Consider the following 54,762-nt stretch of genomic DNA (forward strand, 5'->3'; position numbering starts at 1 on the left):
AGCAAGGCTAGCAGCGCCTTTCCCCCCTTTACCACCGCCCGCGAGGGCCTAGACGGGGGTCACGTAGGCGCCCGAGATCCCGCCGTCCACCAGGAACTCCGCGGCGGTGATGAACGAGGCGTCGTCCGAGGCCAGGAAGGCGACGGCGGCGGCGATCTCGGTGGCGTCGGCGAACCGGCCCAGGGGGACGTGGACGAGGCGGCGGGCGGCGCGTTCGGGGTCCTTGGCGAAGAGCTCCCGCAGGAGCGGGGTGTCGACGGGGCCGGGGCACAGGGCGTTGACCCGGATGCCCTCGCGGGCGAACTGCACGCCCAGCTCGCGCGACAGGGCCAGGACGCCGCCCTTGGAGGCGGTGTAGGAGATCTGGGACGTGGCGGCGCCCATGACCGCGACGAACGAGGCGGTGTTGATGATCGAGCCCCTGCCCTGCTCGCGCATGTAGGGGATCACGTGCTTGCAGCACAGGTAGACGCTGGTCAGGTTGACGTCCTGGACGCGCCGCCAGGCGTCCAGCCCGGTGTCCAGGATCGAGGCGTCGTCCGGCGGGGAGATCCCGGCGTTGTTGAACGCGATGTCGACGCGGCCGTACGCCTCGTGGGCGGCCCGGTAGAGCGCCTTCACCTCGTCCTCGGACGTGACGTCCGCCTTGACGAAGAGGCCGCCCACCGCCTCGGCGGCGGCCTTGCCCGCGGGCTCGTCGAGGTCGGCGACGACGACCCGGGCGCCCTCGGCGGCGAACCGCCGGGCGGTGGCCAGGCCGATGCCGCTGGCCCCGCCGGTGACGACGGCGACCCGGTCCTGCAAGCGCTGCACGTTCTCTCCTCAGTCGGTGGCGATGAAGACGTTCTTGGTCTCGGTGAAGGCGTCCAGCGCGTCCGGCCCCAGCTCGCGGCCCAGCCCGGACCGCTTGAACCCGCCGAACGGGGTCCAGAAGCGCACGGCGGAGTGGGAGTTGACCGAGAGGTTGCCGGCCTCGACGGCGCGGGCCATGCGGATGCCGCGGCCGAGGTCGCGGGTCCAGATCGAGCCCGCGAGCCCGTAGGGGGTGTCGTTGGCCAGCCGGACGGCGTCCGCCTCGTCGTCGAACGGGGCGACGGTGACGACCGGGCCGAAGACCTCGTCGTGCCAGGCGGGGAGATCGGTGACGCCCGGCCCGGCGAGGACGGTCGGCGGGAAGTAGAAGCCGGGGCCGTCCGGGGCCGAGCCGCGGAACGCCACCTCGTCCGGGACGTAGGAGGCGACCCTGGCCCGGTGGGCGGCGCTGATCAGCGGGCCCATCTCGGTCGCCGGGTCGGCGGGGTCGCCGACGACCACGCCCGCGACGGCGGGTTCGAGGAGCTCCAGGAAACGGTCGTGGACCTCGCGCTGGACCAGGAGGCGGGACCGGGCGCAGCAGTCCTGGCCGGCGTTGTCGAAGACGGCGTACGGGGCGGTCGCGGCCGCCCTCTCCAGGTCGGCGTCGGCGAAGACGATGTTGGCGTTCTTGCCGCCGAGCTCCAGCGTCACCCGCTTCACCCGCGACCCGGCCGCGGACATGATCTCCTTGCCGACCCGGGTGGAGCCGGTGAAGACGATCTTCGCGACGTCCGGGTGCTCGACCAGCCGGGCGCCGGCGACCGGGCCGGCGCCGGGCAGGATCTGGAGGACGCCCTCGGGGATCCCGGCGTCGAGGGCCAGCTCGCCGATGCGGCGGGCGGTGAGCGGGGTGAGCTCGGCCGGCTTGACGATCACGGCGTTGCCGGCGGCGAGGGCGGGGGCCGCGCCCCAGGCGAGGATCGGCATCGGGAAGTTCCACGGCACGATCACCGCGACCACGCCGAGCGGCTCGGCGAACGTGACGTCCAGCCCGCCGGGCACCGGGATCTGCCGCCCGAACTGCCGTTCCGGCGCCGCCGCGTAGTAGGAGAGGACGTCGCGGACGTTGCCCGCCTCCCAGCGGGCCTGGCCGACGGGGTGGCCCGCGTTGGCGACCTCCAGGGCGGCGAGCTCCCCGACATGGGCGTCGACGGCCGCGGCGAACGCGCGCAGCAGGCGGGCCCGGTCGCCGGGGGCCACGTTCCGCCAGGTCCCGTACGCCCGCCGGGCACGTTCCACCGCGGCGTCGGTCTCCTCGGCGGACGCCAGCGTGACGGTCTCGACGACCTTCCCGGTCGCCGGATTGATCACATCGAAGTCCATGGTCCCCCCGGGCCGGCGTTCGTTCACAGGCGCTCGAAGCCGCGGCGCAGCTCCCAGTCGGTGATCGCCCGGTCGTAGGCCTCCAGCTCGACCCGGGCGTAGTTGGCGTAGTGCGCCACGACCTCCGCGCCGAAGGCCCGCTCGGCGAGCTCGCTGCGGCCCCAGTCGGCCGCCGCCTCGCGCAGCGTCCCGACGACCGTGGGGGCGTCGGTGGCGTAGGCGTTGCCGGTGCAGGGCTCCTCCAGCGGCAGCTCGTCGTCGATGCCGCGCAGCCCGGCGGCGACGAGGCCCGCGACCGCGAGGTAGGGGTTGACGTCGCCGCCGGGCACCCGGTTCTCGACGCGCAGGGACGGCCCGTGCCCGACGAGGCGCAGCGCGCAGGTGCGGTTGTCGACGCCCCACTTGATCGCCGTTGGGGCGAACGAGCCGGGCTGGAAGCGCTTGTAGGAGTTGATGGTGGGCGCGTACAGCAGGGTGAGGTCGCGCAGCGCCGCCTGCTGCCCGGCGATGAAGTGCTCGCCGACCTTGGACAGGCCGTACGGGCCGTCGCCCGCCATGACCGGCGTGCCGTCGGCGGCGCGCAGCGAGATGTGGATGTGGCAGGAGTTGCCCTCCCGCTCGTTCGGCTTGGCCATGAACGTGATCGACATGCCCTCCTGGGCGGCGATCTCCTTGGCGCCGGTCTTGTAGAGGACGTGGTTGTCGCAGGTGGCGAGGGCGTCGGCGAAGCGGAACGCGATCTCGTGCTGGCCGAGGTTGCACTCGCCCTTCGCCGACTCCACGTACATCCCGGCGCCGTCCATGCCGTTGCGGACGCGCCGCAGCAGCGGCTCGACCCGGGAGCCGCCGAGCAGCGAGTAGTCGACGTTGTACCGGTTGGCCGGGGTCAGGTCCCGGTAGGCCTTGTCCCAGGCCTGCTCGTAGGTGTCCTGGTAGACGACGAACTCCAGCTCGGTGCCGACGTACGCGCCCCACCCGCGTTCGGCGAGCCGGCCGAGCTGGCGCCGCAGGATCTGGCGCGGGGAGGCGACCACCGGGGAGCCGTCCTCCCAGCCGAGGTCGGCGAAGACCAGGGCCGCGCCCTCCTGCCACGGAACGCGCCGCAGCGTGCCCATGTCGGGCCGCATCACGAAGTCGCCGTAGCCCCGGTCCCACGACGACATCGCGTAGCCGTCCACGGTGTTCATGTCGACGTCCACCGCGAGCAGGTAGTTGCAGCCCTCGGACCCGTGCCCGGCCACCTCCTCCAGGAAGTAGCGCGCCGACAGCCGCTTGCCCTGCAGGCGCCCCTGCATGTCGGTGATCGCGATGATCACCGTGTCGATCTGGCCGGCCTCGGCCTCGACCCACAGCTGTTCCATGGTGAGAGGTGGGGGAGATGGGGGCACGGGCGTCCGCCTTCCTCGGGGTGGTGGGTCGGCCGGGGGTCAGCCGACGGACTTCAGGTCCTCTTCGATCGCGGCGAGCTCCTCGGCGCTGCCCTGCACCTTGGGCCCGGTGAACCACGTGCGCGCCGACACCAGCCACCACAGGCCCGCGCCGCCGAGCACGACCAGCACGGCCACGGGGGAGTAGTTGAAGGAGTCCCGCGTGATCGGGTTGACCGGGGGCAGCATGAACACCACCGAGATGAACAGCACCCAGGCGACCGCGACGATCCCGACGGGCCTGCTCCACCGGCCGAGGTGCCACGGCCCGCGCTGGAACCGGTCGCCCTGCCGCAGCCGCAGGAACGTCGGGATCACGTACGCGATGTAGAGGCCGATCACCGCGACCGAGGTGACGGCCAGGTAGGCGGTCTTGTTCCAGATCGCGGGCAGGGCCAGCACCCACGCGCCGCCGGCCGCGAGCCAGATCGCGTTGGTGGGGGTGCGGGTGCGCTTGTTGATCGCGTGCCAGAGGCGGGAGAACGGCAGGGCGCCGTCCCGCGAGAACGCGTAGATCATGCGGGAGTTGGCGGTGACCGAGGCCATGCCGCAGAAGAACTGCGCGACGAACGAGATGAGGATCAGCAGCTTGCCGGTGGTCTCGCCGGCCGCCGCGACGAAGATGCCCGCCGGGCCCTCGGTGAGCGCCGCGTCGTAGTCCTGGATGGCGAACGTGACGCCGACCAGCAGGATCCAGCCGGCGATCACCGACACCAGCACCGAGTTGACGATGCCCTTGGGCCCGCTGCGCGCGGCGTCCCTGGTCTCCTCGGTCATGTGCGCGGAGGCGTCGTAGCCGGTCATCGTGTACTGGGACAGCAGCAGGCCGATCAGCGCCGCGTACCAGCCGAACTGCCAGCCGCTCCCGTTGACGAACTCGGTGAAGACGAAGCCCGCCGACTGGTGCTCGGAGGGCTTGAACACCAGCACCCCGACGACGACCGCGACGCCGATGACGTGCCACCAGACGCTGACGTTGCCCAGCAGCGCGACCAGCTTCACGCCGAACTGGTTGAGCAGCGCGTGGACCGCCAGGATGACGGTGAAGAGCACGAAGGTGTGGCCGAGCGACACCGAGTAGCCGAACTGCAGGTCCAGCAGGGGGTTCAGGAACGCCGCCGAGCCGTAGACGATCGCCGCCGTGACCGCGACCTGGCCGATGAAGTTGAACCAGCCGGTGAACCACGACCACGCGGCGCTGTTGGTCGACGCGAGCTTGGCCGCCCAGTAGTAGAGGCCGCCGGCGGTGGGGTAGCTGGAGCAGACCTCGGCCATGGCCAGCGCCACCAGCAGGGTCATGGCGCCGACGAACAGCCAGCCCCAGGTGATGATCACCGGGCCGCCGCCGGCCAGGCCGATCGTGTAGGAGGTGAGGCAGCCGCTCAGCACCGAGATGATGGTGAACGAGACCGCGAAGTTGGAGAAGCCGGACATCGAGCGGCTGAGCTCCTGCGCGTAGCCGAGCTCGTGCAGGCGCTTCTCGTCGGCGGACAGTGAATCGGGCGGTTGGGCGGATGCCTTGTGCTCGTCGACGCTCACGAGCGCCTCCTAGTGATCCGTGCGGAGGGGTCGGGGTCCATCTGCGCTGCCGGCCGGCTGCCTAGCACGTCGTTAAACGGGCTAATGTCAGACCATTAATGGTTATGGTCGCGGTGGCGTCAAGAGCCTGGCCGACGCGAAACAGACATGTAACGTGGCTCCCGGAATCGGGGGCGGTGGAGGGCGGCGATGCAGGGCGACACCGGGCTGGGCGACCCTGGGCTGGGCGACGCCGGCGAGCCCGCCGCCGAGCCCGCCGCCGAGCCCGCTGCCGAGCCCGCTGCCGAGCCCGCCGCTGAGCCCGCCGCCGAACCGGGCATCGGGGCGGTGTTCCGGCCCGTCCGCGCCGGCAACGCGTTCGAGGAGACCGTCGAGCGGCTGCTCCAGGTGATCAAGCTGGGCGTGGTCGGCCACGGCGGGAAACTCCCGCCCGAACGTGAGCTGGCGCCCCGGCTGGGCGTGAGCCGGGTGACGCTGCGGGAGGCCATCAGGGCGCTCCAGCAGGAGGGATACGTGGAGTCCCGGCGGGGCCGCGCCGGCGGCACCTTCGTCACCTACCGGCCGCCCCGGCCGCGCCGCGGCGATCTGGCCCGGGTCGCGGCGGGCCGCGGCGAGCAGCTCGCCGACGCGCTCACGTACCGGATGGCGGTCGAGACCGGTGCCGCGGCCCACCTGGCCTCCACCGGCCTCTCGCCCGCGGACGCCGCCCGGCTGCGCGCCGCCCTGGACGCGGTCAACACCGCGGGCGAGGCCGACTACCGGCGCCTCGACACCCTCTTCCACCTCACGATCGCCGAGCTCACCGGCTCGGAGCTGCTGGCCGGCGCCTGCGCCGACGCGCGCATGCGGGTCACCGACCTGCTGAACGCGATCCCGGTGCTCCAGCGCAACATCGAGCACGCCGCCGTCCAGCACGCCGCGGTCGTGACGGCGATCCTGGCCGGCGACCCGGAGGCCGCCAGACGCGCCGTGGCCGAGCATCTGGAGGGCACGGCGGCCTTGCTCCGCGGCTTCCTCGGCTGACCCCGGGGAGCATCGCCCATGACGTACCCTGAACGGGTCGCTGGAGATCACGAACCGGCATGGGACACGCGGAACCGGCACGAGACCCGGCACGAGACCGGGACCGGCGCGGGACCGGCGCAGGACACAGAGGGGACGCGCGCACATGGACTGGCTGCTCTGGGTGGCGGGTGTGCTGGGCTTCTTCCTGTGCCTCATGGGCTCCATCGCCCTGCACGAGCTCGGGCACTTCACGTTCGCCAAGAAGTTCGGCGTGCGGACGCCGCAGTTCATGGTCGGGTTCGGTCCGACGCTCTGGTCCAGGACCAGGGGCGAGACCGAGTACGGGATCAAGTGGATCCCGCTCGGCGGCTACATCCGCATGATCGGCATGCTGCCGCCGCGCAAGGGCGACGCGCCGGGCCAGGTCCGCCAGATCAGCACCGGCCCGTGGCAGGGGCTGATCGAGTCGGCCCGCGGCGCGGCGCTGGAGGAGGTCCGCCCCGGCGACGAGGACCGGGTCTTCTACGCCAAGAAGTGGTGGCAGAAGCTCACCATCATGTTCGCCGGCCCGGCGATGAACCTCCTGCTCGCGGTGCTCTTCTTCGCCATCCTGATCATGGGGATCGGCCAGGAGAACCGCATCGCCCGCCCAGTGGTCAGCGCAGTCAGCGAGTGCGTGGTCCCGGCCGCGCAGGCGACCGCGACGTGCCCGGCGAACGCCGCGCCCACCCCGGCCGCCCAGGTCGGGATCAAGCCCGGTGACCGCTTCGTCTCGTTCGCCGGTCAGCCGATCAAGGACTACCCGCAACTCCAGGGCCTGATCCGCGAGTCGGCCGGCAAGACCGTCCCGGTGGTCGTCGAGCGCGGCGGGCAGTGGGTCCCCCTCCAGGTGCCGATCATCAAGAACCAGATGCCCGACCTGAAGGACGAGACCAAGACCGTCACGGTCGGGTTCCTCGGCATCACCCCGCTCTCGGAGTTCGTCTACGAGCGGCAGGGCCCGGTCGCGGTCGCCGAGCAGTTCGGCACGATGACCGCGCACACCGCGGGCGCGCTGGTGCGCATGCCGCAGAAGATGGTCGGCGTCTGGCACGCGGCGTTCGGCGGCCAGGACCGCGACCCCAACGGCCCGGTCGGCGTCGTCGGCGTCAGCCGCCTGGGCGGCGAGGTCGTCGCCTCCGACTGGCCCGCCCAGCGCAAGATCGCGATCTTCGTCGGGCTGCTCGCCTCGATCAACCTGGCGATCGGCCTGTTCAACCTGGTGCCGCTGCTGCCGCTGGACGGCGGGCACATGGCCGGGGCGCTGCTGGAGGCGATCAAGAAGTTCTTCGCCCGGCTCTTCGGCCGTCCCGACCCCGGCTACGTCGACGTGGCCAAGGCGCTGCCGCTGACGTACGTGATGGCGATCATCTTCATCGTCATGGGCGGACTGCTGATCTACGCCGACCTCGTCAACCCCATCCGCCTGTCCGGCTAGCGCCCTCGCGCCGGTGCCGGGCCTCGGCGTCAGGCCTCGGCGTCGCGCGCCGATGTCAGGCCTCGACGGGCATCTCACCGGTCTTGAGGAACGCGCGCAGGGCCTCCACGTAGGGACCGACGGCCAGCCCGCGTTCGGCCAGCCACGCGTCCGAGCCGTACGTGCGGGCGTACCGTTCGCCGCCGTCGCAGATCAGCGTCACCACGCTGCCGCGCTCGCCGCGCGCCCGCATCCCGGCGACCAGCTCCGCCACCGCCCACATGTTGGTGCCGGTCGAGCCGCCGACGCTGCGGCCGGTGACCTCGGTGGTCCAGCGCATCGCCGCGATCGACGCCGCGTCCGGCACCCGCACCATCCGGTCGATCACGGTCGGCAGGAACGACGGCTCGACCCGGGGGCGCCCGATGCCCTCGATCCGCGAGCCCTCCGCCGTACGGTCCGGGTCGTGGTCGCTGAACGCGCCGTAGAACGCCGAACCCTCGGGGTCGACCACGGCCACCCGGGTCTCGAACCGCCGGTAGCGCACGTACCGCCCGATCGTCGCCGACGTGCCGCCGGTGCCCGCCCCGACCACGATCCAGGACGGCTCGGGGAAACGTTCCAGTGACAGCTGCTCGAAGATCGACTCGGCGATGTTGTTGTTGCCGCGCCAGTCGGTGGCGCGCTCGGCGTAGGTGAACTGGTCCATGAAGTGCCCGCCGCACTCCTCGGCCAGCCGCCGCGACTCCTCGTAAATCATTCCCGGCTCGTTCACCAGATGGCAGCGGCCGCCGTAGAACTCGATGAGTTGGATCTTCTCGGGACTGGTCGACGCCGGCATCACCGCGACGAACGGCAGGCCGAGGAGCCGGGCGAAGTACGCCTCGCTCACCGCGGTCGAGCCGCTGGACGCCTCGATGATCGTGGTGTCCTCGCAGATCCAGCCGTTGGCCAGCCCGTACAGGAACAACGACCGCGCCAGCCGGTGCTTCAGCGACCCGGTCGGGTGCACCGACTCGTCCTTGAGGTACAAGTCGATGCCCCACTCGGGCGGAAGGGGGAAGACGTGCAGATGCGTGTCGGCGCTGCGGTTGGAGTCGGCCTCGACCTTCCGGATCGCCTCCGAGATCCACTCCCGGCGGCCCGGGTCGCAGCGGTCCACGATGCGGCTCATCTCTGCCCCCTCGTCCGTGATCGTTCGTGATCGTTCCGCACTCCACGATATCCGCGCATGTCACAGGGCATCATGGGGGATACGGGGGGCTCATGATCGAGTTGTTCACGCACCGGATCGTGGAGACGGGCCGGCTGCCGCTGTTCTCGTTCCTGGTGGCGTTCATCGTGATGTTCGTGCTGACACGGATGAACGTCCGGCTGATCCGCGCCGACGTGCGGTGGTGGTTCAAGAACGTCAAGGTCGGCGAGATGCACATCCACCACGTGGTGTTCGGCGTGGTGCTGATGCTCGTCGGCGGGGTGGCGGGCTTCGCCGTGCCCGACCTCTACGGCGGCTTCAACGTCGTCGCCGCGGTCGTCTTCGGCATGGGCTCGGCCCTGGTCCTGGACGAGTTCGCGCTGATCCTGCACCTGGACGACGTCTACTGGACCGAGAAGGGCCGGGCCTCGGTCGACGCGGTCTTCGTCGCGATCGCGGTGACCGGGCTGCTCCTGATCGGCGTGCGCCCGCTCGGCTTCGAGGGCATCCAGCCCGACCCCGACGGCGACACCAGCCGCGCCGTCCTCGTCGGCGTCTACGCGTTCTCGCTGGGCGGCAACCTGGTCCTGGCCGTGATCACCCTGCTCAAGGGCAAGATCTGGACGGGTCTGCTCGGGCTCTTCGTGCCGATCATCCTGATCATCGGCGCGATCCGCATCGCCCGGCCCGGATCGCCCTGGGCGCGATGGCGGTACGAGCCCGGCTCGCGCAAGGCGCGCAGCGCGCAGTGGCACGAGGAACGCTTCCGGCGTCCTCTCATCAGGGTGAAGATCTGGGTCCAGGAGTTCATCGCGGGACGCCACGACCTCGACCTCAGGCATCGCCGCAAGGGCGTGACGGACCCGCGCGGCGGCCGCTCCAAGGTCGAGTAGCGCGAGCCGCCAGAGGGGCGCGCGAGCCCGCCAGAGGAGATCGTCCGGAGCCCCGCCGTCACAACCGGGCGGCCGGGTCCGTCATCACGGTGACAGACCTGATCGAAGGGGCACGATCGTGAACGGGAGGATCGTCGAGATGGACATCCTCGGTGACCGTGACCGTGACCGTGACCGTGACCGTGACCGTGACCGTGACCGTGACCGTGACCGTGACCGTGACCGTGACCGCCTGGCCGCCCTCGACCTCGACCTCGGCTCGCTCAGCGGCTGACGGAGAAGGGGTCGGCGTCGAGCCCGAACTGGAGGCCGAACGGGGCCTCGGCCTTGAGCTCGGTGTTGGGCTTGGGCTCCGGGTTGTCCTGCTCCTCCAGGGCGCCCGCCGTGCCGGGCACGGGGTCGTCCGCCCCGGGAGCGACGGCGGCGGCGCCGGGCGCGGTGTCGCCCGCACGGGGCACGGCCGCGGCAGGCCCCGCGGCGGGAGGAGGCGGGGCCGCGGCGGCGCCGGCGGGCTGAGCCACCGCGAGCAGGCCGAGCGCGGCCCCGGCCAGGGCGGCCGGGAACCGGGCCGCCACGGTACGGACGGCAGTGTCACGCATGATCGCCCCCGATGTCACTGGTCACCCCCGATGTCACCGAGTCACCATCATCGGCGCCCCGGCCGCCGGTGCGCCGCAGCGACACGGCAAAGGCTGTGCCGCGGCGACACGGCACAGCCGCAGCCAGGGCCCGCGGGTCAGTCCATGACCGGGGCGATGGCGCGCACGGTGTCGATGGTGTCGGCCTCGGCGGCGGACTTGTCGGGGCGGTAGCGCAGGACGCGGGCGAAGCGCAGCGCGATGCCGCCGGGGTAGCGCGGGCTGTGCTGGACGCCGTCGAAGGCGATCTCGACGACGAGCTCGGGACGGACGTGCACGGTCCAGTCGTCCTCGCGGACGGCGAGGGCGCGCAGCGCGTCGGTCTGCCAGGCGAGCAGCTTGTCGGTCAGGCCCTTGAACGTCTTGCCGAGCATGACGAAGCCGCCGGTTGCGGGGTCGCGGGCGCCGAGGTGGAGGTTGGAGAGGTAACCCTTGCGGCGGCCGTGGCCCCACTCGACCGCGAGGACGACCAGGTCGAGGGTGTGCCGCGGCTTGACCTTGATCCAGCCGGCGCCGCGGCGGCCCGCGGTGTAGGGGGTGTCGAGCGACTTCACGACCACGCCCTCGTGGCCGAGCCTGACGGACTCGGTGAAGAAGGCGGTGGCGGTGGCGGCCGAGTCGGTGACGATGCGCGGCATGCGCAGGTCGTCCGGGACGACCCGGGCGAGCGCGGCCTGGCGGTCGGCGGCGGGCGCGTCGAGCAGGTCGTCGCCGTCGAGGTGCAGCACGTCGAACAGGAGGACCGAGAGGGGCACCGAGTCGTCGCTGTGGGTGCGGGTCATCGTGCGCGCGGAGGTGACCTGGAACGGGTGGGGGCGGCCGTCCGGGCGGAGCGCGATGAGCTCGCCGTCGAAGACGCCGGTGTCGAGCGCGAGCCCGCGCATCGCCTCGACCACCTCGGGCAGGCGGTCGGTGATGTCGTCGAGGGTGCGGGTGAACACGCGGACGCCGGCCGGCGAGACGTGGATCTGGGCGCGGATGCCGTCCATCTTCCACTCGACGGCCACCTCGCCGGTCAGCTTGGCGAACGCCTCGTCCATGTCGGGCGCGGCGGCGGCGAGCATCGGCTTGATCGGGCGGCCCACCTCGAGGCGGAACGCGCGCAGGGCGGTCACGCCGCCGGCGAGGGCGGCGGTGGCGACCGGGCCCAGGGCGCCGCGCAACATCACCGCTCGCCGCACCTCGGTCGCCGGAACCTCGGCGGCGGCCGCGATCGCCTCGGCCATCACGCCGTCGAGCGCGCCCTGGCGCAGCTCGCCGGCGAGGAAACGGATGAGGAAGTCCTGCTCGGCGTGGGTGGCGCGGCCCAGGAGGCCGCCGAGCAGGGTGCGCCGCCGGGCGACCGAGCCCTTGCCCGAGACCTCGCCGATCTCGGTGAACGCCGCGTCGACCTCGAGGACGGTGAGCGACGGCCCGGTGGCCGGCCCGGGAATGTCACGCAACGCGGCGTAACCCACCCCGATCTGGCGTTGGGGCAGGTCACCGGACAGGTAGGCGACCACGACGGCGGCCTCGCCCGGCTCGGCCGTGCGCAAGCACTCGGCGAGCAGACTTACCTTGGTCTTGCGGCCGGACGTGGCGGTCACCGCGTCCGACGTTCGAGCGATATCGGCGAGCAGCACACCCCCATTGTGTCCACAGGGTCTGACATTTGCCGCCACCAGGGTGTCTGGTCAGGACCACGGTCAGCCGATTACCTTGCGAGGAGAACAGGGCTGTCGGGGGAGTGAGGAGCAAGAGTGGGGCGTCCTCGTCCACCGGAGCCATTCCCGCGCGTCTACTCGCCGCCGGAGCCCCCGGCGCGCGCCCGCCGTCCGCGGCCGGCCGCCGTCGTGACGGCGCTGGTGTCGTTCGCCGTGGCGGCCGTCGTGGTGTTCCTGCTCGTGCCGGGCCTCGGCGGCAAGAGCGGCGAGCGGACCGCCGGGTCCGCGGCGCCCACGCCCACCGGGGCGCAGACCGGCGCGCCGTCGGCGTCCGAGCCGGCCTCGCCCCCGGCCGAGCCGACCACGAGCCCGAGCACCGCGCCGTCCGGCCCGCCCGTGGCCGGAGCGCCCCCGATCACCGCGTTGCCCGCGTCCTGCGGCACGATCTCGCAGGGCACCGTCAACCGGCTCGTCCCCGGCGCCAGGCGCCAGGAGGAGAGCCGCAACAGCACGCTCACCACCTGCACCTACGCCTCCGCCGGTCCCGAGTCGCGCTGGCTGCGGGTCGAGGCGCACCTCTACCCGCCCGACAAGTCCGACACGCCGGTCGATGACGCCAAGGGCTACTACGATGCTCAGTGGACGCAGGCGAGGCAGCCCACGCTGGAACGCACGGTGAGCCTCAACCGCCAGTCCGGTCTGGGCGACGAGGCGTTCCGCTGGTTCAAAGTCGACAAAGGCCAACCGACCGTCGTCGGTCAGGTCACCGTGCGCCTTCGCAATGCGGTGATAGCCGTGAGTTACAGCGAATATGCCGAGAGTAAAAATGAAGCGGATTCGCGTGAGCGGACATGCCTCGCCAAAGCCACCGAGGCGGCCCGAGAAGTGCTTGGCGGGTTCCGTTGAGTTGAACCATTTTTGTCCTGGTTCGGCCGATCGTGGCATGGCTGCCGTCATTCGCTTCTAGGCTGTTTCGGTATAGGGGAGGGCGGTACCGGCCCGGCTCAGTGGGAGGGCGGCGTCCGGTGCGGTCGGCCCGTGGGGAGGAGGAGGTCGACGCGTGTACGCGCAATTGGTAGGAGTGTCCTGGGTGTAGTAGCCCCAGGTCACGAGGAGTAAGTCGGCACAAGGGCCGCAGGGTGGACCATCGCCCTGCGGCCCTCACTGGTGTAAGGAGTGGACCACTCGACGTGTTCGCAAAAAGGTTCCGCACCGGCCCGACCGGACCATCGCTTAATGTGACAACAGACGGACGATGAATGGAGCGAAGGTGGAACCGGTTGCAGTTTGGTGGGCGACGCTCGCGGACGTACGGCCGGCGCACGAGGCCCTGCTCGACTCGGTCGAACGCGGGCGCCGGGAACGGTATCTCCGTGACGCCGACCGCGACCGGTTCACACTCGGTGCGGCCATCACCCGAATCGCCGTCGGAACGGCGCTCGGCATCTCTCCGGAACACGTTCGCATCGACCGCGCGTGCGACGACTGCGGCAAGCCGCACGGCCGCCCGGTGATCGACGGCGGCCCGCACGTGTCGGTCTCGCACTCCGGCGACCGGGTCGGTGTGGCGATCTCCGCGCACGGTCCGGTGGGCCTGGACGTCGAGGAGGCCGGCCGCGCCAACGAGAGCATCGCCGGCCATCTGCTGGCGCCCGCCGAGAAGGCCGACGCCGCGGCGGCCGGGATGAGCCCCGACGCGCTCCTGGCGTACTGGACCCGCAAGGAGGCCGCCCTCAAGGCGACCGGAGACGGCCTGCGCGTGGGCCTCACCCGCCTGAGCATGTCCGCGCCCGCCGACCCGCCGCGGCTGGTCGGCTGGGAGGGCCGTCCCGACCTGCCGGGCCGCATGGCCATGCGCCGGCTCGAGCCGGGGCCGGGCTACGGCGCCTGCCTCGCGATGATCGACCACCCGGCGGCCGTCGACGTCACCGAGGCGCCGGCGTACTTCCTCCGGGGGCCAGCAGGCCGGCCTTGATCCAGACGTTCCGCGCGGGGCCGTCCAGGAAGCCGACCTCGTCGAAGAAGGCGGTGCACTTGGCCAGCGACCACGCCATCGTGGCGCGGCGGTGCGGGCTGCGCGCCGCGACCCGGCGGGCGATGCCGGGGTCGAGTCCGACGCCGGCGTAGCAGGACGGATGGATGATCTCGGCGGCCATGAGCCGGGTGGCCTGCGCCAGCCCGTAGGCCGCGGCGCGGCGCTGCACCGCGGGCTTGCGGACGACCAGCCGCTTGAGCTCCTCCCGCGCGTACTTGATGTGCCGGGCCTCCTCGATCACGTGGATCCGGGTGACCTGCCGGACCATCGGCTGCATCTCCTCGTCCGGGAACGTCAGCCGCTGGAACGCGTCGGTGAGCTCCTCGACGAGGAGCACGCCGGCGAACATCGGCATCGGGTCGTAGACCGCCGCCACGACCTTGCCCAACTGGAAGACCGGCCCGCGCGGCCGGTGGGTGCGCAGCCCGCACGTCTTCACCATGCGCGCGAACATGACCGAGTGGCGGCACTCGTCGGCGATCTCCGTCAGCGCGTACGCGACGTGGTCGCTGTCGTACCGGAGCCGGTAGGAGTGCTGCACCAGCGACTGCATGAGCAACATCTCCGACCAGATGCCGAACGAGGCGATGCTGCACAGCTCGTGCTTGCTCAGCTCGACCCGCTGCCGGTGCGTCATCCGGTCCCACAGCGGCGTCTCGTACAGCGACACCAGCGGTGGCGGCAGGTAGAAGCGGTCCGGGTCCTGTGGCGCGTCCCAGTCGACGTCCACGTGCGGGTCGAACGAGTGTCTCCGGGACGTCTTGAGGAGCCGCGCGGCGACCACCTCGCGGTCGGTCAGGTCGAGCGTGTGGTCCCCATCCCTGCAGCGGACCTTCGCGGTCCAGGTCCGGGGGCGGTCGGTGACGGCGGCCGGGGTGGTCATGGGGGCCTCCTAGCGGAGCTTTCCTAACGAAGTGGCGCCGGTATCCGGGCGATCAGGCGCAGCGAGGCGGGCGAGACGCGCGAGAGCGCGTGCAGGAGGTGCCCTTCGAAGTTGACCGGCACGAGCGGCTTGTTCTTGGCGATCGCGTCGACGATCCGCTCGGCCACCTTCTCCGCGGGGTAGCGGCGCATCCGCAGCGCGCGTGCGCCGCGTTCGCGCACCTGCCGCTGCTCGTCCTCGCCGACCCCCACGTAGGTGGCGTTGCGCGCGATGTTGGTGTCGGCGAAGCCGGGGCAGACGGCGGTGACGCCGATGCGCGAGCTCGCGAGCTCGGCCCGCAGACACTCGCTGAGCATCACCACGGCCGCCTTGGTCGTGCAGTAGGCGGGCAGCTCCCGGGACGGGGTGTAGCCGGCGGCGGAGGCGATGTTGACGATGTGCCCGCCCTTGTTGGGCTTGTCCGGCTTGGTGGGCAGGTTGGCGACGCGCTCGGCCATCTGCCCGCCGAACAGCCGCGAGCCGTGGATCACGCCCCACAGGTTGACGCCGACGATGCGCTCCCAGTCCTTCAGCCCGGTGTCGAGGAACGGGCCGGCGACCGCGATCCCGGCGTTGTTGACGAGGATGTCGGGCACCCGGAAGTCGGCCCGGACGGCCTCCGCGAACGACTCCATCGCCGCGGCGTCCGCCACGTCCACCTGGTAGGCCGTCCCCTTCGCGCCGAGCGCCGCGGCCAGGACGATCGTGCGCTCCGCCGACTCCAGGTCGATGTCGGCCGCGACGACCGTGGCGCCGCGTTCGGCCAGGGCCAGCGTGGTGGCGCGGCCGAAGCCGCTGCCGGCCCCTGTCACGACGGCGAGTGCTCCGTCGAACTGCGCGATGGGCATGAGTACCTCCGGGGGAAGGGGATCTCAGGAAAAGGTACTCACGAGGCGGCCTCCGCCGCGATCACCGCGTCCACTTCGGCCTTGCGGTCGGCCTCCTCGACCGCGAACCGCTCGGCGTCCAGCTTCTCGGCGATCTCCTCGTCCTGCCCCATCAGCGCCTCGAGGTCGGCCTTGGACATGTCGAGCACGCCCATGTCGTCATAGGCCTTCTGGATGCGCTCGCTCCACAGCCCGATGTCCTTGACGCACGGGACGATGCGGCTGAACAGCAGGCTCTGGAACATCCGCATGTACGGGGAGTTCTCGACCATGTGGTCGACCTCCCTCGGGTCGATGCCGAAGTTGGTCCAGATCTCCCGGCCGCGGATGCGGTCGCGCATGAGGTGGCAGCCCTCGATGACGAAGTCCTCGCGCTCCCGCAGCTCCGCCGGTGACAGCTGCTTGTAGTAGTCGCGCAGGGCCAGCCGCCCGAACGCGACGTGCCGCGCCTCGTCCTGCATGACGTACGCCAGGATCTGCTTGGGCAGCGGCTTGGTGGTGATGTCGCGGATGACGCCGAACGCGGCGAGCGCGAGCCCCTCGATGAGCACCTGCATGCCGAGGTAGGGCATGTCCCAGCGGGAGTCGCCCAGCGTCTCGTTCAGCAGGTCCTGGAGCTTGGTGTTGATCGGGTAGACCATGCCGATCTTCTCCTGGAGGAACCGGGAGAAGATCTCGACGTGCCGGGCCTCGTCCATGGTCTGCGTGGCCGAGTAGAACTTGGCGTCCAGGTCGGGCACCGACTCCACGATCCGGGCGGCCGTGATCATCGCGCCCTGCTCGCCGTGCACGAACTGGGAGAACTGCCACGACACCGAGTGCCGCCTCAGCTCGCCGATCTCCCTGGCGCTGAGCATGTCCCAGTATTTCGTGCCCCAGATGGCCAGCGACTGGTCGGGCACGCCGAGCGCGTTGGTGGGATCGACCTCCAGATCCCAGTCGATGCGCTTCTCGCTGTCCCACTGCTTGTCCTTGCCCTTCTGGTACAGGGCGAGGAGCCGGTCACGGCCGTCGTCGTACTCCCAGGTGAACCGGGCGTCGCCGGTCGCGGGCACGTTCCAGGTGGACTTGTCGACGGGCGAGGTGTAGAGGTCATGGGTCGACACGGGCATCCTCCACGGTGGGCGGGCGCTGCGGAGTCGTGACCGTACTTGGCGACGTACGTTGTACGTCTTACGTACGATGTACGTACCGTGTCACGCGGCACTTACACGCGTCAACGGTCGGAAAGGGACGGACCGATGGCTAAGCGAGTGACCTCTGTCACCCCGGTGACCCGCCCGGTGCTCACCCGTGAGCGCATCGTGCAGGCCGCGGTGGACCTGATCGAGCGCGGCGGCGTGGACGGCCTGTCCATGCGCGGGGTGGCGGCCGAGCTCGGCGTGGCGGTGATGTCGCTCTACAACCACGTGCCCAACAAGTCCGCCCTCCTGGAGGGCGTGGCGGAGTACGTGGTGGCGGGGATGGACCTGCCCGACGATCCGGACGAGCCGTTCACCGACCGGGCCCGCGCCCTCGTGCGCGCGTTTCGCAAGGTCGCGCACGACTACCCGCGGTCGATGACCATCGTGTTCACGCACAAGATCGACACCCCGATCGGGCTGCGCCCCGCCGAGCGGGCGCTCGCGCTGGCGTCCGCGGCCGGCTTCGACGGCGAGACGTCGGTGCGCATCATGCGGGCGCTGATGGCGTACGCGCTCGGCGCGCAGATGCGCGAGGTCGGCCACGCCAAGGTGCTCGACCACGAGACGCCCATCACCGAGGGGACGGGCGGCCTGGACCCGGCCGAATACCCGCACGTCATCGCGTTCGCGCCGCAACTGGCGCGCTACGACCCGGAGACCGACTTCGAGTTCGGGCTCGACCTGTTCATCGAGGCGCTCGACGCGCTGCACCGGCGCCTGGACGCGGCCGGCGGCGGCGGGGACGCGGCGACCTAGGGCAGGTAGGGGCTGAGGCCCTGCCAGCAGAACTCGGTCATGTGCCCCGCGGCCTCCTCGACGCTCATCGCGTCGGGATGGCGCGTGCGCCACAACGCGAGCCGCTCGCAACCGCCGATGATGATCTCGGTGAACGCCTGGAGCGTCGCGTCCGGGGCGTCCGGCGCGAACGACTTGAGCACGCCGGTGATGAGCGCGCTCTGCTGCTGCCGGGTCTCCTCGACCAGGTCGCCGCTGTCGGCCGGCACGTTGAGGGGCTCGGACAGCAACGTCACGAACCCGTCGCTGTGCGAGTCGACGAACTCGAAGTAGGCGAGCATGCCGCGCCAGAGGATGTCGCGGGGGTCGGTCGCGCCCGCCATGGCCTTCTGGGTCACGTCGTAGAGCTCGGCCTTCGAACGGGCCATGGACGCGTGGAAGAGCCCGTCCTTGGAGCCGAAGTACTCGTACAACATCGGCTTGGAGACGCCGCAGCGGTCGGCGATCTCGTCCATCGAGGTGCTGCGGTAGCCCTGCTCGGCGAAGACCGCCTCCGCCACGTCCAGCATCTGCCGCTCGCGCTCGGCGCGTGACATCCGGCGGCGGCGCGGTGTGGCGGTGCTCACAACGAAATCCTATCTGTTGGACCTACCGTCAGTAACCTACTCGCGGTAACTTACCGAAAGTAGGTTAACGCGGAACAAGGGAATCGACATGAGCGACAGCGCCTCCTCCCCGGCGATCGTCATCATCGGCTCCGGGTTCGCCGGGCTCGGCATGGCGATCCAGCTGAAGAAGCACGGCTTCCACGACTTCGTCGTGCTGGAGAAGAGCGAAGCCCTCGGCGGCACCTGGCACGACAACACCTACCCGGGCTGCGCCTGTGACGTCCCGTCGCACATGTACTCGTTCTCCTTCGAGCTCAACCCCGGCTGGACCCGGATGTTCGCGCCGCAGCCGGAGATCCGCTCCTACATGGAGCAGACCGCCGACAAGTACCGGGTGCGCGACCACGTCCGCTTCGGCTCCCAGGTGGACGCGATCGAGTACGACGACGGCACGCGCCGCTGGAACGTGACGCTCGCCGGCGGCACCGTCCTCACGCCGAAGGCCGTCGTCTCCGGGATCGGGGCCCTGCACATCCCGTCCTACCCCGATCTGCCCGGCATCGAGAACTTCCAGGGCACCGCGTTCCACTCCGCCGAGTGGGACCACTCCTACGACCTGCGCGGCAGGCGCGTCGCGGTCATCGGCACCGGCGCGTCCGCGATCCAGTTCGTGCCGCAGATCGCCGAGCAGGTCGACGACCTGGTGCTCTTCCAGCGCACGCCGCCGTGGATCCAGCCCAAGCCCGACCGCGCGTTCCCCGCGCCGGTGCGCAAGGCGTTCGAGAAGGTGCCGGGCGCGGCCCGCGCGCTGCGCCACGGCATCTACTGGACGCTGGAGGCCCGCGCCGTCGGCTTCACCATCGACCCGCGCCTGTCGGTGCCGATGGAGAAGCTCGCCCGCTGGCACATCAAGCGCCAGATCCGCGACCCCGAGCTGCGCGCCAAGGTCACCCCCGACTACACCATCGGCTGCAAGCGCGTGCTGCTGTCCAACGACTACTATCCGGCGCTCGCGCGCCCGAACGTCGAGGTCGAGACCAGCGGCGTCGCCGAGGTGCGCGCCAACTCGATCGTCACCACCGACGGCCGGGAGTACGAGGTCGACGCCATCATCTACGGCACCGGCTTCAAGGTCACCGACGCGCTCAACGACCAGACCATCACCGGCCGGAACGGCCAGAAGATCCAGGAGCTGTGGGCGAACGGCATCGAGGCCTACCGCGGCACGACCTACCCCGGCTTCCCCAACTTCTTCACCCTGCTCGGCCCCAACACCGGGCTGGGCCACAACTCGGTCGTCTTCATGATCGAGGTGCAGATCCAGCACGTGCTGAGCTGTCTCAGGCTGCTCCAGGACGGCGGCGGCGACGCCATCGAACCGCGCCCCGAGGCGCTGCGCTCGTTCAACGACCGCATGCACAACCGGCTGCGCAGGGCGGTCTGGAGCGAGGGCGGCTGCCAGAGCTGGTACCTGGACGAGGGCGGCGTCAACCGCACGTTGTGGCCCGGGCACACCTTCGAGTTCTGGGCGTCCACCCGCAAGGCCAAGGCCGCGGACTACCTCATCACCAAGTGAGCGGCCGCCTCACCGGGTGAGGAGCCGCCGCCCGCCCGACCGGCAGGTCACGGGCGGGCGGCGCGCAGCGGGACCCAGAACAGGCGCACGGGCCGTGCGGGCTGGGGCGGAAGCGTGCGCAGCCGGGCCGCGGTCAGCTTCTTGCCCTTGGGGATCTGGACGCCCTTGGGGAGGGTGAAGCCCGCGGGCAGCCTCTCCCCGTACGGGAGGAAGAGGACACGGCGGGCCCGCCGGGCCGGGGTGTGGTGCCGGCGGGCCAGCCGCAGCCTGGCCAGCAGCAGTGACACGGAGGTCACCAGCGCCGCGAGCCACCCCGCCTGCAGCGCGGCCAGGACATCGTCGCCGAGGACGGGTTCGAAGCCCGCCCGCAGCGCCGTCATCGACGCGAGGGGCTGCGCGTCCGGCGCGATCTGCGGCGTGGCGATCGGGGGCAGGGCGACCTGGCTCGGCGGCAGGTTGAGCGGGTTGAAGCCGCCCATGGGCGGGCTGCCGCCACCGCCGGGGAAGCCCGCCGGGAGCACGCCGCCCAGCCCGGAGGCGGCCGGCAGCGAGATGTTGCGCGGGTCGGTGACGACGACGGTCGCCGACGCCGTCCGCGTCGCCGCCTTCCGCGCGCTGACCGTCGCGACGATCGTGACCGCGCCGTGCTCGGTGTTGGCCGGGAACCTCACGGTGGCCAGCGCGGCCCGCCCCGAGCCGTTCACGGTGCCGAGGGTCTGCGACGCCGGGCTCACCGACACGCCCTTGGCGGCGACGCGCACCGTGGTGCCGCCCGCGTTCGCCTTCGCCGAGGAGACCCGCACCTGCGCCGTCAGCGAGCCGCCGGGCGCGACGACCGGGTAGCTCATCGCCAGCCCCACCGACAGGACCGGCGTGGACGAACCGGGCGGAGTGGTCGGCGGGTCGGTCGGCGGGTCCGTCGGGGGGTCGGTGGGCGGGTCCGTGGGCGGATCGGTGGGGGGATCCGTGGGCGGGTCGGTCGGCGGATCGGTGGGCGGGTCCGTGGGGGGATCCGTCGGGGGATCGGTCGGCGGGTCCGTCGGCGGGTCCGTCGGGGGATCGGTGGGGGGATCCGTAGGCGGGTCGGTCGGCGGGTCCGTGGGCGGGTCCGTGGGCGGATCGGTCGGCGGATCGGTCGCCTCGGTGCCCGAGGGGGTGGGCGTGGGGTCGGCGGCCACCGGGACGGCCGACCCCACGACCAGGACGGCCGCCGCGCCGAGTCCGGCGAGGACCGTCCCACGTGCCGATCTGCGGACCACTTTCCGTCCACCTCCGAATATCAAATAAAGGTGCTATTTGATATCAGCACGAAGTGGAGCGGCTAATCAAGCCTTTCCGGAAGAGTTCGGTTGATCTGCGAAAACCGACCTCCGACTCAACATCAAATTGTCATCGGGTGAGTGCCCTCACCCTTCGTCCCGGTACTCCTCACGTTCAGTGCGGGACCTGTTCCTGACCCACATCGCACGCAGCACGATCTCGATCGCGAAGCGGTCGTCCGGGTCGGTGAGCCGGCCGCCGAGCTCCTTTTCGAGCCGTTTGATGCGATGCCGCACCGTCTGCGGGTGAACATGCAGGGTCTCCGCCATTTCCGCGGCGGTGCCCCTGGTCGTCAGCCAGGTGTGGAGGGTGGCGACGAGCCGTTCCCGCTGGCCGTGCTCGAGGTCGTTCATCCCGGCCAGCTGCCGGCGCGCGACCTGGTCGATCAGCGTGCAGTCCGACAACAACCACAACGTGACCAGATGATCTTCGCAGGAGATGACCGGGCCGTCGTCGAGGATTCCGGTCTCGACCAGGGAAAGCGCTTGGCGTGCCCACCGCAGCGAGTCGGCGGCGAACTCGATCGGCACCGTCAGACCGGCCGCGACGGGATCGTCGGGGAACGCCTCGGCGAGCATCGCGCGGCGCTCGTCCGACAGCGGCACCGGCGCGCCGGCCGACGACCCGCACGGCACCAGCAGGTGCGGCTCGTCGGCGGTGAGGTCGACCAGCACGTCGCAGTCCAGCGCGCCGCGCACGCAGCGCGCGTCCGGCGGCACGGCGACGAGGGTGACCTCGGCCGGCACCTCCCAGTCGGTGAGCTCGGCGAGCTCGCCGATGGCCCGGTCGGACGCGCTGGTGGGACGGCGCAGGAGCAGCTGGAGGAGCCGCCGCCGCTGGTCCTCGATCTCGGCCGGGCGGGCGTCCATGTAGCCGGCCAGGGAGAGCGACGCCAGCTCGTTCATGTAGGCGAAGAGGGCGTCCGCCAGCCGCGCCGTGACGGTCGAGGACAGGTCGTGCCGCGCGGCCAGCCGCATGACACGGCGCCAGGCGACCTGGGCGCCGATCCGGTAGGCGGCCTGGAGGCTGTCCAGGGAGCGGCCCTCGTGCGCCTCGAAACGGCCCAGCCTGCGGTAGGTGTCGTCGTGGCGGACGGTGGACGGCGAGGCCTCGGCCACCCGCGCCACGAACTGGATCAGGGCCCGTTCAACGCCGATCGTCAGCGCCTGGGAGTACGGGGTCTGCAGGGGGCGGTCGTACTCGGGGAGCGCCCGCGGGATCTCTTCGATGATCTCCTGCGCCAGGCTGGGCAGCTCCGGCCGCAGGATGGTGGCGAGCCGCCGCGGGAGCGGCGACGGCAGTTGATCCAGCCCCCCCGGTTCGAGCGTTCGGGGCATCGGTGGCACCTCCAGGTAGAACACCGTCGGCATGGCCGGACGGCGGTCCGGGCGGGGCCGCCCGGCCGCGTGTCGGCCGTGGGGTGGTTACGGCATTGGACCCGAGGAGGACGCGCCGAGCGGGGGACCCCTGCGCGTCCCCCGAGCGCTGGATTGTGAGGTGGAGCACACTGACATTAAGTCTGATAACGCTGACGTTTGTTAAAGCGAACGTAAAATCGTCAGTCGTGATCATGAAGTGGCCGTGCGTAGCGGCCGATTCGGTCCTGCTTGGTACTCACTCCCGTCACTCATGCGCTAATAATCCCGAACAAACACCCAAGCGCTTGTTCGTCCCACTCCCGCCGGCGAGCGGGACCGCGGGGCTCAGGAACCGGGCGTGCCCCGGCGGCCGAGGTGGCGGCGGCGGTGGAGACTGGCGGCGCGCAGCGTGACGTCGAGCGAGAACCGGGTGTCCGGATCGGCCAGGCTCTCGCCGAGATAGCTCTCGAGCTGCCGGAGGCGGTAGCGCACGGTCTGCGCGTGCACGTTCATGCGCTCGGCGAGCTCGACCGCGTTGCCGCGGGTGGTGACCCACTCGGCCAGCGTCTCGGTGAGCTTGCGCCGGTGCCCGTCGGACATGTCGTCGAACGGGGCCAGGTGCCGGCGAGTCAACTCCTCGATCAGCGTCACGTCCGAGAGCAGCCACATGGTCATCAGGTGCTGCTCGCAGGGGATCAGCGAGCCGTCCCGGATGATGCCCTCCTCGGCGAGCTCAAGCACGCGCCGCGACCAGCGAAGGGAGTCGGTCGCCTTGTCGATCGGCATGGTGAGGCCGAGCACCGAGCTGGCCTCCGCCAGGGCCGCCTCCAGCATGCTCTGCCGGCTCCGGTCGAGCGGCCCCGGCACCAGGACGCAGGGCTCGGGGGAGTCAAGGTCGATGAGCACATCCGCGTCAAGGGCCGAGATCGTGCAGGGCGCGTCCGGGTGGATGGCGACCATCGTGACCTCGTCCGGCAGCGGCCAGGACGCGGTGCGCGCCAGCTCCTCGATGGCCTCCGGCACCACTGCCGGCTGCTGGAGGATGAGGTGCAGGAGCTGCCTGCGGTGCTCGCGGCGGCGCAGATCGGCGTGCTCCATCGCCTGCTGGTGGCCGTGGCGCGTCTGGGCGATGGCCTCGTCCATGTAGGTCAGCATCGACTCGACCATCGTCGTGACGACGACCGACGGGATGCGTTCCCGTTCGGCCACCGCGGCGGTCCGCCGCCACGCGATGTGGAAGGCGATCCGGTAGGCCGCCTGCATGTGGTCCAGGCTGCGGCCCTCGACGGCCTCGAAGTGGCCGAGCGCCCGGCAGGTCTCGTCGCGTTCGGTCAGCGGAACGGACGGGTCGGCGATGCGCTCGATGTAGGCCGTGATGAGCTTCTCCGCGCCCAGCCGCAGGATCTGGTCGTAGGCGGAGTTCTCCGGACGGTCGTACTCGGGGATCGCCCGCCGGATCTCCTGCACCACCTCGCCGATGACGTCTTCGATCTCGCCCCACATGATCTGGGCGAACTGTGGCGGGACCTGCACGGGGTCGGGCTCCGCCGGGCCGGGGAGCTCGACTGCCTGCGTCATGGAAAACACACCTCCGCCTGGGACCGCTGTTCGACGGCCGGGAGCGTGCCGTGCGGGGGGAGCTCACACCCGAAACCGTGCACTGGAGCACGTGAAACATAGGTCGAACTGCCGGTTCTGACAAGACTCGGGTGGCACATTACTGTCAAGTACTATTCCGCCGATAACGCAAATGCGCGATGAGGCTTAGTAAGTGATAACGGGCCTCCCGGGAGATCGGATGTAGGCAATTACTCGCCAGTACTCCAGAACGACGATTTTGGATTGATCGAACACTCAGCAAACGACAACGCCCCTGCCCGTGGTGGGTCTTCCACCCGAGAATCCTCCGGTTTACTCTTGAGTTGTCACCGGAGATAGTCGTAACGTCCTCGCCAACAGCAGGCGGGCGAGGTGTGTGGCACTTGGGAATTGAAGTCGTCGTCGAGGGACTGACGAAATCATTCGGTCGGCAGACCATTTGGCGCGATGTGTCCCTCACCCTGCCGGCCGGCGAGGTGACCGTGATGCTCGGGCCTTCGGGCACCGGAAAGACGGTGTTCCTCAAATCGCTCATCGGGCTCATCAAGCCGGAACGCGGCCGGGTCATGATCGACGGCGTCGACATGGTGAACGACAAGGACCACAAGGTCTACCGGCAGCGGAAGTTGTTCGGCCTGATGTTCCAGGACGGCGCGCTGTTCGGCTCGATGAACCTCTACGACAACATCGCCTTCCCGCTCCGCGAGCACACCCGCAGGTCCGAGTCGGAGATCCGCCGCACCGTGCTGGAGCGCATGGACATGGTGGGGCTCGGCGGCGAGGAGCGGAAACTCCCCGGCCAGATCTCCGGCGGCATGCGCAAGCGGGCCGGCCTCGCCCGCGCCCTGGTCATGGACCCGCAGATCATCCTGTGCGACGAGCCCGACTCCGGCCTCGACCCCGTCCGCACCGCCTACCTGTCCCAGCTGCTCATCGACGTGAACGCGCGCATCGACGCGACCATGCTCATCGTCACGCACAACATCGAGATCGCCGCGACCGTCCCGGACAACATCGGCATGCTCTTCCGCCGCGACCTGGTCGGCTTCGGCCCGCGCGAGGTGCTGCTGACCAGCGAGGAACCGGTCGTCGCGCAGTTCCTGCACGGCACCCGGCACGGCCCCATCGGCATGAGCGAGGAGAAGGACGCCGCCACCCTGGCCGCCGAGGCCGCCGTCGAGCGGGCGCCGCGCTCCCGGATCGAGATCGTCCCGCAGCTCCAGCCGTCGCCCGGCCTGCCGCCGCGCCAGGCCGCGACCCGGCACTGGCAGCGGGTGGAGGCGATGCTTCCCCGGCTTCCGTACGCGGCGCAGCAGGCCATCTTCGAGAACCGGCGCGAGCACGCCGCCGGCGCAGGAGGACATTCGTGACCACCCCACAGACGGCGGCGCCGGGAGCGGGCGCGCTCCGCCAGGTCGGGCGCCTGTTCACGCTGGCGGTGACCGTCATCGCGATGACGTTCCGCCGGCCCTTCCAGCTGCGCGAGCTCATCCAGCAGTTCTGGTTCATCGCCTCGGTCGCGATCCTCCCGACCGCGCTGGTGTCCATCCCGTTCGGCGCGGTCATCTCGCTCCAGGTCGGCTCGCTCGCCAAGCAGCTGGGCGCCCAGTCGCTCACCGGCGGCGCGAGCGTGCTGGCGGTCGTCCAGCAGGCCAGCCCGCTGATCGTGGCGCTGCTCATCTCGGGCGCGGCGGGCTCGGCGATCTGCGCCGACCTCGGGTCGCGGACCATCCGCGAGGAGATGGACGCCATGGAGGTCATGGGCGTCTCGCCGATCCAGCGGCTGGTCGTGCCGCGGGTCCTGGCCTGCATGGCGGTCGCCGTCCTGCTGAACGGGCTGGTCTCGGTGGTGGGCGTGGCCGGCGGCTACTTCTTCAACGTGATGATGCAGGGCGGCACGCCGGGCGCCTACCTCGCCTCGTTCTCGGCGCTGGCGCAGCTACCCGACCTGTACGTGGCCGAGCTCAAGGCGCTCATCTTCGGCTTCATCGCCGGCGTGGTCGCCGCGTACCGCGGGCTGAACCCCAGCCCCGGGCCCAAGGGCGTCGGCGACGCGGTCAACCAGTCGGTGGTCATCACGTTCCTGCTGCTGTTCTTCGTCAACCTCGTCCTGACGGCGATCTACCTCCAGGTCGTCCCGCCGAAGGGGGCGTGACCCATGGCGACCTCAGGGGCCCGCCGCCGCGCGGGGCGGTCGGTGTCGTGGCTGGACCAGCCGGGCGACCAGCTCGGCTTCTACATCAAGGCGCTGCTGTGGATGCCGCGCGCGATCCGCCGCTACTTCAAGGAGATCGGCCGGCTGCTCAGCGAGGTCGCGTTCGGCTCGGGCGCGCTCGCGGTGATCGGCGGCACGGTCGGCGTGATGTTCGGGCTGACCGTCTCCACCGGCGTCGTCGTCGGGCTCCAGGGGTACGCGGCGCTCGACCAGATCGGGTCGGCCGCGTTCACCGGGTTCGTGTCCGCCTACTTCAACACCCGCGAGATCGCGCCGCTGGTCTCGGGGCTGGCGCTGAGCGCGACCGTCGGGGCGGGCTTCACCGCCCAGCTCGGCGCGATGCGCATCAACGAGGAGATCGACGCGCTGGAGGGCATGGGCATCCCGTCCCTGCCGTACCTGGTGACCACCCGCATCGTGGCGGGCACCGTCGCGATCATCCCGCTGTACGGCATCGGGCTGCTGAGCTCCTATCTGGCGTCCAGACAGATCACCCTCTGGGTGAACGGGCAGTCGGCGGGGACCTACGACCACTACTTCAACATCTTCCTGTCCCCATCAGACGTGGTGTTGTCGTTCGTCAAAGTGCTGATCTTCAGCGTCATGGTGATCCTGGCGCACTGCTACTACGGCTACCGCGCGGTCGGCGGCCCGGCAGGGGTCGGCGTGGCCGTCGGCCGCGCGGTCCGGACCGCCATCGTCCTGATCAGCGTCACCGACTTCTTCGTCAGCCTCGCCATCTGGGGCGCGACCACGACGGTGAAGGTGACCGGCTGACATGAGCGCCCAGTCCGAACGTTCGACCCTGCTGCAGACCACCGGGCGGCGGCTGCTCGGCGTGGCCTTCCTGCTGGTCCCCGCCCTGCTGATCTGGTTGTCGATCTCGATCTACCAGAAGAGGTTCACCGAGGTCACCAAGGTGACGCTGATGACCGGTACCGCCGGGCACGAGATGCACCAGCAGGCCGACGTGAAGGTGCGCGGCGTGGTGGTCGGCGAGGTCCGTTCCATCAAGGCGAACGGCAGCGGCGCCAGGTTGGAACTGGCCCTCGACCCCGACAAGGCGAAATTCGTCCCCGCCGACGTGCGGGCGCAGCTCCTCCCGACGACGGTCTTCGGCGCGCGCTACGTGGCGCTGGTCCCGGCCACCGCGACCGGGGCGCCGGCCGGCACGACCGTCGCGCAGCCGATCGCGAACGACGCGGTCATCAGCGAGGACCGCAGCCAGAACGCGGTCGAGCTGTCCGAGGTGCTCAACAACACCATGCGCCTGCTCAACGCCGTCCAGCCGTCCAAGCTGTCGGCGACGCTGACCGCGATGGCACAGGCGCTGGAGGGGCGCGGCGACCAGATCGGCCGCAACTTCGCTCAGCTCGACTCGTTCCTCGCCAAGCTCAACCCCGAGCTGCCCGCGCTCAACCGCAACCTGGCCGAGCTGGCGACGTTCGCCGACAACCTCAACGCGGCCTCGCCCGACCTGCTCCAGGCGCTCACCGACTTCACCACCACCAGCCGGACGATCGCCGAGCAGCGGCAGAACCTGGCCGACCTCTACGAGACGGTCTCGACCGCGACCGGTGACCTGACCGAGTTCGTGAGCGTCAACTCCGAGAACCTCATCGCCCTCGCCACCGAGAGCCGCGGCTCGCTGCACCTCTTCCGGCGGTACTCGCCGGCGGCGCCGTGCACGTTCCGCACGCTGGCCGACTTCATCCCGAAGATGAACGAGGTGCTCGGCAAGGGCACCGACAAGCACGGCGTCCACGGCCAGGTCGTCTCCGTCCAGCATCAGGGGCGCTACATCCCCGGCAAGGACAAGGTCCGGTACGACGGCGGGGGCGGGCCGCGCTGTTACAGCGTGCCCTACACGCCGGGTGGCGGTAAGGCGCCCACGGCGGTGCCCACCGGCGCCAAGGTGCCGGGCGCGGTGACCACGGGCGGGCTCGGCCCCGCCAACTCCACCGCCGAGAACGACCTGGTCAACCAGCTCGTCGCCCCGGGCTTGGACGAGGTCCCCGAAGAGCTGCCCGACTGGTCCAGCGTGCTGGTCGGCCCGATCTACCGGGGCGCGGAGGTGACGGTCAAGTGAGGCTCACCGGCCAGGGGCTGAAGGGCCTCACCGGCCCGCTGATCAGCTCGCTGATCTTCATCGTGGTGACGGTGCTGGCCACCGGGCTGCTCGCGGCCAGCATCACCGACACCTCCTCCGGTGACCGGATCACGTACTACGCCAAGTTCACCGACGTGGCGGGCCTGCACCCGGGGCACGGCGTGCGGATCGCGGGCGTACGGGTCGGGTCGGTCGAGAAGATCTCGGTCACCGACAGGCGGCTGGCGCTGGTGAAGTTCAGCGTCGACCGCGACCGTGACCTGCCCGCCTCGACCACCGCGTCCGTGCGCTACCTCAACCTGGTCGGCGGCCGCTACATCGCGCTCGGCCAGGGCACCGGATCGCCGGGGCGGACGCTCCGGCGCGGCGGCACGATCCCGGCGGACCGGACGCAGGGGCCGCTCAACCTCACCCAGCTCTTCCAGGGATTCCAGCCGCTCATGCAGGCCCTGTCGCCGGGTGACGTGAACTCGCTGTCGGAGTCGATCGTCAAGGTGCTCCAAGGTGAGGGCGGCACGGTCGAGAGCCTGCTGCGCACGGTCGGCGAGCTCACCACCACCATCGCCGGACGCGACCGGGTCATCGGGCAGGTCATCTCCAACCTGAACTCGATCGTCGCCACCATCAACGACCGCGACCGGCAGCTCATCGACCTGCTCACCACGTTGCGCAAGCTCACCTCGGGCCTGGCCGCGGACCGCGAGCCGATCGGCGAGGCGGTCGTGGCGCTCGGCGACCTGAGCACCGCCACCGCCGACCTGCTCCACGTCGGCCGCGCGCCGCTCAAGAACAGCATCGGCGAGCTGGGCCGGCTCAGCCGCAACCTCGACCGGGACGAGCCGCTGGTCACCCGGTTCCTGCAGCGGCTCCCCGGCAAGCTCGAGAACCTCGGCCGGACCGCCTCGTACGGATCCTGGACGAACTTCTACCAGTGCGAGGTCAAGTTGATCGGCGTTCACTACGCCGGGTCGGACGTGGACGACCGTCCGCCGCCGACCGGACTGCCCATCACCGACGACGGCCGGGAGAGGTGCGTCGGATGACGTCCACCACACCTGCCCGCGATGACAGGCCGCCGGGACCGCGCAAGCGCACCGGCAGGCCCAGGCTGAAGCCGCTGCGCGAGCGCAACCCGATCCCCGTCGCGGTGCTCGGCCTGGTGTTCCTGCTGGCCTTCGGGATGGTCGCCTACCGCGCGGACGAACTGCCGATCATCGGCGGCGGCACCGCCTACAAGGCGTACTTCTCCGAAGCGGCCGGGCTCAAGTCCGGCCAGGAGGTCCGGGTCGCCGGCGTGAAGGTCGGCAAGGTCACCGACGTCTCGCTGGACGGCGCCAAGGTGAAGGTCGAGTTCCGGGTCAAGGACACCTGGGTCGGCGACCGCTCCACCGCGATGATCATGATCAAGACGCTGCTGGGGTCGAAGTACCTGGCGCTCGACCCGCTCGGCGCGAACAGGCAGGATCCCGAGCAGCCGATCGGGCTCGACCGGACCGTGGCGCCCTACGACGTGACGACCGCGTTCGAGGATCTCGGCAAGACCCTCCGCGACATCGACACCGGCCGGCTCGCGACCAGCCTCACCACGATCTCCCAGACGTTCGAGAACACGCCCGCGAGCGTCAAGCAGGCGCTGACCGGACTGTCGGCACTGTCGCGGGTCATCGCCACCAAGGACGCCGAGCTGCAGCAGCTCCTCGCCGGGACCAAGCGGCTCTCCGGCACCCTCGCCGACCAGAACGCCCAGTTCGAATCGCTGTTCAAGGACGGCAACCTGCTGCTCGCCGAACTGCGCCGGCGCCGCGAGGCGATCCACGCGCTGCTCGTCGGCACCCGGCGGCTCGGCGTCGAGCTGGCCGGCCTGGTGGACGACAACGACGAGCAGCTCGGGCCGACGCTCGACGCGCTCGACGCGGTGACCGCGACCCTGCTGCGCAACCAGACGAACCTGGAACGCGCGATCAAGGTCTCCGCCCCGTACACCCGGCTCCTCGGCAACGCCACCGGCAGCGGCCGCTGGGTCGACGGCTACCTCTGCGGCACCGTCCCCCGCGAGTACCTGGAGAACGGCCGATGGCAGCCGGAAGACCCGAAGGGCTGCAAGCCGCCCCGCCTGACGGGAGGGCGCTGATGAAGCTCCCCGCGCTGCTCTCGCCCATGCGCGACAACCGCACCCGCGTCCTCGAAGCGATGATCGTGGTGCTCCTGCTGGTCGCCGCCGCCATCCTGGCCCCGATCCTGACCGCGGCCGAGGGGCGGCGGATCACCGCGCACTTCGCGACCACGATCGGTGTCTACCCCGGATCGGACGTCCGGGTGCTCGGCGTCAAGGTCGGCGCCCTCGAATCGATCAAGCCGGAGGGCGGGTCGGTCAAGGTCGTCATGAAGGTCGACAAGAAGGTCAAGGTCCCCGCGGACGCCCGCGCCATCGTCATCGCGCCCAACCTGGTGTCCGACCGCTACGTGCAGCTGACCCCCGCCTACACCGGCGGTGCCGAGCTGTCCGAGGGCGCCGACATCGACGTCACCCGGACGGCGACGCCGATGGAACTGGACCAGCTGTACGACAGCGTGCGGCGCTTCTCGACCGACCTCGGCCCGCAGGGCGCGAACGCCCGCGGAGCGCTGTCGCAGTTCATCTCGACCGGCGCCGCCAACCTGAACGGCAACGGCGGCCTGCTCAACACGACGATCGCCGACCTCGGCAAGGCCTCGGAGACGCTCAACGACTCCAGCGGCGACTTCTACGCGACGATCTCCAACCTCAACAGGTTCAGCACGATGCTGAAGGCGAACGAGGGGCGGATCCGCCAGATCGAGCGGCAGTTCGCCGAGGTCAGCGGCTTCCTCGCCGCGGACCGCGACGAACTCGGCGACGCGCTGCGCAACCTCGCCGCCGCGCTCGCGAAGGTGAAGACGTTCATCAGCGAGAACCGCGAGAAGCTCGCCAGGAACGTCGACAAGCTCGCCGACGTCACGCAGATCCTCGTCGACCAGCGTGCCGCCCTCGCCGAGGCCCTCGACAACACGCCCCTGCTCCTCCAGAACGCGCTCCAGACCTACGACCCGGAGACGCGCACCCTGATGAGCCGCGGCAACCTGCTGGAGATCACCAAGGCGTTCGGCTCGACGTCGCAGCCGGGCGTCGACCCGGTGTCCGCCGCGACCAGATCGGTCTGCGCGGCGGCGACCGGCGTGAGCTCTCCCGCGCTCCGATCCCAGTGCGAACGGCTCCGGACCGGCGGGCTCACGGCCGTGCCGCCATCGAGGACCGGCGGTGTCCCCGCGCTGCCGTTCCCGCCCGCCGGTCCGGTCTACGCCGGCCAGAACGGCAAGGCGGGACAGAACGACGAGGGAGGTCGCTGATGCGGGTGGTCAAGGCGGCGGCCGCGGCGCTGGTGGCCGTGCTGGCCGCCGGGTGCTCGGTCTCGGTTGAGGAGATCCCGTTGCCGGGCGGCGCCGACCTCGGCGACCACCCGTACACGGTGAAGGTGCAGTTCCCCGACGCGCTCAACCTCGTGCCGCAGGCGTCGGTACGGGTCAACGACGTGCCGGTCGGCCGCGTCACCAAGGTGTCGCTGCCGCGGAACGCCTGGCACGCCGAGGTCACCCTCCGGGTGAACGGAGACGTGCGGCTGCCGTCCAACGCCATCGCCAACCTGGAGCAGTCGAGCCTGCTGGGGGAGAAGTACATCCGGCTCGCGGCGCCCTCTCCGTCGGCCGGCGGAGCGCCCGCGGTCACCCCGCTGGCCGACGGCGCGACGATCCCGCTGTCCCGGACGACGCGCAACGCCGACACCGAGGAGGTGTTCGGCGCGCTGTCGATGCTGCTGTCCGGTGGAGGCCTACAGCAGATCCGGACGATCAACCGGGAGCTCCAGAAGGCGCTGGGCGGGCGGGAGCCGCAGGTGCGGTCGGCGCTGCGGCGGCTCAACACGCTCAGCTCCACGCTCAACACCAACCGGCAGACGATCGTGGACGCGCTGGACGGGCTCAACCGCCTGTCGTCCACCGTCGCCGCCCGCCGGGGCCAGATCGACACCGTCCTCACCGACCTGTCGCCGGGCCTGAAGGTGCTGGAGGACCAGCGCGGGCAGCTCGTCGAGATGTTGCGGCGGCTGGAGCGGTTGTCGGACGTCGCGGTGACCACCATCAACCGGAGCAAGGACGACACCGTCGCCGACCTCCAGGACCTCTCGGTGATCCTGCGCAAGCTCGCCGACAGCGGACGCGACCTGCCGAAGTCGCTCGAGGTGCTGTTCACCTACCCGTTCACCGACGAGGTGCAGAAGGGCATCAAGGGCGACTACCTGAACGGCTACCTGAGCGTGATCGCGGCGCCCGGCAACGACTGCGTCATCCCGGCGGTCGAAGAGCAGGACCCGAAGAAGCCGGCCCGGGCCAGGACTCTGGCAGGCACCTCGCCGGAAGGGCCGCAGGCCCAGTTCTGCCCGCTGGCCGGCAAGCCCAAGCCGCCTTCCACTCCCATCCCCTCCGCACCTCCCGCGCAACAGACCGGACCCCAGGCGCCTCCACCGTCGCAGGAACAGCCGGCCCTGCCGCTCCCGCCGATCGAAGGGGGCAACTGACATGCTGACCGCCGCCACCAAGGCCAAGATCGTCACGTTCGTCATCCTCGCCGTCGTCGTCATCGGCTACCTCGGCACCGGCTACGCCGACCTCGGACGTTATGTCGGGCTGCGCGGCTACTACACGGTGAAGCTCAACCTGGAGAGCACCGGCGGTCTCTTCGAGGGCTCGGCCGTCTCGTACCGGGGGATCACCGTCGGCAAGGTCGGCAGGCTCGACCTCACCCCGGACGGCGTGATCGCCGAGCTGCGCATCGACGACTCGGCACCGAAGATCCCGCGGGATCTCCAGGCGATCGTGGCCAACCGGTCCGCCGTCGGTGAGCAGTACGTGGACCTGCGCCCGGCCGCCTCCGGCGGTCCCTTCCTCGCCGACGGCAGCGCGATCCCGCGCAGCGTCACCACCATCCCGGTGCCGGTGGCCGAGACGCTCAAGAGCATCAACAGCCTCACCGCCTCGCTGCCCCTCCAGAACCTGCAGACGCTCATCGACGAGCTCGGCCTGGCGTTCGCCGGACAGGGCCCGCACCTGCAGAAGCTGCTCGACACCGGCGGCGAGTTCATCGAGACCTCGGACCAGAACTTCACCACCACCCGGCAACTGCTCCACACGGGCGGCGACGTGCTGCGCGTCCAGAACGAGGAGGCCGACTCCTTCCGCGCCTTCGCGTACAACTCGCGGCTCTTCGCCCGGCAGCTCCGAGACTCCGACGCCGACCTCCGTGATCTCATCGAGACGACGCCGGGCGCCGCCGGAGAGTTCGCCACCCTCGTCCGCGACCTCGACCCGGGCTTCGGGACGCTCATCGCCGATCTCCTCACGACCGCGCGGCTGACCGGTGCCCGCCTCGACAGCCTCGAAGACCTCCTCGCCAACCTGCCGCGCGCCGCCGCGATGGGCTCGTCGGTCATCTCGGGCGGCAGGCTCAGGCTCGGCCTGGTCAACACGTTCTTCAACCCGCAGCCCTGCACCCGCGGCTACGAGGGCACCCGCTACCGCAACGCCAACGACCTCACGTGGGCGCCGCTCAACACCAAGGCCCGCTGCACCGAGCCCTTGAGCTCCGGCATCAACGTCCGAGGATCGAGCCGCGCGCCGCGCCACGGCGTCCCGGCACCCGTCAAGCCCGGCCACATGAGGGGAGTCGGCGAGGTCCTGGACGCGGTCGGTCTGAGATCTCTGGTCGAGCCCACCGAAGCGCCGGCACGGGCGGGCTCATGAGTCCCCGCCGCCTGATCCGTCCCGCCGGCTGGACCGCGGTCGCCGCGGCCTCGGTCCTCCTCGTGCTCGCGTGCTGGTCGCTGATCCAGTCAGGCCGTGGCGCCGACGTGGACCGGGCCAGGGAACGCGACGAGGTCTCCAAGGTGGCGGTCAGGCAGCTCACGATCCTCAACTCGATGGACGCCAAGCTGCTGGACATCTCCATGGCACGCTGGCTGGAGGCGTCCACCGGCCAGCTCCACGACGAGCTCGAACGCGACCAGATCACCGCCCGTACCAAGTTCGGCAAGGCGGGCACCACCGCCGTCGCCACCGTCCACGGCCTGGCCATCACCAGCCTGGACACCACCAGGGGCGACGCGACCTTCCTGGCCTCGGTCCGCGTCCGCGTCACCACCGGCCCCGACCAGGACGGCAGCGAGCAGCGCAAGCGCTACCAGGTGGGGATGGTCCGCACCGCCGGCGGCGGCTGGAAGATCAAGTCTCTCACCGCGATTCCCGCAGCCGGGAGGCCCGCGCCGTGAGCATCACCGAAGCTCCACCCGAGAAGCGCGTTCCGCGCAGGAAAGAGGCCCGGCCCTTCCGCGAGCGGTTGCGCATGGGCGGGTTGGGGGTACCGGTGGCCCTCGTCCTGGCGATCTGCCTGCTCGCCCTGGGTGCGACCAGCTGGGCGGACAGGCGGAACGAGGGTTCACCGGCCACCAACCGCGTCCTGCTGGACCAGGCCGCCACCGCCAAGGTCGTCGCCGACGTGTCGTCAGCCGTCACCCGGATCCTGACGTACACCCACACCGACCCGGCGACCACCCAGCGCGCGGCCGACCAGCTGCTCACCGGCAAGGCGAAGGACCAGTACCGCCGGCTGTTCGGCGAGGTCGTCCGGTACGCGCCGATCCAGAAGCTCGCGCTCACCACCCGGGTCGTGAAGGCCGGGGCCATCAAGCTCACCGGCGACACCGCGGTCGTCCTGGTCTTCCTCGACCAGGACACCACCCGCGCCGGCAAGAAGTCGGGCAGCACCGCCACCGCCCAGCTGATCGTCACCGCTCGCGACCAGGGTGGCTGGCGCATCAGTGACCTGGCCGCGGCCTGACGTGAACAAGGGGTGTGACAGGTGAAGACCAAGATCGGATCAGAGCCCGAAACGGCCGAGGACACGGCCCCGGCCGACGCCACCGCCGAAGACGACGCCGCGACCGAGGCCGGCGCGGAAGACGAGTCCGCGGAGTCCGGGCCCGCGGGGGCCACGGCCCCGGAGCCGAGCACCCGGCGGCGCGATCCGGTGGTCCTGGTCGCGATGGTGGTGACGGCCATCGCGGCATTGGCCGCCGCGTGGTTCGGCTGGTCGGGCTACGCGGCGTCGCAGGACGACTCACTCTCGTACGCCCGTGAACGTGACCGCGTGCTGAGCAGTGCGGAGCAGGGGATCGTCAATCTCAACACCCTCGACCACCGCGATATCGACGGCGGCCTGCGCCTCTGGCAGGACTCCACCACGGCCGAGCTGTACGACGGCATCGCCAAGGGCCGGACCGAACTGGAACGCGAGGTCACCAAGGGCAGGACCTCGACCACGGCCAAGGTCGTCGAGTCGGGTCTGACCGAGCTCGACACGCACGCGGGCAAGGCGGCCGTCATCGTCGCGGTCCGGATCACCGTCACGCCCGCCGAGGGCCGGGCGTCCAGCAAGATCAGCCGCCTGACGGGCCAGCTCACCAAGACCGCCGAAGGCTGGAAGTTGTCCGCCCTGGGCGTCGCCCCCACCGGCACCGGCTCCTGAGGAGGACGAGATGGCGACCGCAACCCTCCGCCGAACCGTTCCCGGCTCGGGCCGCAACCGTCTCCTGGCCCTCCTCGCCGTCCTCACCATCGCGTTCGGCGGCATCGCCGCCTGGTCGGCCGACCACGCGAGCGGCCTCAACGGCAGCGCGGCCGCTGAGAACACGGCGCTCAGCGACAACGCCCGAACGAGCGAGGTCCGCGGCCAGGTCACCAACGCCGTGAACACGGTCTTCTCCTACAACTACGCCGACGTCGCCAAGACCGAGAAGGCCGCGCAGGAGTTGCTCACCGGCAAGGCCGTCCAGCAGTACAACCAGCTCTTCAGCCTCGTCCGTCAGCAGGCTCCCACCCAGAAGCAGGTCCTCACGACCACGGTCACCGAGACCGCGGTCAAGTCCCTGGCCTCTGACCGCGCCCGCCTCCTGGTCTTCGCCGACCAGCGCAACACCCGCACCGACAAGGGCCAGACCAGCTACTCCGCCGCCGTCTTCGCCGTCGACGCCCTCTACGCCAACGGCAAGTGGCGCATCGACGACATCGACACCCTGACCGGTTAGCCGACGCCTGAAAATTGGTGACGGCAACCTCGGGCTTAACGCGTTTCGCGAATACGCAGCCAATCCGTTGCTAACTGTTATGAGGCCTTAGGGTGGTGTTCATTGAGCCTCGCCAGGCAGATTGTTGACAATTCTCCCGCCGCAGGCTCACAAAGTGAGCGTCTGTGGAGTTCGGCGACTAATTGTCGCAACATCTCTCGGGTCGATGCAGGTCGGGGTCCGTGCCGCCTCGGTGGCCGTCGCCGTGAGAGTGGGGTTGCCGAGGAACTCCCTTTCCCGTCACCGCTCGAATCCGTCGGCAGGTTTCGGTCGCTGGCGGAGTATGGACGGGCAGGTCAGGGCCGCCGCGACTCATCGGGTGAGCATTCGACAAGATCAAAAACTAAGGGCGACAACATTTTCCGCGACAATGCGAATATGTATCAAATTTTTCGCGGACGCCTATTGAATTGGGCAGAAGTGCGCCATATCTTCCATGTGTACGGACCTGCGGGACAGGGTGGTTCCGGGGTGGGTGGTCAGTCATGGACTGCCGGTCCCGCCAAGGAGGTCCCAGCCGGTCCATCTCATCCATTGGAGGAGTCGCCCCTGCTTCAGCTGTGCCCATGCACTAGTCAGATGTCCCGACGAACAAAAAGAAGCCCACCCCATGAAAGGGATGTAGGACTGACATGCGAAAGCTGACTCGTAACACGCTCGCCACCGCCGCGGTCACCACGATGGCCCTCGGCCTGACCGCCGCGCCGGCCCTCGCCGCCACCTTCACGGTCACCGGCGGCACCAGCATCACCGGCTCGGCCTCGGAGCCCCTGGCGGCCACCGTCGCGAGAACCGGTGCCTTCGCCACCTGTGACACCGCGACCGCCTCCGGCACCGCGGTGAACGGCAGCGGGCTGTCCGGCACCGCCGTCGCCTCCCTGACCGCGGCCAGCTTCTCCGACTCCACCACGATCGACGGCCGCTGCCCGGCGTCCACCGGCGCTGTCGGCACGCTGACCGCGAACAACCTGCCGTGGAGCTTCAACGTCACCTCCGTCAGCGGCGGGGTGGCCACGGGCACCCTGACCGGCGTCAAGGCGACGGCGGCGTTCAGCGATGGCTGCACCATCGTGGCCACCGGTCCTGGCGGCGGTGGGGGCACCATCAACGGCACCTACACCAACGCCAGCGGAGAGCTGCGCGTCCTCCCCGGTGGCGCCGGGTCCAACCTGGTGGTCACGTCGGCGACGGGCTGCAACGTCAACGACGCCCAGGCGGGTGACGCGCTCGAGCTCGACGGCGCCTACACGGTCTCTCCGAAGCTGACGATCACGCAGCAGTCTTAACCCGCGTCCGCGGCCGCGTCCCCCCGGGCGCGGCCGCGTTCCGGCGGCCCCCGACAAGGAGCTCCATGCGACGCCTTACCCGTTTCGCGGCACGGACCGCAGGCTGGACCGCGGTGTTGGTCACCGGCGTGCTGCTGGGGGACCCCCCTCCCGCCGCGGCCGACGGCATCGCCGCCGAGATCCGGTACGCGTGCACGACCCCGTCCGCCGCGGCCGAGGTCGAGGTGACGGTCACGGGCGCCGCACCGAATCGGGGCCGGATCGGTGAGCCGGTCCGGTTCGGCCGGGTGAAGCTCACGGTCTCGATCCCCGATTCGGCGAACGACCTGCTGGGGACGCCTCCCAGCGCGCCGCCGGACACGCCCGCGGCGATGACGGGCAGCATGCGGCTCGCCGCCATGGTCGGCCAGCAGGGGCGCGGGGTCGACGCGGTCTGGCCGGAGTTCGCGATCGATTCCGTGACGCCGGGTGAAGGCGGGGGGACCCGACTGACCGGCTCCGGGGCGGTGCCGACGGTGACCGCGGCCGAGGCCGGTGAGGTCACGTTGACCCCCGGGGTCCTGCACCTGCTGATGAGCCGCACCGGCGCGAGCGATCCGGTGTCGACGGTGACCTGCCTGCCCGTGCGGACGCCCACGGCGATGGCCACGGTCACCATCGTGGGCGCCGGCGGGAGCGGGGCACGCTCGCAGCCCAAGGCCGTCCCGCCGCCGAGCTCCGTCCAGGAAACGGACGTGCCGGCCTGCGCGCCGCTGGAGTCATCGGAATTCAACCCCGACGAGAAACTGGCTCTCGAACCCCCCAGGTTCGATGACGTGGTGGATCTGGTGCCCGGCCCCAGACCCTACTGCGCGGCGGTGAGCGGTCTGGCGGGTGTGCGGAAACTGGGCGGTGCGGCTCCGCTCGTCGGGGACTCGCAGGTCGAACTCGACACGCTCATGAAACGCAGGGTCCGCCCCTTCTATTCTTACCGGGCCGGTGTCGTTCTGGCGAATACGGCGCCGTCGTCCGCGACGCTCCTGGGATTCGGCTTCATGCCGACGACCGCGACCACCGTGACACGACAGGTCGCGACACCCGCGTCCGCCGGAAGTCGGCTCGGTAACTTCGCCTTCTCGGCCACCAATGTCGGCTGGGTCGCCGACTATCCGAACGAGACGACCGCCAAGGCGTTCACGGAGGCCAGGGTCGATGGCGTTTCCGTCAACGGAGTTCCGCTGAAAGTGGGCGAGCGCTGTGCCGCCGGCCCGATCTTCACGCGCCTCTACTTCTTCCAGGGCGACGACGAGACCGGAAGGGCCCTCGTCACCGAGGGTGGACGCGGCCTCGCCACCGTGGACGTGCCGGCGTTCACCGGCTGCCACAACGGACAGGAGGATCTGGGGCCGCTTCTCACGGCGACCGTTTCCGGGCCGGGCAATCACGTAGTGATCGACCAGGGCAGCCTCTGTGCCTACGGTTTCGAGGACTGTGACGCCGACAGGATCCTCTACCCCTTCTCCGTCTCCCGGTCGGGTGTCGTGACCGGTACCGCCAAGCAGGTCACCCTGCTGAGCACCGGGGGTGGCAAGGTCGTCTGCGAGTCGGCGGCCCTGAAGTTCCAGTTCCAGCGGGGGATCAACCTGGACGGCCGATCCCTGGGGCGGCTCGCGGGCGGCGAGTTCGATGGTTGCGTTCGCCATCAGAACGTGCCCGGTCAGCCTGAGCAGGTGGCGACGACGGTCACGCTGGACCGGGTGCCGGGATATTTCCGCGGGGAGTTCGCCCCGACGATCGGCACCCAGTACCGGATCGGCGGGTTCGTTATCAAGATCTCTGACAGTTCGGGCGACCCGAACTGTTACGTACGCATCGGCCAGACGGACGGTGCCAGAACCACCGCCGACCTTCCCCTGGACCTTTCCGGCAAGTTCGACAACGACACGCAAAGATTCGCTCTGGACGTCGCGTCCCCTCGTAGCAGGGTGACTCAGCAAAGCACCTGTACGCCCGAGGGGTTCGCCCGGAACGCACAAATCAGCTTCGAGGACTTTGACTTCCACTTCAGTCCGAGTGTGACGATCAAGGTGACGAAGTTCACGTAGCGGGTCGTCGCATTTCGGTCGGCGGAAGGGGGGCGACAAGGGTCCTTCAGTGAAGTGCCCCATGCAGTTCGTGGTTGCAGGCTTCGCCTATTGAAAGGAAACGATGTGAGGATTCACAGCTCGACACGGCGCGTCACCCGGATCGCCGTTCCGATGACGGGGCTCGCCGCGGCCGCGGCGATGCTGACCGCCGCGCCGGCCCAGGCGGCTCCGGCCGCGCCGGCGGCGGCCGCGGAGGATCTCCCCACCTTCAGCTTCACCGACTGTCCGGCGCTCGCCGCGAACGACGACCCGAACCGCTCGACCTGCGTCAACGCGGTCGTGACCGCGCTCGAGATCAAGGCGGGAGCGCTCGAGCAGACCATCACCGGTGAGCCCATCCGGATGACCTTCGGCAACCTCTACGACAAGACGACCAAGCGCTCCCGCGCCGTCTTCGGGAAACTGAACGGGCAGGAGTTCAAGGTCCGGCCGGGGATCTTCGATTCGGAGTTCGGCGCCGTCTACGGCAAGCCCGCGTACGCCGGGGTGTTCGACCAGCCGCCGAGCCCCGACTTCAAGATCGTGCTGGGGCAGAAGATCAAGCTGACCAAGCCGTTCGTGCTCGGGCTCTGCGAGATCGGCACCGACAGCAACCCGATCCTGCTGAACCTGACCACCGGCACGACCAGCCCGCCGGCGCCCAACCAGCCGATCACCGGTTCGCCCGCCACGCTCATCACCACCAATGGCCCGATCTCGATCTACAAGGCCAAGCACGTCGACAACTCGTGGGCGGCCCCCGGGGCGCGGAACTGCATCTACGGGAACGACCCGGTCAGCGCGACCGTCAGCCTGCTGGCGGGCCTGCCCTCGGCGGCCGGTCACAACTCGATCGCCCTGGACGAGTACATCGCCCGGGTCAACTACACCAACAAGCCGTAACTCACCTGGCCGAGCCGCGGCTCGGGGCGCGATCCGGCCGCCCTCTGGAACGTGAGCGCTCGGGGGCCGGCTCACTTCCACCACATCGTGAACGACCAGGTCGGCGTGCCCGCCACCGTTGGTGACCACGGTGATCTTCAACGAGTACCTCGCCTCGAAGCGATTCACCGCGCCCAAGAACGGCATGTCGCTTCCGTGGCTGCCCTGCGATCCACGGCGGTCGCCCCGAGGCCGGCCGTGCCTGCGCGCTACCACCCCCGCAGGCACGGCCTTCCATCCCCGGCCCGGTGACAGCTCCGACCGACCCTCATCGCGGCGGGCCATCCCCTCGGGTCATGAAAGGGCGCCGCGGGACGCTCAAGATCTTCCTCGTCGCCGTCGGAACCACGCCGCCTTCTCCCTCTCCTACGCCGTCGCCCCCGCCCAAACCCTCACCTCCTGACAAGGAACCCCCCGATTCGGCCCCGCTCGGGTGCCGGATGAGGCCATGACCGGATCAGGTCCGGGCGAACGGCCTTTTCGATGATGGAATCGGTCGGGCCGGGGTGACGGATCAAGGTAAGGAGAAGACATGTCCCACGTAAGGGCGGCCCTCGTGGCCGTGGCGGTCTTAGGGACAGTGGTGGGCGCGGCGGCTCCCGCGTCGGCCGGCCCGAACACCCGCCTGACGTTCAGCATCGCTCCCGAGATCGGTGTGCCGAGGTCGGTCACCCTCACCTGCCAGCCGACCGGGGGCACGCACCCCGACGCCGAGGCCGCGTGCGCGGACCTCATCAAGGCGAACGGCGTGATCGAGAGGATCCCGCCCGGGGGCGGCTACTGCCAGCCGGTCGAGCGGCGCGTGGTCGCCTCCGCGACCGGACTCTGGAACGGCCGCCTCGTCTCCTACGAGCGGTCGTTCACCAACGACTGCTACGCCAGGATCGCCACCGGCGGCCACGTGTTCCATTTCTGACCCCGCACCGCCACGGCCCGGTCCCCCGCCCGGGCCGTGGCCCCGGGTCTAGACGAGTGATTCCTGATGGTCGTAGGCGGTTGCAGCGACTGAGCTGTTCGACATCTTCCAGGTAGACGCTCACGCCTGCAGCACCCTCCAGGTAGGCGACATCCAGGTTGAGCGGACCAGCGAAGCTGAGCAGGACGAACGACCCGTCCACACCAGGGTGCGCATCGGCTGAGGTTGGCGCTATGCGAACGTGGACGTTGGACCGTACGGCCGATTCGAGCAAGCTGAGGAACTGCCGCCTGCCGCTGATCTGTTCGAGTTGCTCGGCCTCGAGAGCGACGCCTTTGGGCAGAGGAAGACCGACACGTCCACGGACAGGATCGCCGCCAACTGCCGAGTGATAGCCGCTGCCACTCGACACAATCCGGCGGAAGCTCCGGGGGAAGGCTCTCCTCGGTGCTGAACGCGACAACGACTTGGCGAGAGTCGATTTGCAGCACCGGCACCGCTCCAGTTCAGGAACCTTCACCATCACTGGTCGAGATCCCATGCTCGGCGGCATAGTTGGCAAGTTGCTGGTCAGGGTCAGGGAAACCGCCCATCAACCAGGTGTCCCCGCTCTCTTTGACGACGACAATAGGACCGAGGCCCGGTCCGATGATGTCAGCAAGGTCACGGGTCTCGATAAAGCGGACCGTGTTCCACGGGAACTCGTAGCACCAGCCATGGTCGTGCACGAACTCGTCATCAAACAACGCCACCGATGGTGATTGCGGTCCGTTCTCCCTCAAATATTTCTCAGCCAAAGCACGGGCCTGATTGATATCCATGAGCACTCCCTCGATCAATTGGTTCGATAGAACTCGAGATGTGCGTATTTTTCCAGGACGGCCCAAGTTCCACTCTGGCCGTCAATAAAGTGAATCTTGCCGCCCAGGTTCACTACGTTGAACACGTGACCTGCGCGAGGTACTCCAGTTGCCGGGTCCACTCTAAGGCCGTGCACGACTCCCCGCGATCCGTCACCACCTTTGAGTAGCTCCTTGATAATGTCATCATAATCATTCACGGCTCGAAACGAGCCACCGGGGCCTACGTTCTTCGTTACGCTATCCGGCCACGTAACCTTAGAAGGGTATTTGAGATGCCGTGGCACGGCGGAACTCGGCGCCTCACCAGCAAGCTGGCGGTCCACATTAACGACACAACTTTGGCAATTGATATCGAAACCGGACTTCCCTGAATGAAATTGTGGATTAACGTTCTTTAGGTTTGGGAATTTGTGGTCGAGTTCCTTCTGGGTCGCGGTGCGGGAATGGCGTGCAACCTTGGGGTTGTCGTGCAGGGGCGTCGTTGGCGAAGGGGTCGGCCTGATCGGGCTGGTCCGCGGCTCTATCCGCTTGACCTTGCCGAACTTGCCGGCCACCATGCTCAGTTTGGAGCCTGCATTGCTAGCGGTCCCTGCGCCGCCCGTCGACACGGCGAGGATCGCGCCCGGCACCATCTCGCCGTAAGCGCGGACCGGGTCCTCCTTCCACTGGTCCCAGTTGATGATCGCCTTGCCGAACTCCACCGGATGCTGGACGCCGTTCCATAGACCGTTGGCCTGACCGACCAGGCTGCGCTGCATCCACCCTTCACGGTCGACCATGCCGTAGAACGGAGCCGTCGCGGCATTGCTTGCCAGGGCGGTGAGGCCGATCCCCTTCACACCCTCTGCCACCCCGCCCAGGTAGCGCTTCACATAGATGTCCCACCCGGCGTTCCAGGCGGTTTTCAAGAGGCCCGGCCGCTGAGCCTGGGCAGACCCGATCGCCTGGGCTGTGGCGTGCACCGTGTTCATGGCGGCCTGAATCGCCGCCTGCTGGTCTGCTCTCAGGAACTCGTCGCGCCGGCGGCGGACTTCGGCCTGTTGCGCGGCCACCCCGCTCCCAGCCCGAGCGATCGCCCGCGCAGGACCAGTGCCCAACCCCAGCCCCGACAGAACACGCGCGAGGTCATCCCCGGCATCACCCCACGCCCGGCCCGCACGACCGAGTTCGGTCGCCAGCAGATTCAGCAGGTCCGGTGAACCACTGCGCACATCGCCTGAGGCGCGCAGCCCGCCGCGCGGCGGTCCCGGAACGTATGGCTCACCGACCCGCGGCGGCCCGCCCTCCGCCTCCGCGGCCAGACGTTGGACCAGGTCGAACGCATCGTAGAAGCCAGACCGGGCAGACCCATGAGACTCGGTCAGCCGAGCGAACAAGCCACTGGCAGCGGGACCGACCAGCGCACCGTCATAGAGCAACTGGTAGGCCCTGCGCAGCGCGCCGCCGTGCTCCTCGGCCAGCCCCTTGACCCGCACGAGCTCGGACGCGGCCCGTTCTGCCCGGCTCACTCGAACCCCCGCGGTTCGTGCCCTGCCGTCCTCACCCCAGCGGCGACGCAGGGGCAGCCACTCATCCTCTGGCGCGGACGGGACAAGAACGGTCTCTTGCGCCAGAGGTAACGCGATGTTGCACCAATCGTCAACACCCCACCAACCCCTGTCGATCGCCCTGCATTGAGCAACCACGCGCCAATACGGATGAACAGGCATCAGGTACTCAAGCGGCGCGGGTACGTTGCCACAGTCGGCCAGAATCCCGACAGCACCTGCACGAGGCCGTTGCCTCCAACGGCCCCGATACGAGATCTGTCCGGATCGTCCCCTAGATCGCCGTAGCGTGCCCGGCTGTTCGTTGACGCTCTTGTTGACAGTTCGGAACCGATTGCCGGTGGGTTCACAACTGATGGAAGCCAGGCCGATCGAGGCCTGACTGCTCATTCGACGGGCCGGGGCGACCGTGAACCACTCCGGCAGTGGAGGGACAGCCTCCGATGCCCCTTGAGCCCCGGTTCCGAAGGAGCGCCGCGCTGCACCACACCGACCAGCCAGTCACCCGCTCACCGACCGCCCACGACCATGAGGAATCACTCGTCTAGGGGGTGGCGGAGGGGCCTCGGCCGCCGCCGAACTCGCGCCAGAACTCCTCCTCGGTCTGGCCGCGCTCGGCCAGGAGCTGCTCGAAGGCCTCCTGGCCGCGGCGGTCTCGCTCGGACTGGTCGGAGAGGGGGAAGACCGTGCTGAGGCGGGGGAGCCGGCGGGCGGCTTCGGCGGGGTCCTCGAAGTCCCAGCGTTCGCCGGACGGGTCGGGGTCGCTGCCGCTGAGGTGGCCGCGCGCCTCCATGGCGTCGAAGATGCCCTCCACCTCGCCGGTGACCTTGTCGTAGGCGACGCGGGCGGAGTAGTTGAGCGACTCCCATCCGGGCCAGTCGGCGTTGGACCAGTCGCCGGTGGGGCGGCCGGCGAGCCGGCGGATCTCGGGGACGTTGATGAGCTCGTCGGGGTCGGCGACGACGCGTTCGAAGGTCTCGCGGCCCAGGCCGACCAGCCAGGGCTGGAAGTACCAGAAGCCGTCGGACGAGCAGAGGCTGTCGCAGACGAGGTAGGCGGCGCCCCACATCAGCCAGGTGTCGGTGCGTCTCTTGGCCTCGTCCAGGTGGATCTGGAAGTCGACGATCTCCGTGGGCGGGAGGGTGCTGAGCCGCTCCTCCAGCCAGGTCAGGCGGAGGTCGGGGTCGGGCCACTGACGATGCGACTCTTCGATCAGGTCCCAGAACGCGTCAACGTGCATGGCGTTGGATTGTCGCAGGTGGGAGTGACAATCAGAAGGCCTCGGCAAGGATCGTGGGGGTGGTGGTCGTGCCAGGCGAGGAAATGTCACACATCGGGGGCCCGTCCGGTCAAAGGGGCATGAGAGCAGCTGTGGCGGGAGGCACCGGGACGCTGGGGCGGAGACTGCGGGCCGGGGTCCTGCTCAGCGAACGGCCGGACGCTGCTCGCGCCGGACGCGGTGCTGCGCGGCGACGGCCGGGGGCAAGGTCTCGGCGGATCATGGACGTGAACGGCGTGCCCGGGGTGGTGCTGATGGATCCCCAGGAGCGGCTGTCGGTGGTGGCGTTCACCGTGGACGGCGGGCGGATCACGGCGGTGGACGTCATCCGCAATCCCGACAAGCCGGCGGCGGTGCCCGGCGACGGGGCGTCAACTCCCGGTTGACGGGTTCAGGTCGTCAACCTATGGTTGACGTATGACGAATCCAGTTCGGCTGGACGAGCTGATCGAGGCCGTCAAGGCGGGCCACGCCGACGCCCTCGAGCAGCTCTCCACGGCCGTTTTGATGGCGGAGCACCTCGATGACGTGGCCGATCACCTGATCGGCCACTTCGTGGACCAGGCGAGGCGTTCGGGCGCCTCGTGGACGGACATCGGCAAGAGCATGGGCGTCACCAAGCAGGCGGCCCAGAAACGTTTCGTGCCCAAGGGCGTCGACTTCATCCAGGGGCTCGAGCGGTTCACGCTGCGCGCCCGCAACGTGCTGCGCGCAGCGCACGACGAGGCGCGCGCGGCCGGCAACGCCGAGGTCGCGCCGGCGCATCTGGTGCGCGGGCTCCTGACCGAGCCGCACGCCCTCGCCGCCAAGGCGATCGAGGCACAGGGGGTCACGCCCGAGGCCGTCCGGGAGGCGGCACCGCTCCCGCCGAGCGCGGGCGAGGTGCCCGAGTCGCTCCCGTACGGCCCGGACACGATCAAGGCCCTGGAGCTGACGCTCCGCGAGGCGCTGCGGCTCGGCCACAACTACATCGGCACCGAGCACATCCTGCTGGCGCTGCTGGAGTTCGAGAACGGCACCGGCCCGCTGTCGTCCGCCGGGGTCGGCAAGCCCGCCGCCGAGGAGTGGATCATCGCCGCGCTGGCGAAGGTCTGACCATGCTGCTCGGCACGATCGAACTACCGGACGGGACGCGGGTACGGGGCCGCGGGCTCCGGCGCCCGCCTCCCGACGGCCCGGCGCCGGACTTCGGCCTCTACCTGGGGTCGGGCCGCCTGAAACGCCGTCACGACGGCGAGCTCACCTGGCCGCACACCTGGATCGACTGGCCCGACTTCCTGCTGCCGCGCGACGAGCGGCAGGCCGTCGAGGACATCCGCGACCTGTACGAGCGGGCGCGGGCGGGCCAGGCGGCCGAGGTGGCCTGCGGCGGCGGCGTGGGCCGTACCGGCACGGTCATCTCCTGCCTGGCCGTCCTCGCCGGGACGGATCCGGCCGACGCCGTCGCCTGGACCCGCGCCCACTACGACAGGCGCGCGGTCGAGACGCCCTGGCAGCGCCGCTGGGTGGCCCGCTTCCCGGCTTAGGCGCCGGCGCCGCCCCGCGTTCCCGCCCGGGGCTGCGCCGGGCCGGCCGTCCGGCGGCCGGGCCCGGATCCCGGCCGCCGGCGCCGGAGCGGTCAGCGGAGCGTGCGGAAGAACGCGCGGATGTCGGAGACCAGCAGGTCCGGGGCCTGGAGCGAGGCGAAGTGGCCGCCGGTGTCGAACTCCGACCAGTGGGTGATCGTGTTGGACAGCTCGGCCAGCCCGCGGATCGCCTTGTCGCCGAGGAAGTTGGCGACCCCGGTCGGGACGGGCGAGGGTGCGGGACGTTCGGCCCAGGCCTCGCCGGCCTCCAGGTAGAGGCGGGCCGCCGAGCCCGCCGTGCCGGTCAGCCAGAGGATCGTCACGTTGGTGAGGAGGGCGTCGCGGTCGACCGGCGTCTGGTCGGTCCGGGTCGGGTCCCAGTCGACGAACCACTCGAGGTTCCAGGCCAGCTGACCGGTGGGCGAGTCGTTGAGCGCGTACGCCAGCGTCTGCGGCCGGGTGCCCATCTGGGTGGCGTACCCGGAGTGGGAGTACCACCACATCTCCGCCTCCTGGGCCAGCGCCCGCTCGGCGTCCGACAGCGTGTCCAGGTCGGACGGTGACGTGGTCACCGCGGCGTCGGCCAGCGCGTTGACGTGCACGCCCAGGACGCGGTCCGGCGCGAGCCGGCCGAGCTCCGGCGACACGATGCTGCCGAAGTCGCCGCCCTGGGCGCCGTACCGCTCGTAGCCCAGCCCCCGCATGAGCTCGTCGAAGGCACGCGCGACCCGGGCGGCGCCCCAGCCCCGCTCGCGCGTCGGCCCGGAGAACGCGAAGCCCGGCACCGACGGCGCGACGACGTGGAAGGCGTCCGCCGGGTCGCCGCCATGGGCGCGCGGGTCGGCCAGCGGCCCGATGACGTCCACGAAGTCGTTCACCGTGCTCGGCCAGCCGTGCGTGATCAGCAGCGGCGTCGCGTCCGGCTCCGGCGAGCGCACGTGCAGGAAGTGCAGGAGCTGGCCGTCGATCTCCGTCGTGAACTGCGGCAGCTTGTTGAGCCGCGCCTCCTGCTCGCGCCAGTCGTAGCCGGTGCGCCAGTACTCGACCAGCTCGGTGAGGTGGTCCTTCTCGACCCCGTAGTCCCAGCCGGCGCCGGGCAGCTGGTCCGGCCAGCGGGTGGCGGCGAGCCGGGCGTTCAGGTCGTCGAGGTCGGCCTGCGGGATGTTGATCTGGAAGGGCTCTGGTGTCTTCATGTCTCCCATGGTCGGAGACCAGTAGGACAGCTTCGTTCCTACATGTGTGGCAGGCTCGGAGAATGGTGGAAACCTCGGCCCGGCTCCTCCGGCTGCTGTCCCTGCTCCAGATGCACCGCGACTGGTCGGGCACGGAGCTCGCCGGCCGCCTCGGCGTCACGACCCGCACGGTGCGGCGGGACGTCGACCGGCTGCGCGAGCTCGGCTACCCGGTGCACGCGGCGATGGGCTCGGCCGGCGGATACCGGCTGGGCGCCGGGGCCGCGCTCCCGCCGCTCCTGCTGGACGACGACGAGGCGGTGGCGGTCGCGGTCGGGCTCCAGGGCGCCGCGTCCGGCGGCGGGGTGGCCGGGATCGAGGAACCCTCGCTGCGCGCCCTCAACAAGGTGGAACAGGTCCTGCCCTCCCGGCTCCGCCACCGGCTGAACGCCCTCAGCAAGGCCACGGTGGCGATCCCGCCCCGCGACGCGCCCGCCGTCGACGCGGCGATCCTCACCGCGGTCTCGGCCGCGATCCGGTCGGCCGAGACGATGCGTTTCGACTACGTCCGCCACGACGGCACGCGGACCAGGCGGAACGTCGAGCCACACCGCCTGGTCACCTGGGGCCGCCGCTGGTACCTGGTCGGCTGGGACGCCGACCGCGGCGACTGGCGCACGTTCCGGGCCGACCGGATGACCCCGCGCACGCCGAACGGCCCGCGCTTCACCCACCGCGAGCCGCCCGACGGCGACGTCACCGCGTTCATGAAGCGCACGATGGGCCGCGACATGTGGCCGTACCGCTGCAGCGTCGTCCTGCACGCCCCGGCCGAACGTTTCGAGGGGCGCGTCGACGGCGTCGTGACCCCGCTGGACGGCGGCCGGTGCCGCGTGGAGATGGCGTCCGACTCGTTCGACCTGGTCGTGTTCGTCATCGGCATGCTCGACGTCGACTTCGAGGTGGAGGGCCCGCCGGAGCTGGCCGGCCATCTCCGCAAGTACGCCGCCCGCTTCGCGAACGCCGCCGGCCCCGGAAATCGGCGGGAACCATGAAGGACCGGCCGGCCAAGTACGGGTGACACCCTTCGGAGAGGATCACCCATGAGCGGACGTGGTTCATGTTGACCGAGCCACTTGAGGCGGACGCCGCCCCGGAAGGGGAGAGCGACGCCGCCGTCGTCCGGGGCTCGTTGTCGCGGCCGGAACGGTTCGCGGCCGTCTTCGACCGGCACAGCGACGAGATCTACCGGTACGTCGCCCGGCGCCTCGGCCCGGAGACCGCCGAGGACGTCGTGGCCGAGACGTTCCTGACCGCGTTCCGCAAACGCGGCGGCTACGACCTCGACCGGCCCGACGCGCGGCCGTGGTTGTACGGCATCGCGACCAACCTGGTCCGCGCGCACCGCCGCGCCGAGGTCAGGCGCAACCGGGCGCTGGCACGCGGCCACGATCCCGCGACGGCGGAGTCGTTCGACGAGCGCAGCGTCGCCAGGTTGACGGCCGAACGGCTCCAGCCCCGGCTCGCCGCCGCGCTCAACCGGCTCTCGGCGGGCGAACGCGACCTGCTGATGCTCATCGCGTGGGCGGACCTGACCTACGAGGAGGCGGCGCACGCGCTCGGCGTGCCGGTCGGCACCGTCCGGTCGCGCCTGCACCGTGTCCGCACGAAGGTGCGCCGCGCGCTGGGCGGCGTCGACCCGATGACGACGAACGAGGAGTCCCTGGCATGACCACCGACGAGATCACCACCTTCCGGGACGCGCGCCCGGAGGCCGGTCCCTATGACCCGGACGCCAAGGCGCGTGCCCGGGCCCGCCTCCTGGACGGCGAGGCCGCGCCGCGGCGGCGGCCGTTCCGGTTTCCGCGCCTGACGTCCGCCCAGGGCCTGCTCGCCGTCGGCGCCGCCACCGCCGTCCTCGTCGCGGGCCCGACCCTGGCCATCAAGAACCTCGGCGGCGACGGGAAACCCGCGCCCGGCAAGGTCCTCGCGCAGAAGAAGGCCGACGACCGGCCGCGTCCGGGCCAGTGGGCGTACCTCAAGACCGTGACGGCCTCGTCCTCGAAGGGCGTGGGCGGATCGTTGTTCGGACCGCCGGACCGCCGCGTCACCAGCGAACGCTGGCGCAGCGTCGACGGCAAGCAGGTCGCCTCCCTGCGGAAGGGCCGCCTGTCGGTCACGCCCGAGACCGTCCAGCCGGGCATGTCGCCGAGGTCCGACTACCCCTACCTGCTCTCGCTGCCGACCGACTCCGCCGCGCTGCGCGCCGAGATCGAGAAGACGGTCGACGCGGAGTACGGCCCGAACAAGGCGACGCCGGCCGAACGCGCGGCGCGGGCGTTCGAGATCATCGAGATCTACCTGCGGGACGCGGCGCTGCCGAGCAGGCTGCGCCACGCGTTCTACTCCGTCCTCCAGAACCTCCCCGGCGTGAAGTACGAGGCGAAGGCGGTGGACATCCTCGACCGGCCCGGCGTCACCTTCTACCGCGTCAACGAGGGCTACCTCCGCAGCGAGATCATGATCGACCCGTCGACGTACCAGTACCTCGGCTTCCGGGCGATCGCGATCAAGACCCACGTGTCGCAGGGCGACGACAGGGACCTCAGGTCGAAGAAGGGGCAGATCCTCGGCTGGGGCGGCCTGGCCCAGGCGACCCTGGTCGACCACCCCGGCCAGCGCCCTTCCTGAACGTAAGCAGTCGTCGCCGGTCGTGCGGAGGCATTCGAGGATCTCGTGCCGCTCGTCCAGCAGCTTGTGGAGCGGCTGGTGCTGGATGCCGGGGTACTTCAGGCGTACCTCATTTCCTCTCATGCCGTGAGGAATCTCTTCAGCCGACGGTGATCACCTGGATAGCCTGGGCGGGTGCGACTTGGAGTGAACGTCCCCAACTTCGGCCCCGGCACCGACCCCGGCGTGCTGAGGAGCTGGGCGCAGACGGTGGAGGGGCTCGGCTTCGGCCTGCTGATGGTCTCCGACCACGTGGCGGTGACGCCCGACGTGGCCGAGCAGTACCCGGCGCCCTTCTACGAGCCCTTCACGACCCTGTCCTACCTGGCGGGGATCACGACGAAGGTCCAGCTCGGCACCACCGTGCTGATCGTCCCTTACCGCCATCCGCTGCTCACCGCCCGGATGGCCGCCAACCTCAACCAGCTCAGCGGCGGCCGGCTGATCCTCGGCGTGGGCGTCGGCTGGGCGAAACAGGAGTTCGAAGCGCTGGGCGTCCCGTTCGAGCGGCGCGGCCGGCTCACCGACGAGCACCTCCAGGCGATCCGCGACGCGTGGGACGACGAGTACGACTACCGCAGCGGACCGCTGCCGATCTGGGTCGGCGGCAACAGCGACGCCGGCCTGCGCCGCGCCGTGCGCTTCGGCGACGCGTGGCATCCGCTGCGCTTCACGTTGCCGTACGTGGACGAGGCGCTCGCGCGGCTCGACAAGCTCGCGGAGGGCGGGCGGCGGCCCGCCTTCGCCCCGCGCATCGTCCTGCGCCTCACGAGCGCGCCGGTCACCGGGCCCGACCGCCTGGCCGGCGAGGGCACCATCGACCAGGTCGTCGACGACCTGGAGCACCTCCGCCGGCTCGGCGCCCAGAGCGTCGTCCTCGACCCGTTCGGCGGGGACCCCGAGGAGACCCGGCACCCCGAACGAGCCTGGCAGGACCTGGCCACCGTGGCCGCCAACGTGCGAACGGAACCGTGATGATCGACGAGAGCCTGCTCCGCCGCGCCATCGACCTGGCCGCCGAGGCCCGGGAGTCCGGCAACCCGCCGTTCGGCTCCCTCCTGGTGGCCGCCGACGGCACGATCCTGGTCGAGGAGCGCAACTCGACCGTCACCGACGGCGACATCAGCGCCCACCCCGAGCTGAAGCTCGCCCGGTGGGCCGCCCGCGAGCTCGACCCGGAGACCGCGGCCGCGACGACGATGTACACCAGCTGCCAGCCCTGCGGGATGTGCACGGGCGCCATCGAACGTTCCGGCCTCGGCCGCGTCGTCTTCGCGCTCTCCAACGACCAGCTCCTCGACCTCAAGCCGGGCGGCGGCTTCCCGCCCGTCCCCCAGGAGGGCCCCGCCCTGCTGGACGAGGCCAGGGTCCCGGTCGAGGGCTACTACTGAGTCTCGCGAACCTGCCCCGCGACGCGGCGCGCGAGCCGGGCGGTGTCGGCGCGGCGGGCCCAGGCGAGGAACGCGATGGGGACCAGGTAGGTGGCGGGGACCACCGCGGTGGCGGGGTCGTCCACGATCAGCTGCGTGACCACGGCACCGGCCAGGAGCGCGGTGAGTCCGGTGGCGGCCAGGCCGCACAGAGCGGGGATCAGCAGGCCGGCGGCGCCCGCCAGCTCGACCGTGGCGATGAAGTACATGAACCAGGAGCCGAAGCCGATCTTCTCGAAGCCCTCGACGGCCTGCTCGTTGCCGCTGAACTTGGTGGACGAGGCCATCAGGAACACCAGGGCCATCAGGACCTGGAGCGCCCAGAGGGCGATGTGCGCCTTGCGGCCGGAGGACTTCGCGGCGGTGGCGGTGGCGGTGCCGTGGGTCGTCTGCGTCGTCATCGTTCTCGTCCCTTCGTGAAAGTGCCTTCACCTACTGGTCGAAGCGGGCGGCGCCATCACGACATCTCCGGCGAAGATTCTTGGGGACTACTGTGGAGAGGCGCTTCTAACAGGGAGAACGCCCGTGAAATACATGATCATCATTTACGGCAACCAGGAGTTGTGGGACTCGTTCACGCCGGACGAGTGGAAGCAGGCGGTCGCCGAGCAGGACGCGTTCAACCAGAAGTTCAAGGACAGCGGCGAGCTGCTGGGAGCCTTCGGCACCGGGGACGTGGAGGAGGCCAGGACGGTCCGCGTGCGGGACGGCATCCCGGCCGTGACCGACGGCCCCTACCTGGAGACCAAGGAGTACCTGGCCAGCTGGTGCCTGATCGAGGTGCCGAGCGAGGAACGGGCCCTGGAGATCGCCGCCGAGGTGCCGCACGCCAGGCTGCGCGCGGTCGAGGTCTGGCCGATCAGGCACGAGGCCTCCTGGGCGAGGGTGTGACCCGGGGACCGCTGGACGACCTGCTGCGCGAGCTCGCGCCGCAGGTCCTCGGCGCGCTCATGCGCCGGTACGGGCGGTTCGACACCGCCGAGGACGCCGTCCAGGAGGCGCTGCTCGCCGCCGCGACCCAGTGGCCGGTGGAGGGCGTGCCGGACAACCCCTACGGCTGGCTGGTCACCGCGGCCGGCCGGCGGTTCATCGACTGGGTGCGCAGCGACACCGCGCGGCAGCGGCGCGAGGACGCCGACATGATGGCGACCCCGGCCGCGGCGTACGTCGCGCCGGGCGCCGACGAGGAGCGGGCGGGCGACCGGGACGACAGCCTGCGGCTGCTCTTCCTCTGCTGTCACCCGTCGCTCTCGCCGCCGTCGCAGATCGCGCTGACGCTCCGCGCGGTGGGCGGGCTCGGCACCGCGGAGATCGCGCACGCGTTCTTCGTGCCCGAGGCGACCATGGCGCAGCGCATCAGCCGTGCCAAGCAGAGCGTCCGCAAGGCGGGCGCGACGTTCGATCTGCCGCCGCCCGGTGAACGCGCCGAACGGCTGAAGGCCGTGCTGCACGTGCTCTACCTGATGTTCAACGAGGGCTACACCGTCACCGCGGGGCCCGACCTGCAACGCGACGACCTGACCGCGGACGCGCTGCGGCTGACCCGGCTCGTGCGCCGGGTGCTGCCCGACGACGCCGAGGTGGCCGGGCTGCTGGCGCTCATGCTGCTCACCGAGGCTCGCCACGACGCCCGGACGGCCGCCGACGGGTCGCTCGTCGCCCTGGCCGACCAGGACCGGGGCCGGTGGGACCAGGACCTCATCGCCGAGGGCGTCGCGCTCATCAGCACGACGCTGGCCGCCACGCGCGAGCTCGGGCCGTACCAGATCCAGGCCGCCATCGCCGCCGTCCACGACGAGGCGCCGCGCGTCGAGGACACCGACTGGCCGCAGGTCCTGGCGCTGTACGGGCTGCTCGAACAGGTCGCGCCCAACCCGATGGTGACGCTGAGCAAGGCGGTCGCCGAGGCGGAGGTCAACGGCCCGGACGCGGGCCTGGCCATCGTGTCCGGGCTGGAGGCCGACGACCGCATGGCCCGGCACCACCGCCTCCACGCCGTGCGGGCCCATCTCCTGGAGATGGCGGGCCGGCGGGCGGAGGCGCTGGACGGCTACCGCGCCGCCGCGCTCTACGCGACGAGCGCACCGGAGAAGCGCTACCTCGACGGCCGCGCCGCCCGGCTCGTCCAGACGGGCTGACCCGGCGGGTCAGTGGCTCGGCGCGCCGGCACCGGCGGCTGCGCGCGGCCCGCCCGATGGGGTAGGGAGGAGTCATG

At 70.4% G+C, this 54,762-nt stretch carries 56 protein-coding genes (1 of these 56 running past the window's edge); 36 read left to right on the top strand and 20 right to left on the bottom strand.

Annotated features, from left to right (window positions below):
• Positions 1-48: 48 nt before the first annotated feature.
• From ABZ810_RS09150 to ABZ810_RS09165, 4 genes are all read right to left on the bottom strand, one after another.
• Positions 49-813, bottom strand: coding sequence for a 3-oxoacyl-ACP reductase (locus ABZ810_RS09150; protein WP_358401226.1), 765 nt, complete (start codon positions 811-813; stop codon positions 49-51).
• A 9-nt stretch (positions 814-822) separates the two neighbouring features.
• Positions 823-2,178: an aldehyde dehydrogenase family protein gene (locus ABZ810_RS09155; RefSeq protein WP_358401229.1), complete on the bottom strand. Its 1,356-nt coding sequence runs from the start codon at positions 2,176-2,178 to the stop codon at positions 823-825.
• 23 nt (positions 2,179-2,201) lie between these two features.
• Positions 2,202-3,539 carry a glutamine synthetase family protein gene (locus ABZ810_RS09160; protein WP_358401232.1) on the bottom strand — a complete coding sequence of 446 codons (1,338 nt, stop codon included), beginning with the start codon at positions 3,537-3,539 and terminating at the stop codon, positions 2,202-2,204.
• A 66-nt stretch (positions 3,540-3,605) separates the two neighbouring features.
• On the bottom strand, positions 3,606-5,144 hold the full coding sequence (locus tag ABZ810_RS09165; protein ID WP_358401235.1) for an amino acid permease: 1,539 nt from the start codon (positions 5,142-5,144) through the stop codon (positions 3,606-3,608).
• A 189-nt stretch (positions 5,145-5,333) separates the two neighbouring features.
• Between ABZ810_RS09165 and ABZ810_RS09170 the strand changes: the two genes are divergently transcribed.
• Positions 5,334-6,167: an FCD domain-containing protein gene (locus tag ABZ810_RS09170; protein WP_358401238.1), complete on the top strand. Its 834-nt coding sequence runs from the start codon at positions 5,334-5,336 to the stop codon at positions 6,165-6,167.
• A 145-nt stretch (positions 6,168-6,312) separates the two neighbouring features.
• A complete protein-coding gene (locus ABZ810_RS09175; RefSeq protein WP_358401241.1) occupies positions 6,313-7,626 on the top strand; it encodes a site-2 protease family protein in 1,314 nt (437 codons plus the stop codon).
• Positions 7,627-7,681: 55 nt separating this feature from the next.
• Here ABZ810_RS09175 and ABZ810_RS09180 read toward each other — a convergent pair whose 3' ends face one another.
• On the bottom strand, positions 7,682-8,779 hold the full coding sequence (locus tag ABZ810_RS09180) for a PLP-dependent cysteine synthase family protein (RefSeq protein WP_358401244.1): 1,098 nt from the start codon (positions 8,777-8,779) through the stop codon (positions 7,682-7,684).
• A gap of 92 nt (positions 8,780-8,871) precedes the next feature.
• Between ABZ810_RS09180 and ABZ810_RS09185 the strand changes: the two genes are divergently transcribed.
• On the top strand, positions 8,872-9,693 hold the full coding sequence (locus tag ABZ810_RS09185; RefSeq protein WP_358401247.1) for a hypothetical protein: 822 nt from the start codon (positions 8,872-8,874) through the stop codon (positions 9,691-9,693).
• A gap of 118 nt (positions 9,694-9,811) precedes the next feature.
• The gene (locus ABZ810_RS09190) at positions 9,812-9,967 is read left to right on the top strand and encodes a hypothetical protein (RefSeq protein ID WP_358401250.1); all 156 of its coding nucleotides are present in this window, start codon (positions 9,812-9,814) and stop codon (positions 9,965-9,967) included.
• Here the strand turns inward: ABZ810_RS09190 and ABZ810_RS09195 are convergent.
• Both ABZ810_RS09195 and ABZ810_RS09200 read right to left on the bottom strand, forming a co-directional pair.
• Complete coding sequence (locus ABZ810_RS09195) at positions 9,957-10,292, bottom strand: hypothetical protein (RefSeq protein WP_358401253.1); 336 nt, start codon at positions 10,290-10,292, stop codon at positions 9,957-9,959. The two genes, ABZ810_RS09190 and ABZ810_RS09195, sit on opposite strands and share 11 nt — an antisense overlap.
• 137 nt (positions 10,293-10,429) lie before the next feature.
• Positions 10,430-11,953 (bottom strand): ATP-dependent DNA ligase, encoded by a 1,524-nt coding sequence (locus ABZ810_RS09200; RefSeq protein ID WP_358401256.1) that lies wholly within the window; start codon positions 11,951-11,953, stop codon positions 10,430-10,432.
• Positions 11,954-12,163: 210 nt separating this feature from the next.
• Here ABZ810_RS09200 and ABZ810_RS09205 point away from each other — a divergent pair, with 210 nt between their 5' ends.
• Together ABZ810_RS09205 and ABZ810_RS09210 are read left to right on the top strand one after the other, a co-directional pair.
• Entirely contained in the window at positions 12,164-12,880 is a 717-nt protein-coding gene (locus ABZ810_RS09205) for a hypothetical protein (RefSeq protein ID WP_358401258.1), read from the top strand.
• Between the two features lie 364 nt (positions 12,881-13,244).
• A complete protein-coding gene (locus ABZ810_RS09210) occupies positions 13,245-13,949 on the top strand; it encodes a 4'-phosphopantetheinyl transferase superfamily protein (RefSeq protein WP_358401261.1) in 705 nt (234 codons plus the stop codon).
• On the opposite strand, the gene ABZ810_RS09215 is transcribed toward ABZ810_RS09210, so the two are convergent.
• The 3 genes from ABZ810_RS09215 to ABZ810_RS09225 are packed head-to-tail and all read right to left on the bottom strand — an operon-like array spanning position 13,900 to position 16,924.
• Complete coding sequence (locus ABZ810_RS09215) at positions 13,900-14,892, bottom strand: diiron oxygenase (RefSeq protein WP_358401263.1); 993 nt, start codon at positions 14,890-14,892, stop codon at positions 13,900-13,902. The genes ABZ810_RS09210 and ABZ810_RS09215 overlap by 50 nt on opposite strands.
• 23 nt (positions 14,893-14,915) lie before the next feature.
• Positions 14,916-15,779 (bottom strand): SDR family NAD(P)-dependent oxidoreductase, encoded by an 864-nt coding sequence (locus tag ABZ810_RS09220; RefSeq protein ID WP_358401265.1) that lies wholly within the window; start codon positions 15,777-15,779, stop codon positions 14,916-14,918.
• A gap of 38 nt (positions 15,780-15,817) precedes the next feature.
• Positions 15,818-16,924 carry a ferritin-like domain-containing protein gene (locus ABZ810_RS09225; RefSeq protein WP_358401268.1) on the bottom strand — a complete coding sequence of 369 codons (1,107 nt, stop codon included), beginning with the start codon at positions 16,922-16,924 and terminating at the stop codon, positions 15,818-15,820.
• Positions 16,925-17,059: 135 nt separating this feature from the next.
• Here ABZ810_RS09225 and ABZ810_RS09230 point away from each other — a divergent pair, with 135 nt between their 5' ends.
• Positions 17,060-17,758, top strand: a complete 699-nt coding sequence (locus tag ABZ810_RS09230; RefSeq protein ID WP_358401271.1) for a TetR/AcrR family transcriptional regulator C-terminal domain-containing protein — start codon at positions 17,060-17,062, stop codon at positions 17,756-17,758.
• Here the strand turns inward: ABZ810_RS09230 and ABZ810_RS09235 are convergent.
• Positions 17,755-18,363, bottom strand: a complete 609-nt coding sequence (locus tag ABZ810_RS09235; protein WP_358401273.1) for a TetR/AcrR family transcriptional regulator — start codon at positions 18,361-18,363, stop codon at positions 17,755-17,757. The genes ABZ810_RS09230 and ABZ810_RS09235 overlap by 4 nt on opposite strands.
• Before the next feature lie 88 nt (positions 18,364-18,451).
• Here ABZ810_RS09235 and ABZ810_RS09240 point away from each other — a divergent pair, with 88 nt between their 5' ends.
• On the top strand, positions 18,452-19,921 hold the full coding sequence (locus ABZ810_RS09240) for an NAD(P)/FAD-dependent oxidoreductase (protein ID WP_358401276.1): 1,470 nt from the start codon (positions 18,452-18,454) through the stop codon (positions 19,919-19,921).
• Between the two features lie 47 nt (positions 19,922-19,968).
• Here ABZ810_RS09240 and ABZ810_RS09245 read toward each other — a convergent pair whose 3' ends face one another.
• The 3 genes from ABZ810_RS09245 to ABZ810_RS09255 form a co-directional block, all read right to left on the bottom strand.
• Positions 19,969-21,180 (bottom strand): hypothetical protein, encoded by a 1,212-nt coding sequence (locus ABZ810_RS09245; protein WP_358401279.1) that lies wholly within the window; start codon positions 21,178-21,180, stop codon positions 19,969-19,971.
• Between the two features lie 147 nt (positions 21,181-21,327).
• The gene (locus ABZ810_RS09250) at positions 21,328-22,578 is read right to left on the bottom strand and encodes a helix-turn-helix domain-containing protein (RefSeq protein ID WP_358401282.1); all 1,251 of its coding nucleotides are present in this window, start codon (positions 22,576-22,578) and stop codon (positions 21,328-21,330) included.
• 366 nt (positions 22,579-22,944) lie between these two features.
• Positions 22,945-24,177, bottom strand: coding sequence for a helix-turn-helix domain-containing protein (locus tag ABZ810_RS09255; protein ID WP_358401284.1), 1,233 nt, complete (start codon positions 24,175-24,177; stop codon positions 22,945-22,947).
• Positions 24,178-24,647: 470 nt separating this feature from the next.
• Between ABZ810_RS09255 and ABZ810_RS09260 the strand changes: the two genes are divergently transcribed.
• The 17 genes from ABZ810_RS09260 to ABZ810_RS09340 all read left to right on the top strand — a co-directional run bounded on the left by ABZ810_RS09260 (position 24,648) and on the right by ABZ810_RS09340 (position 41,961).
• On the top strand, positions 24,648-25,568 hold the full coding sequence (locus tag ABZ810_RS09260; protein WP_358401287.1) for an ATP-binding cassette domain-containing protein: 921 nt from the start codon (positions 24,648-24,650) through the stop codon (positions 25,566-25,568).
• Positions 25,569-25,651: 83 nt separating this feature from the next.
• Complete coding sequence (locus ABZ810_RS09265; protein WP_358401706.1) at positions 25,652-26,353, top strand: ABC transporter permease; 702 nt, start codon at positions 25,652-25,654, stop codon at positions 26,351-26,353.
• A 3-nt stretch (positions 26,354-26,356) separates the two neighbouring features.
• Complete coding sequence (locus ABZ810_RS09270; protein ID WP_358401290.1) at positions 26,357-27,190, top strand: ABC transporter permease; 834 nt, start codon at positions 26,357-26,359, stop codon at positions 27,188-27,190.
• Position 27,191: 1 nt separating this feature from the next.
• Complete coding sequence (locus ABZ810_RS09275) at positions 27,192-28,502, top strand: MCE family protein (protein ID WP_358401292.1); 1,311 nt, start codon at positions 27,192-27,194, stop codon at positions 28,500-28,502.
• A complete protein-coding gene (locus tag ABZ810_RS09280) occupies positions 28,499-29,566 on the top strand; it encodes an MCE family protein (RefSeq protein WP_358401294.1) in 1,068 nt (355 codons plus the stop codon). Before ABZ810_RS09275 ends, ABZ810_RS09280 begins: the two co-directional genes overlap by 4 nt.
• Positions 29,563-30,654 (top strand): MCE family protein, encoded by a 1,092-nt coding sequence (locus ABZ810_RS09285; RefSeq protein ID WP_358401297.1) that lies wholly within the window; start codon positions 29,563-29,565, stop codon positions 30,652-30,654. Before ABZ810_RS09280 ends, ABZ810_RS09285 begins: the two co-directional genes overlap by 4 nt.
• Entirely contained in the window at positions 30,654-31,889 is a 1,236-nt protein-coding gene (locus ABZ810_RS09290; protein ID WP_358401299.1) for an MCE family protein, read from the top strand. Before ABZ810_RS09285 ends, ABZ810_RS09290 begins: the two co-directional genes overlap by 1 nt.
• Entirely contained in the window at positions 31,889-33,112 is a 1,224-nt protein-coding gene (locus ABZ810_RS09295; RefSeq protein WP_358401302.1) for an MCE family protein, read from the top strand. The genes ABZ810_RS09290 and ABZ810_RS09295 overlap by 1 nt, the downstream gene beginning before the upstream one ends.
• 1 nt (position 33,113) lies before the next feature.
• Positions 33,114-34,334 carry an MlaD family protein gene (locus ABZ810_RS09300; protein ID WP_358401304.1) on the top strand — a complete coding sequence of 407 codons (1,221 nt, stop codon included), beginning with the start codon at positions 33,114-33,116 and terminating at the stop codon, positions 34,332-34,334.
• Complete coding sequence (locus ABZ810_RS09305) at positions 34,331-34,858, top strand: hypothetical protein (protein WP_358401307.1); 528 nt, start codon at positions 34,331-34,333, stop codon at positions 34,856-34,858. The genes ABZ810_RS09300 and ABZ810_RS09305 overlap by 4 nt, the downstream gene beginning before the upstream one ends.
• Positions 34,855-35,427 (top strand): hypothetical protein, encoded by a 573-nt coding sequence (locus tag ABZ810_RS09310; RefSeq protein WP_358401309.1) that lies wholly within the window; start codon positions 34,855-34,857, stop codon positions 35,425-35,427. The genes ABZ810_RS09305 and ABZ810_RS09310 overlap by 4 nt, the downstream gene beginning before the upstream one ends.
• Positions 35,428-35,448: 21 nt before the next feature.
• Positions 35,449-36,114, top strand: a complete 666-nt coding sequence (locus ABZ810_RS09315) for a hypothetical protein (RefSeq protein ID WP_358401312.1) — start codon at positions 35,449-35,451, stop codon at positions 36,112-36,114.
• Between the two features lie 10 nt (positions 36,115-36,124).
• Entirely contained in the window at positions 36,125-36,673 is a 549-nt protein-coding gene (locus ABZ810_RS09320) for a hypothetical protein (RefSeq protein ID WP_358401315.1), read from the top strand.
• 671 nt (positions 36,674-37,344) lie between these two features.
• Positions 37,345-37,998, top strand: coding sequence for a hypothetical protein (locus tag ABZ810_RS09325; RefSeq protein ID WP_358401318.1), 654 nt, complete (start codon positions 37,345-37,347; stop codon positions 37,996-37,998).
• Between the two features lie 65 nt (positions 37,999-38,063).
• A complete protein-coding gene (locus ABZ810_RS09330; protein WP_358401321.1) occupies positions 38,064-40,082 on the top strand; it encodes a DUF6801 domain-containing protein in 2,019 nt (672 codons plus the stop codon).
• 105 nt (positions 40,083-40,187) lie between these two features.
• Positions 40,188-41,006: a hypothetical protein gene (locus tag ABZ810_RS09335; protein ID WP_358401324.1), complete on the top strand. Its 819-nt coding sequence runs from the start codon at positions 40,188-40,190 to the stop codon at positions 41,004-41,006.
• Positions 41,007-41,628: 622 nt separating this feature from the next.
• Complete coding sequence (locus ABZ810_RS09340; protein WP_358401326.1) at positions 41,629-41,961, top strand: SSI family serine proteinase inhibitor; 333 nt, start codon at positions 41,629-41,631, stop codon at positions 41,959-41,961.
• Here ABZ810_RS09340 and ABZ810_RS09345 read toward each other — a convergent pair.
• From ABZ810_RS09345 to ABZ810_RS09360, 4 genes are all read right to left on the bottom strand, one after another.
• The gene (locus ABZ810_RS09345) at positions 41,906-42,514 is read right to left on the bottom strand and encodes a Scr1 family TA system antitoxin-like transcriptional regulator (protein ID WP_358401329.1); all 609 of its coding nucleotides are present in this window, start codon (positions 42,512-42,514) and stop codon (positions 41,906-41,908) included. The genes ABZ810_RS09340 and ABZ810_RS09345 overlap by 56 nt on opposite strands.
• Positions 42,468-42,782, bottom strand: a complete 315-nt coding sequence (locus tag ABZ810_RS09350; RefSeq protein ID WP_358401332.1) for a YrhB domain-containing protein — start codon at positions 42,780-42,782, stop codon at positions 42,468-42,470. The genes ABZ810_RS09345 and ABZ810_RS09350 overlap by 47 nt, the downstream gene beginning before the upstream one ends.
• Before the next feature lie 14 nt (positions 42,783-42,796).
• The gene (locus tag ABZ810_RS09355; protein WP_358401335.1) at positions 42,797-44,332 is read right to left on the bottom strand and encodes a toxin glutamine deamidase domain-containing protein; all 1,536 of its coding nucleotides are present in this window, start codon (positions 44,330-44,332) and stop codon (positions 42,797-42,799) included.
• Between the two features lie 583 nt (positions 44,333-44,915).
• Positions 44,916-45,611, bottom strand: a complete 696-nt coding sequence (locus tag ABZ810_RS09360; protein WP_358401338.1) for a DUF4240 domain-containing protein — start codon at positions 45,609-45,611, stop codon at positions 44,916-44,918.
• A gap of 260 nt (positions 45,612-45,871) precedes the next feature.
• Here ABZ810_RS09360 and ABZ810_RS09365 point away from each other — a divergent pair, with 260 nt between their 5' ends.
• The 3 genes from ABZ810_RS09365 to ABZ810_RS09375 are packed head-to-tail and all read left to right on the top strand — an operon-like array spanning position 45,872 to position 47,176.
• Positions 45,872-46,036, top strand: coding sequence for a hypothetical protein (locus tag ABZ810_RS09365; protein WP_358401341.1), 165 nt, complete (start codon positions 45,872-45,874; stop codon positions 46,034-46,036).
• A 31-nt stretch (positions 46,037-46,067) separates the two neighbouring features.
• Positions 46,068-46,745, top strand: coding sequence for a Clp protease N-terminal domain-containing protein (locus ABZ810_RS09370; protein WP_358401344.1), 678 nt, complete (start codon positions 46,068-46,070; stop codon positions 46,743-46,745).
• A 2-nt stretch (positions 46,746-46,747) separates the two neighbouring features.
• On the top strand, positions 46,748-47,176 hold the full coding sequence (locus ABZ810_RS09375; protein ID WP_358401347.1) for a protein-tyrosine phosphatase family protein: 429 nt from the start codon (positions 46,748-46,750) through the stop codon (positions 47,174-47,176).
• A gap of 92 nt (positions 47,177-47,268) precedes the next feature.
• Here ABZ810_RS09375 and ABZ810_RS09380 read toward each other — a convergent pair whose 3' ends face one another.
• Positions 47,269-48,408 carry an epoxide hydrolase family protein gene (locus tag ABZ810_RS09380; protein ID WP_358401349.1) on the bottom strand — a complete coding sequence of 380 codons (1,140 nt, stop codon included), beginning with the start codon at positions 48,406-48,408 and terminating at the stop codon, positions 47,269-47,271.
• Between the two features lie 62 nt (positions 48,409-48,470).
• Between ABZ810_RS09380 and ABZ810_RS09385 the strand changes: the two genes are divergently transcribed.
• The 5 genes from ABZ810_RS09385 (at position 48,471) to ABZ810_RS09405 (ending at position 52,508) form a co-directional block, all read left to right on the top strand.
• On the top strand, positions 48,471-49,442 hold the full coding sequence (locus tag ABZ810_RS09385) for a YafY family protein (RefSeq protein WP_358401351.1): 972 nt from the start codon (positions 48,471-48,473) through the stop codon (positions 49,440-49,442).
• Positions 49,443-49,507: 65 nt separating this feature from the next.
• On the top strand, positions 49,508-50,119 hold the full coding sequence (locus tag ABZ810_RS09390; RefSeq protein WP_358401353.1) for an RNA polymerase sigma factor: 612 nt from the start codon (positions 49,508-49,510) through the stop codon (positions 50,117-50,119).
• Positions 50,116-51,078: a CU044_5270 family protein gene (locus tag ABZ810_RS09395; RefSeq protein ID WP_358401355.1), complete on the top strand. Its 963-nt coding sequence runs from the start codon at positions 50,116-50,118 to the stop codon at positions 51,076-51,078. Before ABZ810_RS09390 ends, ABZ810_RS09395 begins: the two co-directional genes overlap by 4 nt.
• 174 nt (positions 51,079-51,252) lie before the next feature.
• Complete coding sequence (locus tag ABZ810_RS09400) at positions 51,253-52,092, top strand: LLM class flavin-dependent oxidoreductase (protein WP_358401357.1); 840 nt, start codon at positions 51,253-51,255, stop codon at positions 52,090-52,092.
• The gene (locus ABZ810_RS09405; RefSeq protein ID WP_358401359.1) at positions 52,092-52,508 is read left to right on the top strand and encodes a nucleoside deaminase; all 417 of its coding nucleotides are present in this window, start codon (positions 52,092-52,094) and stop codon (positions 52,506-52,508) included. Before ABZ810_RS09400 ends, ABZ810_RS09405 begins: the two co-directional genes overlap by 1 nt.
• Here ABZ810_RS09405 and ABZ810_RS09410 read toward each other — a convergent pair.
• Positions 52,502-52,948 carry a DoxX family protein gene (locus ABZ810_RS09410; RefSeq protein WP_358401361.1) on the bottom strand — a complete coding sequence of 149 codons (447 nt, stop codon included), beginning with the start codon at positions 52,946-52,948 and terminating at the stop codon, positions 52,502-52,504. The two genes, ABZ810_RS09405 and ABZ810_RS09410, sit on opposite strands and share 7 nt — an antisense overlap.
• A gap of 133 nt (positions 52,949-53,081) precedes the next feature.
• Here ABZ810_RS09410 and ABZ810_RS09415 point away from each other — a divergent pair, with 133 nt between their 5' ends.
• From ABZ810_RS09415 to ABZ810_RS09425, 3 genes are all read left to right on the top strand, one after another.
• Positions 53,082-53,438, top strand: a complete 357-nt coding sequence (locus ABZ810_RS09415; protein ID WP_358401708.1) for a YciI family protein — start codon at positions 53,082-53,084, stop codon at positions 53,436-53,438.
• Positions 53,435-54,685: a sigma-70 family RNA polymerase sigma factor gene (locus ABZ810_RS09420; RefSeq protein ID WP_358401363.1), complete on the top strand. Its 1,251-nt coding sequence runs from the start codon at positions 53,435-53,437 to the stop codon at positions 54,683-54,685. Before ABZ810_RS09415 ends, ABZ810_RS09420 begins: the two co-directional genes overlap by 4 nt.
• A gap of 74 nt (positions 54,686-54,759) precedes the next feature.
• A protein-coding gene (locus ABZ810_RS09425) for a nitroreductase family deazaflavin-dependent oxidoreductase (protein ID WP_358401365.1) crosses the window boundary here: on the top strand, positions 54,760-54,762 show its start. Its footprint extends 375 nt past the window's final position; the window shows 3 of its 378 coding nt (coding positions 1-3); it begins with the start codon at positions 54,760-54,762; the stop codon falls past the right edge of the window.

The sequence above is a fragment of the Spirillospora sp. NPDC047279 genome, assembly GCF_040643285.1.
Taxonomy (GTDB): Bacteria; Actinomycetota; Actinomycetes; order Streptosporangiales; family Streptosporangiaceae; genus Spirillospora.

What these genes read in the sequence shown, in the direction of transcription:
- ABZ810_RS09155 (WP_358401229.1), bottom strand. Translation starts at nt 2,178, where the DNA reads ATGGACTTCGATGTGATCAATCCGGCGACCGGGAAGGTCGTCGAGACC.
- ABZ810_RS09160 (WP_358401232.1), bottom strand. Translation starts at nt 3,539, where the DNA reads ATGGAACAGCTGTGGGTCGAGGCCGAGGCCGGCCAGATCGACACGGTG.
- ABZ810_RS09170 (WP_358401238.1), top strand. Translation starts at nt 5,334, where the DNA reads ATGCAGGGCGACACCGGGCTGGGCGACCCTGGGCTGGGCGACGCCGGC.
- ABZ810_RS09175 (WP_358401241.1), top strand. Translation starts at nt 6,313, where the DNA reads ATGGACTGGCTGCTCTGGGTGGCGGGTGTGCTGGGCTTCTTCCTGTGC.
- ABZ810_RS09180 (WP_358401244.1), bottom strand. Translation starts at nt 8,779, where the DNA reads ATGAGCCGCATCGTGGACCGCTGCGACCCGGGCCGCCGGGAGTGGATC.
- ABZ810_RS09185 (WP_358401247.1), top strand. Translation starts at nt 8,872, where the DNA reads ATGATCGAGTTGTTCACGCACCGGATCGTGGAGACGGGCCGGCTGCCG.
- ABZ810_RS09195 (WP_358401253.1), bottom strand. Translation starts at nt 10,292, where the DNA reads ATGCGTGACACTGCCGTCCGTACCGTGGCGGCCCGGTTCCCGGCCGCC.
- ABZ810_RS09215 (WP_358401263.1), bottom strand. Translation starts at nt 14,892, where the DNA reads ATGACCACCCCGGCCGCCGTCACCGACCGCCCCCGGACCTGGACCGCG.
- ABZ810_RS09220 (WP_358401265.1), bottom strand. Translation starts at nt 15,779, where the DNA reads ATGCCCATCGCGCAGTTCGACGGAGCACTCGCCGTCGTGACAGGGGCC.
- ABZ810_RS09230 (WP_358401271.1), top strand. Translation starts at nt 17,060, where the DNA reads ATGGCTAAGCGAGTGACCTCTGTCACCCCGGTGACCCGCCCGGTGCTC.
- ABZ810_RS09240 (WP_358401276.1), top strand. Translation starts at nt 18,452, where the DNA reads ATGAGCGACAGCGCCTCCTCCCCGGCGATCGTCATCATCGGCTCCGGG.
- ABZ810_RS09250 (WP_358401282.1), bottom strand. Translation starts at nt 22,578, where the DNA reads ATGCCCCGAACGCTCGAACCGGGGGGGCTGGATCAACTGCCGTCGCCG.
- ABZ810_RS09255 (WP_358401284.1), bottom strand. Translation starts at nt 24,177, where the DNA reads ATGACGCAGGCAGTCGAGCTCCCCGGCCCGGCGGAGCCCGACCCCGTG.
- ABZ810_RS09265 (WP_358401706.1), top strand. Translation starts at nt 25,652, where the DNA reads ATGACGTTCCGCCGGCCCTTCCAGCTGCGCGAGCTCATCCAGCAGTTC.
- ABZ810_RS09270 (WP_358401290.1), top strand. Translation starts at nt 26,357, where the DNA reads ATGGCGACCTCAGGGGCCCGCCGCCGCGCGGGGCGGTCGGTGTCGTGG.
- ABZ810_RS09275 (WP_358401292.1), top strand. Translation starts at nt 27,192, where the DNA reads ATGAGCGCCCAGTCCGAACGTTCGACCCTGCTGCAGACCACCGGGCGG.
- ABZ810_RS09285 (WP_358401297.1), top strand. Translation starts at nt 29,563, where the DNA reads ATGACGTCCACCACACCTGCCCGCGATGACAGGCCGCCGGGACCGCGC.
- ABZ810_RS09290 (WP_358401299.1), top strand. Translation starts at nt 30,654, where the DNA reads ATGAAGCTCCCCGCGCTGCTCTCGCCCATGCGCGACAACCGCACCCGC.
- ABZ810_RS09295 (WP_358401302.1), top strand. Translation starts at nt 31,889, where the DNA reads ATGCGGGTGGTCAAGGCGGCGGCCGCGGCGCTGGTGGCCGTGCTGGCC.
- ABZ810_RS09300 (WP_358401304.1), top strand. Translation starts at nt 33,114, where the DNA reads ATGCTGACCGCCGCCACCAAGGCCAAGATCGTCACGTTCGTCATCCTC.
- ABZ810_RS09305 (WP_358401307.1), top strand. Translation starts at nt 34,331, where the DNA reads ATGAGTCCCCGCCGCCTGATCCGTCCCGCCGGCTGGACCGCGGTCGCC.
- ABZ810_RS09320 (WP_358401315.1), top strand. Translation starts at nt 36,125, where the DNA reads ATGGCGACCGCAACCCTCCGCCGAACCGTTCCCGGCTCGGGCCGCAAC.
- ABZ810_RS09325 (WP_358401318.1), top strand. Translation starts at nt 37,345, where the DNA reads ATGCGAAAGCTGACTCGTAACACGCTCGCCACCGCCGCGGTCACCACG.
- ABZ810_RS09330 (WP_358401321.1), top strand. Translation starts at nt 38,064, where the DNA reads ATGCGACGCCTTACCCGTTTCGCGGCACGGACCGCAGGCTGGACCGCG.
- ABZ810_RS09345 (WP_358401329.1), bottom strand. Translation starts at nt 42,514, where the DNA reads ATGCCGCCGAGCATGGGATCTCGACCAGTGATGGTGAAGGTTCCTGAA.
- ABZ810_RS09350 (WP_358401332.1), bottom strand. Translation starts at nt 42,782, where the DNA reads ATGGATATCAATCAGGCCCGTGCTTTGGCTGAGAAATATTTGAGGGAG.
- ABZ810_RS09360 (WP_358401338.1), bottom strand. Translation starts at nt 45,611, where the DNA reads ATGCACGTTGACGCGTTCTGGGACCTGATCGAAGAGTCGCATCGTCAG.
- ABZ810_RS09365 (WP_358401341.1), top strand. Translation starts at nt 45,872, where the DNA reads ATGGACGTGAACGGCGTGCCCGGGGTGGTGCTGATGGATCCCCAGGAG.
- ABZ810_RS09370 (WP_358401344.1), top strand. Translation starts at nt 46,068, where the DNA reads ATGACGAATCCAGTTCGGCTGGACGAGCTGATCGAGGCCGTCAAGGCG.
- ABZ810_RS09375 (WP_358401347.1), top strand. Translation starts at nt 46,748, where the DNA reads ATGCTGCTCGGCACGATCGAACTACCGGACGGGACGCGGGTACGGGGC.
- ABZ810_RS09380 (WP_358401349.1), bottom strand. Translation starts at nt 48,408, where the DNA reads ATGAAGACACCAGAGCCCTTCCAGATCAACATCCCGCAGGCCGACCTC.
- ABZ810_RS09385 (WP_358401351.1), top strand. Translation starts at nt 48,471, where the DNA reads ATGGTGGAAACCTCGGCCCGGCTCCTCCGGCTGCTGTCCCTGCTCCAG.
- ABZ810_RS09390 (WP_358401353.1), top strand. Translation starts at nt 49,508, where the DNA reads ATGTTGACCGAGCCACTTGAGGCGGACGCCGCCCCGGAAGGGGAGAGC.
- ABZ810_RS09395 (WP_358401355.1), top strand. Translation starts at nt 50,116, where the DNA reads ATGACCACCGACGAGATCACCACCTTCCGGGACGCGCGCCCGGAGGCC.
- ABZ810_RS09405 (WP_358401359.1), top strand. Translation starts at nt 52,092, where the DNA reads ATGATCGACGAGAGCCTGCTCCGCCGCGCCATCGACCTGGCCGCCGAG.
- ABZ810_RS09410 (WP_358401361.1), bottom strand. Translation starts at nt 52,948, where the DNA reads ATGACGACGCAGACGACCCACGGCACCGCCACCGCCACCGCCGCGAAG.
- ABZ810_RS09415 (WP_358401708.1), top strand. Translation starts at nt 53,082, where the DNA reads ATGATCATCATTTACGGCAACCAGGAGTTGTGGGACTCGTTCACGCCG.